The organism is Pseudomonas sp. RC4D1, from assembly GCF_018390395.1.
In the GTDB taxonomy this organism is placed as follows: domain Bacteria; phylum Pseudomonadota; class Gammaproteobacteria; order Pseudomonadales; family Pseudomonadaceae; genus Aquipseudomonas; species Aquipseudomonas danubii.
Map to the genome: position 1 here is coordinate 114,463 of NZ_JAHBAW010000003.1, position 55,922 is coordinate 170,384.

Here is a 55,922-nt window from a genome sequence, read left to right on the forward strand (position 1 = left end):
TGGAACACCACGCCGAGCTGGCGCAGGGCGGCGCGGGCGGCGTTGCGCAGCGAGCAGCCACCGACGCGGATGTCGCCCTGTTGCAGGTCGTAGAGCCTTGTGAGCAGGGCGATCAGGGTCGACTTGCCGGCGCCGTTGGGCCCCAGCAGGGCGGCAAAGCGTCCGGGAGCCAGGCTCAGGCTGACCTGATCGAGGGCCTGGCGCGGGCCATAGGCGAAGCTCAGCTGGCTGACCTCCAGGGCGTTCATGGGGTCACCACCACGCCCCAGGGATAGCGCCCGACCTTCACCGACTTGAGCACCTTGAGGCTGTTGACGTCGATCACCGAAACATCGCCGCTGACCCCGTTGGTGGCCAGCAACAGGCTCTGGTCCGGGGTGAATGCCAGCTGCCAGACCCGCCGCCCCACCAGCAGGTAGTCGAGGATCTCGTAGGTCTTGGCGTCGATCACCGCCACATGGTTGGCCGGGCCCAGGGCGACGAAGGCGTACTTGCCGTCGGCGCTGAGCTTGATGCCCACCGGCTGCACCTTGTCCGGGTGCACGCCCTTGATCTTGAAGTTCAGGGTCTTGAGCACCTGGCGCGTGGCCACGTCGAGGATGGTCACGGTGCCGCCGATTTCCGCCGAGGCCCAAAGCCTTGAGCCGTCCTGGTTGAACTCGACGAAGCGCGGGCGCTGGTCCACCAGGGTGCTGTCGGCCAGGGTCTGGGTGCTGGTGTCGATCCAGTGCAGCATGTTGGTGGTTTCGCTGGTGTTGACCGCCCACTTGCCGTCGGGGCTCACCGCCATGCCTTCGGGCTCGACCCCGACGTTGATCTGGCCGAGGACCTTGGCGGTCTCGGTGTCGATCACCGTGACCAGCGCATCGTCCTCGTTGGACACGTACAGCCAGCGGTTGTTGGGGTGCAGGGCGAACTGCTCGGGGTCCTTGCCGGACGGCAGCTCCTTGATGATCTTGCGGGTCGCTACGTCCATCACCTGGACCCGGTCCGAATCGCTGGCGCAGATGTACAGCAGCTTATTGTCATGGGACAGCAGCAACCCGCGCGGGCGCTGGCCCACCGGCAGGGTCTCGGTGACTTCCAGGGTCTGCAGGTCGATCAGGCTCAGGCTGTTGTCCTTTTCGTTGGAGACCCAGGCCGTGGCGGCCATGGCGTGCCCGGCGGCGAGCAGCAGGCCCGCGCAGAGGGCGGAGCGGCAGAGAAGAGGGCGGCGCATGGCGGATTCCTTGTTGTTGTGGTTATGGGATCAGGGGTAGCGGCAGGTCACTTCGGGGCGGTCGTAGCCCAGGCTGTCCATTTCGTTGAAGGGGTGCAGGAAACCGTCCTGGGGCGAAGTGCTGACCAGGGCTCGGGGCTGCACCAGGGGAATGGGTTGGCGCAGTTCGCCGTTCCACGGCCGGTAGCTGAGCTTGCGGCCCTTGAACCCGTCCAGGGGCAACTGGTCGCTGAGCAGCAGCGTCTGCAGGGCCCGAGGCTCGGCCTGGCGCAGTTTGCTCACTGCGCTGGCGACGCTGCGCACGGCCATCCAGGCGGCGAAGTCGCGGTCGTTCATCCAGCGTCCGGCCTGGGCTTCGAAGCGCTTTTGCAACTGCGCGGCGCCGAAGGTCTCGACGCTCTTGTGCCAGCCGGTGGGGGTCAGGCCCTGGGTGCCGGCCACCGGGCGCGGGAACCAGGTCTGGTAGGGCAGGTATTCGCCGAAGTCGCCGCGCTCGTCGGCCACCAGCACCACGTCGTATTCGGCGGTCTGGGTGAACAGCGGCATGTCGGCCTGGGCGCTGCGGCGCTGGTCGTTGTCGAAGCTCCAGTCTTTCTCGGCGACCAGCTTCACGCCGAAGCGCTGGGTGGCCCGGCGCAAGGCGTCGGCGTAGGCCCGGTCGTCTTCGGTCTGGCCGACGATGAGCAAGGCCCGCTGCCATTTACGCAGCACCATGAACTGCACCAGGGCGTCGGCCAGCATCGCCCGGCCGGGCAGGCTGTGCAGCACGTTGCCCAGGCACTGGCTGCTGCGCAGGGCGTCGTCGGGGCTGCCGGCGTTGAACAAGAGGCTGTCGGGCAGGGCGGCGGACAGTTCCCGCAGGCTGGCCGCCGGGGCATTCACCACGAACAGCCGCAGGCCCTGGTCGTGCTGGGCCTTGGCGGCTTGCAGCAGCGCCTGGGGGCTGTCGACGCTGGCGCTGTCGAGCTGGAACTGCTGCTTGAGAAAGCGCCCGGTGCTGTTGCTGTCGACAATCGCCAGCTGCGCGCCTTGCAGCCCGCTGTCGGCGGGCTCGGGGATGATATTGGACAGCAGCGGGCCGGGATCGGGGCGATAGCCCAGGTAGCCGATGCGCACCTGCAAGGTGTCCTCGCTGGCCTGGCTCGCGGCCAGGGGCAACAGGACCGAGGTCAGGGCCAGCAGGCAGGTCAGGATAAGCGGGGCAGGCTGGTGCATAAGGCACTCCACGGCAGGTGGCGCCAGCATAGGAACAGCGTCGGGGCGGGGAAATATGCAGAAAGTAGCGCTCGGGCAGTACCAAGGTAGTAGCCCGGCGCGGGTGCGGCGGTCTTAGCATGGTCCCAGCGGCCCCGACCCTGGCCGAACCCGCCCCGAGCCCTGAGCCCGAACCTTGAGAGAGACGCCCATGCGCATCATCAAAGTGCTGCTCCTGCCCTTGCTGCTGATCCTCAGCCTGATCGGCGTCGATCGCCTGCACGGCCCGCGTCCGGTCCTGCCCCTGGCGGTGCCCTTGGTTCCGGGGCGCTAGGCATGTCGGCGCTGTGGCGGATCAACCTGTGGGTCACGGCGTTCTTTGCCGTGGTGACCCTGGCCTGCGCCGGCTTGCTGCTGCATCAGGCGGTGGCCGATGTCGAACGTGAATTGCAGTCCGCCGAGGCGGTGGTGGAGTACTTGAGCGACAGCGCCGAGCGCAACCCGGCGGGCTTGCAACCACACCTGACCCAGAGCCTGCGTCATGTGCGGGTGCACTGGCTGGCACCGGACGAGGCTGCGCGGATGCCCGAGCAGGCCGGGCTGGATGCCTGGCTCGGCCGCCAGTTGTTCAGCGAGCGCCGCCACAACGCCCGCGAACTGGACCTGGGCGACGGGCGCCGGGTGCTGATCGCCGTGGACGCGCGGGATGAGATCGACGAAGTCTGGGATTCCCTGCAACAGCTGCTGAGCCTGTGCGGCCTGGCCTTGCTCCTGAGCCTGCTGACCATCCGCTGGGCAGTACGCCGCGGCATGGGCCTGCTGGATGACCTGTTGCGGGCCTTGCAGCAAGTATCCGGCGGGCAACTGGCGGTGCGCCTGCGCGAAGCCGGCCTGCCGGAAGCGCGACAACTGGCCGGACACTTCAACCGCATGACCGCGACCCTGGAACAGACCCGCGCCGACAACACCCAACTGACCCAGGCCCTGCTGGCGGTGCAAGAGCGCGAGCGCACCTACCTGGCGCAGACCCTGCACGACGACCTCGGGCAATACCTGGCGGGCATTCGCGCCCAGGCCTGCCTGCTGCGCATGGTCAGCAACCAGCCCACGGTGGTGGAGCGCACGGCCCAGGCCCTGGAGCTCAACTGCGAGCGCTTGCAGCAAGGCTTTCGCGCCCTGGTGCAGGACCTGTACCCGGTGGTGCTGCAGCACCTGCCGCTGGCTGAAGCCTTCGGTTTGCTGGTGAGCCAATGGCAGGACAGCCAGGGCATCGACTGCCAATTGCGGGTCGGCGCCGACCTGCCGGCGTTGCCCAGCGCCAGCAAGACCCACCTCTACCGCCTGCTGCAAGAGGCGCTGACCAATGTCGCCCGGCACGCCGATGCCAGCCAGGTACGGGTGCGCCTGCAACGCAGCGCCCGGGGCCTGCGCCTGCTGGTGCGCGACAACGGTTGCGGCGCCCCCCAGCCTCAGCGCCCCGGCGTCGGCCTGCACTCGATGGCCGAACGCGCCCGCAGCCTGGGTGGCGAACTGCACATCCTCAGCCGTCCCGGCGCCGGTTGGGCGCTGGCCTTGAACATGCCCCTGAACATGCCCATGGAGGCCTGATGAACATCTTGTTGGTGGATGACCACGCCGTGGTCCGCCAGGGTTACGCCAGCCTGCTGCGCGCGGTATTGCCGGCGATGCAGGTGCGCGAAGCGGCCAGCGGCGAAGAGGCCCTGACCCGAGTGGCCGAAGAAGTGCCGAACCTGGTGATCATGGATTTCGGCCTGCCGGGCATCAGCGGCCTGGAGACCACCCGCCGTCTGCGCCAGCGCCTGCCGCAGCTGCGGGTGCTGTTTTTCAGCATGCACGACGAACTGCCCCTGGTGCGCCAGGCCCTGGAGGCGGGTGCCTCGGGCTACCTGACCAAGAACTCCGCGCCCCAGGTGCTGATCGAAGCGGTGCACCGCGTGCTGGCCGGGCACGCCTACATCGAACAGCCCCTGGCCACCCAACTGGCCTGCACCCCGGCGCAGAACGCCAGCGACCCGCGTTTGCAGAGCATGACCCAGCGCGAGCTGGAGATCTTCGTGATGCTGGCCAAGGGCACCCCGGCGCGGGTGATTGCCGAGCAGCTGTGCATCAGCGCCAAGACTGTGTCGAACCACCTGACCTTGCTCAAGAGCAAGTTGCAGGTCAGCTCCCATGCGGAGTTGGTGCATTTGGGGATTGATATGGGGGTGGTGCGGGTGGCGGGGTGAGGGGGGGCAGCGGCTAGCTGCAAGTGGCAAGATAAATCCAGTATTTCGCTTGTTATCTGGCTGATTCGAGGGATAAGAATCAGATTTATGAAGTTATTTGGTTCTCCAGAATCTCTCGGATAACTCTATAATTTTGAGTGTTATGTGAGATTTAAGGATTTAACACTCGATATGCTGAATTTAACGCTTGCCAGGCCGGATGAGGTGCTCAAGCTGCTTTGCACCCGCCTGCGCCAGGAACGCCTGTCCCAGCAGATGACTCAGGCCGAAGTCGCCGCCCGTGCTGGCATCGGGGTTGGCACCCTGTCCAATCTGGAGGCCGGGCGTAGTGTCGCATTCGACAGCGTGGTTCGCGTGGCGATGGTGCTGGGGCGTCTTCGCGAGCTGGAGCAATTGTTCCTGCCGCAGTTGGACAGCCTCGACGACATCCTCCGTTATGAACAGGGCGCCCAGCGGCAGCGCGTCAAAAGGAAGTCCGCCGATGCTTAAGCAAGTCGATGTCTACTACGACGGTTGGGGGGAGCACTGGCGCTGGGGTTCGCTGGTATCCACGACGGCGCTGACCGGCCGCCCCTTGATTGCCTTCGAGTACAGCGAGGAGGCACAGGATCGCGGCCTGGAACTGTCGGCCTTGCGCTTGCCGCTCAAGGGCCCGAGGCTGCGTCGGGACTTTCCCGATCATCAACTGTGGCTGCCGGGGCCGGTCTATGACTCGCTGCCTGACGGTTGGGGCATGTTGCTGATGGATCGCTTGTTCAAACGTCGCGGTCTCAATCCCGCGCAGATTGGTCCTTTGGAGCGACTGACCTATATCGGCACCCAAGCCATGGGCGCGATGTCGTTCGAGCCTGTGGCGCCGGAGCTGTTCATGGCGCCTGAAGAGGTTCCCCTTGAGCGACTGGCCGCCGAAGTTCAGGAGGTGCTCCATGGTCAGGGCGGGGAGTTTCTGCAGCGACTGCTGCGGATGGGCGGCTCGCCGCAGGGCGCTCGACCCAAGGCCTTGCTCTATCGCGACCCTGCGGGAGGGCGCTTCAGCACGGCCGCGGCATCTGGCTTGGAAGCCTGGTTGATCAAGTTCCCGGGAGCGGGTGAACACCCCGAGGTCTGTGCTATCGAAGCTGTCTACGCACAATGCTTGCGCGAATGCGCCATCGAAACGTCGGACAGTGAACACTTCGAGCTACCCAATGGGCAGGCGGCCTTCGCCACCCGAAGATTCGACCGGCACAAAGACATGCGCGTGCCCATGCAAAGCCTAGCCGCCTTTACCGGTGCGGACTACCGAGCAGCCGGGGCGCTGGACTACAGCAATTTCCTGCGGGCAACCCAGTACTGCTGCAATGATGTGCGGGAAAAGGCGCTGGCCTTTGCCCGGATTGTGTTCAACGTGGCGTTCAACAACCGCGACGATCACCCGAAGAATTTTGCCTACCTTATGTCGTCGAGCGGCCAGTGGAAGCTGGCGCCGGCTTACGACGTGACCTTCTGCGAGGGGCCGGGCGGCTATCACCAGATGGACGTATTGGGCGAGGCGTTGCACATCACTCGCAAGCACTTGCTCAGGCTCGCGGCTCAGGAGGCGGAGCTTTCGGCCAGGGATGCCAGCGACATCATCGAACGCATCTGCCAGGTTGCCAGCGGCTTTACCTGCTGTGCCCGGTCCCGGTTCCCGGGTGGCATCAGCGCGGACACCTTGAGCATGATTCAGGCGCGTATCGACGAAAACCTAGCGCGACTGGGCTAGCGGGGCTGTAGCTGCTATTGAACCGATGATTGCTCCAATAGCAGGCACAATGAGGCGCTTGGTAATGCCTGGGGCAACGGCCTACTTATCCCAAGTCCCCGGACACCCCTGGCACCCCTCCATATTGGCATCCTGAAAATTCCCATAATGCTGCCGCGCCCCGCGCAAATCGGCGCGTTCCAGATTGCTCTCACCCAACTTGGCCTCCTGCAGATTGGCATCACTCAGATTGGCCCCTTGCAGATCCGCCTTGCTCAACCAGGCCATTTCCAGATCCGCCGCTTGCAGGTTGGCCTGGTGCAGCTTGGCCCCGGACAGCCGGGCAAATTGCAGATAGGCCGCGCTGAGGTTGGCGTTCTCGAATTGCGCGCCCTGGGCAAACAGGCCCCAACCCTGAATGGCCATCAGCTTGGCGTCGGTAAAGTCCGCCAGCCGCAGGTTGCTCTGTTGCAGGCTGGCACGGGTCAGGTTGGCGCCTTGCAGGCGGGCTTTTTCCAAATTGGCCAGGTCCAGCTGGGCATGGCGCAGGTCGGCGCCGGAGAGGTCGGCTCCGGCCAGGTTCATCTTGCGCAGGTCCTGGTTGGCCAGGTTGGCGCCGCGCAGGTTGGCGCCGGGGCATTGGCTGGCTTCGGCAATCACGCAGCCGTTGATGGTCAGAGGGACGTCGTTGCCGTCGTCGTCGATGTTCACCGCGAAGGCGGGGGACAGGCTTAACAGCAGGACAAGGGGCAGGTAGTTCATGGTGCGGTGCTCCAGGCGGGAGTGAAGACGGGTGTGGCGAGAAGGCGGGCTCCCGGTCGACCGGCGCCCTGGGGTCGTAGCCGTCCAGAACCCGGCCCCCGGGGTGTGTCTGGCACATCCCGGGGCGGGTTTCGGGGCCGCTGCGCGCTGATGCGCCAGCCCGGCCCAGCAGGAGCAAGCTCCCTCGCTACAGATAGGGCGGTGAAGGTCAGCGCTGGGCGGTCTGGTTATCCCAACTCGGGATCTTGAACACCCAGAACGAACCGCCTTGGGCCACCGGCTTGGTCAGTTCGGCCATGTCGCCACCCCACAGCGGCACCGCGCCGCCGTAGCCCACGGTCACGCCGATGTACTGCTCGCCATCCTGCTCCCAGGTGATGGGCGGCGAGACGATGCCGCTGCCGGTCTGGAATTTCCACAGCTCCTTGCCGGTCTTGGCGTCGAAGGCCTTGAAGAAGCCATCGCCGGTGCCGGTGAACACCAGGTTGCCCTTGGTCGCCAAGACGCCGGCCCACAGTGGCAGCTGCTCCTTGTGTTCCCACACCAGTTTGCCGGTGGTGGGGTCCATGGCCCGCAGGGTGCCGACGTGGTCGTCGTACATGCGCTTGATGCGGAAGCCCATACCCAGGTAGGCCGAGCCTTTCTTGTAGTTCACTTCCTCGGTCCAGTACTCCTCCTTCCACTGGTTGCCGGGGATGTAGAACAGCCCGGTGTCCTGGCTGTAGGCCATGGGGTTCCAGTTCTTGCCACCCAGGAACGGCGGCGAGACTTCCACCGGTTTGCCCTTGGTTTCACCCGGCAGCGGTTTGGCCGGACGCTGGCCTTCGTTTTCCACGGGGCGGCCGGTCTTGAGGTCGATGTGGCTGGCCCAGGTGATGTTGTCGACGAAGGGGAAGGCGTTCTGCAGTTTGCCGTTGTTGCGGTCCACCACGTAGAAGAAGCCGTTGCGGTCGGCGTGGCCGGTGGCCTTGACCACTTTGCCGTCCTTGTTCTTGTAGTCGAACAGCACCAGTTCGTTGTTGCCGGAGAAGTCCCAGGCGTCGTTCGGCGTGTGCTGGTAGAACCATTTCACTTCGCCGGTGCTCGGGTCGACGCCGACCTGGCCCGAGGTGTAGAGGCTGTCGTAGTCGTGGGGGTTGCCGTCTTTCGAGGTCCGCGCCCAGGTGTTCCACGGGCCGGGGTTGCCGGCGCCGACGATGATGGTGTTGGTTTCGGCATCGAAGCTGGCGCTCTGCCAAGGGGCACCGCCGCCATGGCTCCAGGCTTCGACCTTGCCGGTTTCGGTGGTCTTGTCATCGGGCCAGGACGGTGCCTTGACGTCGCCGGTGGGGGTGCTGTCCTTGCCGTTGAGGCGGCCCATGTGGCCTTCGACGAAGGGCCGCATCCACACCTCTTCGCCGGTGTCCGGGTCGCGGGCGAACAACTGGCCGACCACGCCGAATTCGTCGCCGGAGCTGCCGTGGATCAGCAGCACCTTGCCGCTGGTCTTGTCTTTGATCAGCACCGGGGCGCCGGTCATGGTGTAGCCGGCGCTGTGGTCGCCGAATTTCTTGTTCCACACCACCTTGCCGGTGTTCTTGTCCAGGGCGATGACCCGGGCGTCGAGGGTGCCGAAGTAGATCTTGTCGCCGTAGATCGCCGCGCCGCGGTTGACCACGTCGCAGCACGGACGAATGTTGTCCGGCAGGCGGTGGTTGTAGGTCCACAGGCGTTTGCCGGTCTTGGCGTCCAGGGCGAACACCCGCGAGTAGGAGCCGGTGACGTAGACCACGCCGTCGCGGACGATGGCCTGGGATTCCTGGCCGCGCTGCTTCTCGTCGCCGAAGGAGTAGGACCAGGCCGGGGTCAGCTTGAACACGTTCTTGTCATTGACCTGGGCCAGGGGGCTCCAGCGCTGGGCGTTGGTGCCCATGCCGTACTGCAGCACGTCCTTGGTGGTCAGGTGGTCGTTGGCGATGTCTTCCCAGGTGACGTTCTTGCTGGCAGGTGCCGCCGGGGCGGTGGCCGCTGTGGCCGCCGTGCTCAAGGACAGGCTGGCGGCCAGCAGCATGGCCAGGCTCAGGGGGGAGAGGGCGGGTAGCGATCTTATTGTCATGGTTGCAGTTCCCAGTGGAGGTTTTGGCCTGACTAGGGTCTGCCGCGGGACGCGCTTTGAGATACGGAAAAAGTCCCGCCTTTGCCGGGAAAAGTTCCCGGGCGGCACCTGATTTAGGCCCGCGCCACAAGCCCTACTACCAAGGGAGTAGGACGCGACCACCAAAGCAGCATACGGCCGCCCGCCGGCTGTTTCTAAGATGGCGCCATGGCCTCTGTAGCGAGGTCTTGCGTGCAATCTTGAGGGCATAACAATGACAACAAAACGCAACGCCTTGCTCGCGGTAGGGCTGCTGACCGGTGCCTTGGCCACCGGCGCTGTATGGGCCCATGGCAACGTGGTGCCCCAGGCGGTGGAAACCCAGGGCCTGACGCCGATCAAGGACGCTGGAGTGAGCCTCGATGGCGACGGCTGGGCCGCAGTCAACCCTTATCGCACCTCGCCCGAGCGCGACAAGGCAGTGGAAATCGGTGCCTCGGCCTACAACCAGAACTGCGCCGCTTGCCATGGCCTGGAAGCCAAGTCCGGCGGTATCGCCCCGGACCTGCGCATGCTCGATGCCGGCGAAGCCGGGGATGAATGGTTTGTCGAACGGGTGCGCCACGGCGCGGTGCGCGATGGCCGGGTGTACATGCCGAAGATGGCCGACTACCTGAGCCAGGAAGCCCTGTGGGCGGTGCGCACCTACCTGGACAGCGTGCGCGTCGAGGAGTGATCGCCATGGGCCGCCTCGGCGTGTTCCTCAGTGGCCTGCTGTTGTGCTGCGCGGCTGTGCAGGCCGAGGTGCGCAACTACGACACGATGATCGCCTCCGGTGAGTTGAAGGTGGCGGTGTACCAGGATTTTGCCCCCTACAGCTTCGAGGATCAGGGCCAGCCGCAGGGTGTCGATGTGGAGCTGGCGCAAGCCCTGGCCCAGTCCCTGGGGGTGAGCCTGCAACTGATCTGGGCGCCGCCGGGGGAGAAGCTCGACGACGATTTGCGGGACTACATCTGGCGCGGCAGTCCGCTGCGTCAGCAGCAGTTGGCCGACCTGATGATGCGCGTGCCCTACGACCACGACTTTGCGCAAAAGCGCAACGAACTGGGCGAGCTGACCAACGACCACGTGGTGATGTTCGGCCCCTATCAGGAGGAGCGCTGGCAGGTCGCATTCGACCGCCGCCGGCTGGATGCGGTGGCCAGTGTCGCGGTGTTCCAGCAGCACCCCATTGGCGTCGAAGTGGACAGCGTGCCGTCGTTCTACCTGACCTCGGTGTTCAACGGCATGCTCAGTGCCAAGACCCATCATTACCCCAGCGTGCAGCAGGCCTTCAGCGCCCTGAGGGCCGGGCAGGTGGACGCGGTGATGGCCATGCGCGGCGAGATCGACTGGCAGTTGCACCAGGCCGGCGACCCGCAACTGGCCCTGGCGAAAAACGCCTACCCGAACATGGGCAAGCAAGTGTGGGAGATCGGCATGGCGGTGCATGAAAGCAATCGCCAGTTGGCCTATGCCGTGGAGGAGGCTCTGGAAGGGCTGATCCGCGACGGTCGCCTGCAGGCGCTGTACGCCCGTTATGGCCTGCGTTACGAGGTCCCACAGATGTATCAATAGGAGCTGCGATGAACTGGCGAGCGACCTGTCTGCTGGCGTGCTGGCTACCCTTGGCGACCCCGGCGCTGGCCGCCGATCCGCAGGCCCCGGGCGTCGACCCGGTGCCCTCGGTGATGTGGGCCTTCTACCACAAGCAATTGCTGGGCGATGCCGCGTTCGTCTTCGATGACCGGGTCAAGCTGCTGGCGCCGCCCTTTGCCGAGGATGCGCGGCAGGTGCCGCTGGAGATCGACGCCCGGGCCTTCACCGGCGAGGTGGTGCGCATCCTCGCCTGGGCCGAGCTCAACCCCTTGCCGCGCATCGTCGATTTCGAGCCGGGGGAGCGGGTGCTGCCCTGGCTGTCGATCCGCATCCGCATCGAGCAGGCCACGCCGCTGCGCGCTGCGGTGCTGACCCGCGATGGCCTGTGGCACGTGGGCTCGACCCTGATCGATGCCGCCGGTGGCGGTTGCACTGCCCCCAGCGTGGTGCGCACCCAGCCGGGTTGGGAAGAGCACATCGGTGAGGTGCTGGGCGGGCGTTATCCCCGTGGGGATGCCAGCCGCCTGCGCCTGCAAGTCTCCCATCCGATGGACAACGGCCTGGTCAGCGGCATTCCTGAGTTCTTCCTCAACCACGCCGAACTGCGCGACCAGAACGACCAGCGCCTGGCCAGCCTCGAACTGTTCCCGGCGGTCAGCGAAAACCCCAACCTGGGGTTCGATATCCAGGGGCCGGGGCAGACCCGCTTGCTGTTGCGCGACAACAGCGGCAACCAGTTCGAGGCCAAACTGCCCTGACCGCATCCTTTGACCCACCCGAGCCGAGGCGCGCCATGCGTTGGATTCTGCTGTTGCTGCTGTGCCTGGGCCTGCCGGCCCGAGCCGACCTGGACTATCAACTCAAGCCCCGGCAGATCGCTGAGGGCACCTGGCTGCTGGAAGGCAGCACCGACAATTTCGCCAAGGCCAATGGCGGCAACATCGTCAACACCGGGTTCATCGTCACCGACAGCGGGGTGGTGGTGATCGACAGCGGGCCGTCCAAGCGCTACGGCGAAGCCTTGCGCCGGGCCATTGCCGCTACCACCGACAAGCCGGTGATCCAGCTGCTGCTGACTCACCATCACCCCGACCATGTGCTGGGCAATCAGGCCTTTGGCGATGTGCCCATCGGCGCCCTGGTCGGCACCACGGACCTGCTGCGCCAGCAGGGCGAGGCCATGGCCGAGAACATGTACCGCATGGTTGGCGACTGGATGCGCGGCACCGAGGTGGTGTTGCCGACCCAGGAACTGAAGCCCGGCCTTCTTGAGGTGGGCGGGCATCGCTTGCGCCTGCTGAGCCTGAGTGGGCACACCGGCGCTGATCTGGCGATTCTCGACGAGAACACCGGGGTGCTGTTTGCCGGTGACCTGGTGTTCTACGAGCGCGCGCTGACCACCCCCAACAGCCCGGGGCTGGAGGCATGGCTCAAGGACCTGAACACCTTGCAGGCGCTGCCGTGGAAGCTGATCGTTCCCGGGCACGGGCCGGTTGCCAGCGATGCGGCGCCTTTTGCCCAGATGCGCGATTACCTGAGTTGGCTCGATGGGTTGATGCGCGACGGCGCAGCCCGGGGCGATGACATGGCGGAGATGATCCGCCGCCCGATTCCCGAGCGTTTTGCCGGCATCAGCCTGACCCGCTACGAGCTGATCCGCAGCGTCAGCCACCTGTACCCGCGTTACGAACGCCAGCGCCTGCAGCGTATCGACGGCCTGTAGGCGCCGGCTTGCCGGGGAAGGTGATTTCGAGGGCCTCTTCGCTGGCAAGCCTGCTCCTACAGTGCGGGTGCATGGCGCCTGCTTGAAGCTTGCCACTGCCCCTCCTGTACCAAGGAACTAGAAAACTCCGCACTGCGGGCAATTGTTGGCAAGCAGGCCGGGACCAAGAATTCCCGGCAGACCGGGAAAATTTCCCGGGAACAACAATAACCGCCGAGGTAGCCGTCATGACCCAACCCCCACGTCGTCCCTGTTTCGCCGTGAGCCTGGTGCTCAGCGCCATGCTGCTGTCCAGCGCGGCCCTGGCCGCCGTCACCGATGAAGAGATCCTCCAGGACCCGAAAAACCCTGAGCAGATCGTCACCAACGGCCTGGGTGTCCAGGGCCAGCGCTACAGCCCGCTGGATATGCTCAACGTCGATAACGTCAAGGAGCTGCGGCCGGTCTGGGCCTTCTCTTTCGGTGGCGAGAAGCAGCGCGGCCAGCAGGCCCAGCCGTTGATCAAGGACGGGGTGATGTACATGACCGGTTCCTATTCCCGGGTGTTCGCGGTGGATGCGCGCACCGGCAAGAAGCTCTGGCAGTACGACGCTCGCCTGCCGGACGACATCCGCCCGTGCTGCGACGTGATCAACCGCGGCGTGGCGCTGTACGGCGATCTGGTGTTCTTCGGCACCCTGGACGCCAAGCTGGTGGCCCTGAACAAGGACACCGGCAAGGTGGTGTGGAGCAAGAAGGTCGCCGACCACAAAGAGGGTTATTCCATCAGCGCCGCGCCGATGATGGTCAACGGCAAGTTGATCACCGGGGTGGCCGGCGGTGAGTTCGGCGTGGTGGGCAAGATCCAGGCCTACGACCCGAAAAACGGCGAGTTGCTGTGGATGCGTCCCACCGTGGAAGGCCACATGGGTTACGTGTACAAGGACGGCAAGGCCATCGAGAATGGCATTTCCGGTGGCGAGGCGGGCAAGACCTGGCCGGGCGACCTGTGGAAGACCGGCGGCGCCGCGCCGTGGCTCGGCGGCTACTACGACCCGGAAACCAACCTGCTGCTGTTCGGCACCGGCAACCCGGCGCCGTGGAACTCCCACCTGCGCCCTGGCGACAACCTGTATTCCTCGTCGCGTCTGGCCCTGAACCCGGACGACGGCACCATCAAGTGGCACTTCCAGAGCACCCCTCACGACGGTTGGGACTTCGACGGCGTCAACGAGCTGATCTCCTTCAACTACAAGGAGGGCGGCAAGGAGATCAAGGCTGCCGCCACCGCCGACCGCAACGGCTTCTTCTACGTGCTCGATCGCACCAACGGCAAGTTCATCCGCGGCTTCCCCTTTGTCGACAAGATCACCTGGGCCACCGGCCTGGATAAGAACGGCCGGCCGATCTACAACGAGGCCAGCCGTCCTGGCGCCCCGGGCAGCGAGGCCAAGGGCAGCTCGGTGTTCGTCGCCCCGGCCTTCCTCGGCGCCAAGAACTGGATGCCCATGGCCTACAACCGCGACACCGGGCTGTTCTACGTGCCGTCCAACGAATGGGGCATGGACATCTGGAACGAAGGCATCGCCTACAAGAAGGGCGCGGCGTTCCTTGGCGCGGGCTTCACCATCAAGCCGCTGAACGAGGACTACATCGGCGTGCTGCGGGCCATCGACCCCATCAGCGGCAAGGAAGTCTGGCGTCACAAGAACTTCGCGCCGCTGTGGGGCGGGGTACTGACCACCAAGGGCAACCTGGTGTTCACCGGCACGCCTGAGGGCTTCCTCCAGGCCTTCAACGCCAAGACCGGCGAGAAAGTCTGGGAATTCCAGACCGGCTCCGGGGTGCTGGGCTCGCCCGTGACCTGGGAAATGGACGGCGAGCAGTACGTTTCGGTGCTCTCCGGCTGGGGCGGCGCGGTGCCGCTGTGGGGCGGCGAAGTGGCCAAGCGGGTCAAGGACTTCAACCAGGGCGGCATGCTCTGGACCTTCAAGCTGCCCAAGGACCTGGTGAGCAAACGCTAATCGTAGGAGCCAGCTTGCTGGCGAAGAGGCCCGCAAGAGCGCTTTCGCCGGCAAGCCGGCTCCCGCACAGGGCAATCAACCTACGACCAAATGACGAGAGCCCCCCCTGCCAACGATGCATTCGTCCGGCAGGCGGGGCTCTCTACCATCGGTTCATCGCCTGTCGTCGGACAGGCCTCGACCAGCAGAGGCTCAGCATGATCTACGCACAACCCGGAACCCCAGGCGCCGTCGTGTCCTTCAAGCCACGCTACGGCAATTTCATCGGCGGCCAGTTCGTGCCGCCGGTGGCTGGCCAGTACTTCACCAACACCTCGCCGGTCAACGGTGAGGTGATCGCCGAATTCCCCCGTTCCAGCGCCGCCGATATCGACCTGGCCCTGGACGCCGCCCATGCCGCCGCCGAGGCCTGGGGCAAGACCTCGGTCCAGGACCGCTCGCGGGTACTGTTGAAGATTGCCGACCGCATCGAGCAGAACCTGGAGATCCTCGCGGTCAGCGAGACCTGGGACAACGGCAAGGCGGTGCGCGAAACCCTCAACGCCGACGTGCCCCTGGCCGCTGACCATTTCCGTTATTTCGCCGGTTGCATCCGCGCCCAGGAAGGCGGCGCCGCGGAGATCAACGAACTGACCACCGCCTACCATTTCCACGAACCCCTGGGCGTGGTCGGGCAGATCATCCCGTGGAACTTCCCGCTGCTGATGGCCGCCTGGAAGCTGGCCCCGGCCCTGGCCGCCGGCAACTGCGTGGTGCTCAAGCCCGCCGAGCAGACCCCGCTGTCGATCATGATCTTCGCCGAGCTGATCGCCGACCTGCTGCCGGCCGGGGTGCTGAACATCGTCCAGGGCTTTGGCCGCGAAGCCGGCGAGGCCCTGGCCACCAGCAAGCGCATCGCCAAGATCGCCTTCACCGGCTCGACCCCGGTGGGCTCGCACATCATGAAATGCGCCGCCGAGAACATCATTCCGTCCACCGTGGAACTGGGCGGCAAGTCGCCGAACATCTTCTTCGAAGACATCATGCAGGCCGAGCCCAAGTTCATCGAAAAGGCCGCCGAGGGCCTGGTGCTGGCGTTCTTCAACCAGGGTGAAGTCTGCACCTGCCCATCCCGGGCCCTGGTGCAGGAGTCGATCTACGAGCCGTTCATGGCCGAGGTGATGAAGAAGATCGTCAAGATCAAGCGCGGCAACCCGCTGGACACCGAGACCATGGTCGGCGCCCAGGCATCGCAACAGCAGTACGAGAAGATCCTCTCCTACCTGCAGATCGCTCAGGAGGAGGGCGCCGAGCTGCTCACCGGTGGCGCCGCCGAGCGCTTGGAAGGCGACCTGTCCAGCGGCTATTACATCCAGCCGACCCTGCTCAAGGGCCACAACAAGATGCGCGTGTTCCAGGAAGAGATCTTCGGCCCGGTGGTGGGCGTGACCACCTTCAAGGACGAAGCCGAAGCCCTGGCGATTGCCAACGACAGCGAGTTCGGCCTGGGCGCCGGGCTGTGGACCCGCGACATCAACCGCGCCTACCGCATGGGCCGGGCGATCAAGGCCGGCCGCGTGTGGACCAACTGCTACCACCTGTACCCGGCGCATGCCGCGTTCGGTGGTTACAAGAAATCCGGCGTGGGCCGCGAGACCCACAAGATGATGCTCGACCACTACCAGCAGACCAAGAACCTGCTGGTGAGCTACGACATCAACCCCCTGGGCTTCTTCTAAGGGCAAGAAAGAGCGGGGTAGTTGGGTGCTGCCCCGCTTTGTGTGGCAACGGCGCGACGTCTTGGGTGGACGTCGCGCCGTTTTTTTGCCTGGGGATCGCCCGCCAAACCTCCAGCTGCTGTAGCCGCTGCCGAGCGTGCGAGGCTGCGCAAAGGCCCGCAGGGCCTTGCTTGACGGTTTCCCGTCAACCGCCTGGTTCTCATGCCCCCTGTGTCTCCTGCGTCGGCATGCCGCCCAAGCCGTGCGCAGCCTGCGGCAGCGGCTACACACGCGCCAAGCCCCTACCAACGCACCCCGCCGGCTCGTCCCAAAGTAGCATTCGGGCGCCGCGCCCCTCGTGCATTAATGCCTCTACCGGAATCCCCGGCACAACAAGAGGATTGACCCCATGTGGCATAAACCCGCGTACACCGATCTGCGTATTGGCTTTGAAGTGACCATGTACTTCGCCAACCGCTGAGCCGTCCCGCTCCGGCCGGCCCGGGTGGCGGCCGGAGTCTTCTGCCCCTTTGGAGCACACCATGCATATCCGCATTCTCGGTTCCGCGGCGGGTGGCGGTTTTCCCCAGTGGAACTGCAACTGCCGCAACTGCGCCGGAGTGCGCGACGGCAGCCTGCGCGCCCAGCGCCGTACCCAATCGTCCATCGCCCTGAGCGACCACGGCAGCGAGTGGATCTTGTGCAACGCCTCGCCGGATATTCGCCAGCAGCTGGAATCCTTCCCGAGCCTGCAACCGGCCCGACAGCTACGCGACACCGCCCTGGCCGGAGTGATCCTGCTGGACAGCCAGATCGACCACTGCACCGGCCTGCTCAGCCTGCGCGAAGGCTGCCCGCATCAGGTCTGGTGCACCGAGATGGTCCATCAGGACCTGTGCAGCGGCTTCCCCTTGTTCAACATGCTCAGCCACTGGAACGGCGGCTTGCAGTGGCAGCCCATCCACCTCGATGGCCGCGAATTCAGCCTACCGGCCTGCCCAGACATCGCCTTGCGGGCCATTGTCCTGCGCAGCAGCGCGCCGCCGTATTCGCCCCATCGCGGCAACCCGCACCCGGGGGACAATATCGGCCTGTTCATCGCGGATCGGCGCAGCGGCGCCAGCCTGTTCTACGCCCCGGGCCTGGGGCAGGTGGATGAGGCCCTGCTGGAATGGATGGACCGCGCCGACTGCCTGCTGGTGGACGGCACCTTGTGGCGCGACGACGAAATGCGCGTCTGTGGCGTCGGCGACAAACTGGGCAGCGAAATGGGCCACCTGGCGCAAAGTGGCCCCGGCGGCATGCTTGATGTGCTGGAGCGCTTTCCCCGGGCGCGCAAGGTGCTGATCCACATCAACAACACCAACCCGATCCTCGACGAAGACTCCGCCGAGCGCGCCGAACTGACCCGCCGCGGCATCGAAGTGGCGCATGACGGCATGGACATCCATCTCTGACGCCCCCAGGTCCCTGTAGCCGCTGCCGAGCCTGCGAGGCTGCGCAAAGGCCCGCAGGGCCTTGCTTGACGATCACCCGCCAAACCCCCAGCGGCCTCAAGAACGCCGCGGCCCTTCGTGCCGTTCGCAGCCTGCGGCAGCGGCTACACCAACCTCGGATCGGCACTGGCCCTGTAGCCGCTGCTGAGCCACGGCGAAGCAGCGAAAAGGCCCGCAGGGCCTTGCTTGACGATCACCCGCCAAACCCGCAGCGGCCTCAAGAGCGCTGCGGCCCTTCGTGCCGTTCGCAGCCTGCGGCAGCGGCTACACCAACCTCGGATCGGCACTGGCCCTGTAGCCGCTGCTGAGCCACGGCGAAGCTGCGAAAAGGCCCGCAGGGCCTTGCTTGACCATCTCCCGCCAAACCCGCAGCGGCCTCAAGAGCGCTGCTGCCCCTCGTGCCGTTCGCAGCCTGCGGCAGCGGCTACATGGCCTGTAGCCGCTGCCGAGGCTGCGAAGTCCGCCGATGGTCGGATTGCTTTCAGCAACGGATGCTTTAGGCTGGCGTTCTCCTTCCAGAACAATAAGAAAACAGGCTTCCCCCATGAGCCAGAATCTCAGTCTCCTGCGCAAGTTCGTGTCTCCGGAAATCATCTTTGGCGCCGGTTGCCGGCATAACGTCGGCAACTATGCGAAGACCTTCGGCGCGCGCAAGGTCCTGGTGGTCAGCGACCCCGGGGTGATCGCCGCCGGTTGGGTCGCCGACGTCGAGGCCAGTCTCCAGGCCCAGGGCGTCGACTATTGCCTGTACAGCCAGGTGTCGCCCAACCCGCGGGTGGAGGAGGTGATGCAGGGCGCCGAGGTCTACCGCGAAAACGCCTGCGATGTGATCGTTGCCGTCGGCGGTGGCAGCCCGATGGATTGCGGCAAGGGCATCGGCATTGTGGTGGCCCACGGGCGCAGCATCCTCGAGTTCGAGGGGGTGGACATGATCCGCGTGCCGAGCCCGCCCTTGATCATGATTCCCACCACCGCCGGCACCTCGGCGGACGTCTCGCAGTTCGTCATCATCTCCAACCAGCAGGAGCGGATGAAGTTCTCCATCGTCAGCAAGGCGGTGGTCCCGGATGTGTCGCTGATCGACCCGGAAACCACCCTGGGCATGGACCCGTTCCTCTCCGCCTGCACCGGAATCGACGCCCTGGTGCATGCCATCGAGGCCTTTGTTTCCACCGGCCACGGCCCGCTCACCGATCCCCATGCCCTGGAAGCCATGCGCCTGATCAACGGCAACCTGGTGCAGATGATCGCCAACCCGGCGGACATCGCCCTGCGCGAGCAGATCATGCTCGGCAGCATGCAGGCCGGGCTGGCGTTCTCCAACGCGATTCTCGGTGCGGTGCATGCCATGTCCCACAGCCTGGGGGGCTTTCTCGACCTGCCCCACGGGTTGTGCAACGCGGTGCTGGTGGAGCATGTGGTGGCCTTCAACTACAGCTCGGCACCGGAGCGCTTCAAGGTGATTGCCGAGACCTTCGGCATCGACTGTCGCGGGCTCAACCAGCGGCAGATCTGCGGGCGGCTGGTGGAGCACCTGATCGCCCTCAAGCGCGCCATCGGCTTCCACGAAACCCTGGGCCTGCATGGGGTCAGCAGCAGCGATATTCCGTTCCTGTCCCAGCATGCGATGGACGATCCGTGCATCCTCACCAACCCGCGCGAATCCAGCCAGCGTGACGTCGAGGTGGTGTATGGCGAGGCCCTCTGACGAACAGCAACGGGCCCTGGCCGGGCTCTTGGGGCTGGGTAACCACTCGGCGCGCAAGAGCCACTACCCGGAACTGGCGGCGCGCCTGGAAGACCTGGAAACCGAGCGCAACCGCTACAAGTGGCTGTTCGAGCACGCGGTGCACGGCATCTTCCAGGCCAGCCTGCAGGCCGGCATGCGCGCGGCCAACCCGGCCCTGGCGCGCATGCTGGGGTATCAGGACCCCCAGGAAGTGCTGTTCTCCCTGGCCGATCTGGCCGGCAATCTGTTCGTCGGCGGCGCCGCGGAACTGGCGGCCATCGGCGAGCAGTTGCAGAGCCAGCGCAGCCTGCTGGGCTATGAAACCCAGCTGCGGCGCAAGGACGGCAGCAGCATCGATGTGCTGATGAACCTGCTGCTCAAGCCCGACCAGGACGGGCTGGTGGAAGGGTTTGTCGCTGACATCACCGAACGCAAGCTGGCCCAGCAGCATCTGGAACAGCTCAACGACCAGTTGGAGCAGCGGGTCGCCGCGCGCACCGATGAACTGCTGGAAGCCAACCGCAACCTGCAGCAGCAGATCGCCCGGCGCGAACGCATCGAGTGTGATCTGCGGGATGCCCGGGACGCTGCCGAGGCGGCCAACCGCAGTAAGGACAAGTACCTGGCCGCCGCCAGCCACGACCTGCTGCAACCGCTGAATGCCGCGCGGCTGTTGATCTCCACCTTGCGCGAGCGGCGCCTGCCGGCCGCCGAGCAACTGTTGGTGGAACGCACCCACCAGGCCCTGGAAGGCGCCGAGGATTTGCTCACCGATCTGCTGGACATCTCCAAGCTCGACCAGGCGGCGGTCAAGCCGGACCTGGCGGTGTATCGCCTGGATGAAATGCTCGCGCCGCTGGTGTCGGAGTTCCAGTCGGTGGCCGAGGCGGCCGGTCTGGAGCTGCGGGTGCGCTTCGGCGACTTTGCCCTGTTCACCGACCTGCGGCTGATGACCCGCATTTTGCGCAACTTTCTCAGCAATGCCTGCCGCTACACCGAGCGCGGCAGCATTTTGCTGGCGGCGCGGCGCCGCGGCGATCAGTTGCGGCTGGAGGTGTGGGACACCGGGCGCGGCATTGCCGCTGACCGCCTGGAGTCGATCTTCCTCGAATTCAATCAGCTGGACGTGGGCCGCGCCGCCGACCGCAAAGGCGTGGGCCTGGGGCTGGCGATTGTCGAGCGCATCGCCAAGATCCTCGGCTACCGGGTGCAGGTGGAGTCGCGGCCGGGACGCGGCTCGCGGTTCAGCATCCAGGTGCCCCTGGCGGCCCGGGTGCCGTTGCCCATCAGCTTGCAGGCACCGCAGCCGGGCACCGGCAATCCGCTGCCGGGGCGGCGCCTGCTGGTGCTGGACAACGAGTTGAGCATTCTTGAGAGCATGGCCGCGCTGCTCGGGCAGTGGGGGTGTGAAGTGCTCACCGCCACCGATCAGGCGGCCGCCCTGGCGGTGCTTCAGGGCCGGGCGCCGGAACTGATCCTGGCGGATTTTCACCTGGATCACGGGGTCACCGGCTGCCAGGTAGTGCAGCAGTTGCGCGAGCATTTCCAGCAGCCGCTGCCGGCGGTGATCATCACCGCCGACCGCAGCGACCAGTGCCGCCGGGCCTTGCAGCAACTGGGAGCGCCGCTGCTCAACAAGCCGGTGAAACCGGGCAAGCTGCGGGCCGTGCTCAGCCAGTTGCTGGGCTAGGGCTGGGCCTGTTCCACGGGGCATTCCAGTACGGGGCGCTCGGGTGCAGGGCTTCTGGCATGGGCGCAGGCTTGCCGCTAAGATGCCGCTCTTTTTTTCAAGGACGAAGCCGGCTCCTGCGTCGTCGCGCCGGGCCGCCGTTTAACCATCGATGAAACCCTTGTCCTCGTATCACCCGCTGCTGTACTGGCTGCGAGTACGCCAGAAGCGCCTGATGCGTCATCTGGCCTGGCGCTTTTCCGGGCGCCGTTACGCCCGGCCCGAGCCCGGCAGCCCGCGCTTGCCCCATCGCCTGATCAAGCACACCTCGAAACTGATCCGCACCCTGGGCGACTGCGACCTGGCGCTGCAGCACAACAAGGTGATCAACCTCAAACTGGCGGTGGCCTGCATCGATGGCGTGCGCATCGCCCCTGGGGAGTATTTTTCTTTCTGCAAACTGGTGGGCCGGCCCAGTCGAGAACGCGGTTTTGTCGAGGGCATGGAGCTGTCGTTCGGCGAGGCCCGCCGCGGCATCGGCGGTGGCATCTGCCAGCTGAGCAACCTGATTCACTGGATGGCGATGCACTCGCCGCTGGAGGTGGTGGAACGGGCCAACCACAGTTTCGACCCGTTTCCCGACGAGGGGCGGGTGCTGCCCTTCGGTTCCGGGGCGGCGATCTTTTACAACTACATCGATCTGGTGCTGTACAACCCCGGGCCGCAGACCTTGCAGCTCAAGCTGCAGGTCGGCGCGCAACAGCTGGAGGGCGAGCTGCTTTGCGAGCAGCCGCGCGAGCATCGCTATCACGTTTATCAGCGGGCCCACCGCTTTGTGCGCGAGGGCGCCCGGGTGTACCGGGAGAACCAGATCTGGCGCGACATCCGCAGCAAGGGCCAGGACGCCGAGCTGCTGCGTCAGGAGTGCCTGTATCGCAACCGGGTGGTGGTCAAGTACCCGGTGGCAGACGCGCTGCTCGAACCGTCGGCGCCGGGCTCAGATGATGCCCAGCATCCACAGTAGGCCCAGGTAGACCGCCGCAGCGCCCAGGGGCCAGGCCACCAGCAGGCGGGTCTGGCTGAAGAACGACGGCGCTTTGCCCACCAGGGTCGAGTCCTCCAGCTCCTGCAGGGTCTTGGCGGGCACGCCTTCCTCGGCCGGGGCCTTGAGCTGGGCTTCGATCAGCGGCTCGACCTCTTCGACCTTGCGCATCATCCCCCGGCCCGTGGCGAACAGCGCCGCACCGACGAAGATCAACAGGTAGATCACCAGGAATTTCCAGTGGGAGGAGTAGCTCAGGTCGATGAAGCTGGGCGTCGGGCTGTTGTCCCAGAACCAGTTCAGCGGCTGGGTATTGGCGTTGACCTGGTACACGAAGTACTTGATCGGGCGATTGATGGTCGAGGCCATGGCGGTGTAGCTGTCCAGGCGCCAATAGAGCATTTTCAGGGTCGAGAAAAAGGTCGAGATCAAGGCACCGGTAAACAACAGTGCGCCTGCGGCGATGTACAGCCGGTACTGCAATTGGGCCCTGGTGTAGGTCATGGGTGCTTCCTGCAATGAACAAAAGGGGCGCAATACTATATTTCGTGGCGGCTGGACGATAGGGGCCAGTGCTCGCCCAGCGGTCGCAGAGCGCCTGACGGCCTGGAGAGCGGTGAAGCTTTGCGCAGGTCCTGGGGCGCACGGGTTATTCTTGGTTCCCCTCTCAGGTCGGACGAATCAGCCCATGCTGCAAGTACAAGGAGTGTTCAAGAGCTACCCCACGCCCCAGGGCCCGCTGGCGGTGCTGCAGGGTGTGGATCTGCACCTGGGGCAGGGCAGCAGCCTGGCGCTGATGGGCGAGTCGGGCAGCGGCAAGAGCACCCTGCTGCATCTGGTGGCGGGGCTGGACAAGGTCGATCGCGGCAGCATCCGCATTGGCGAGTACGGCCTGGAGCAGATGAACGAACACCAGCTGGCCAACTGGCGGCGCACTGAAGTGGGCCTGGTGTTCCAGCAGTTCAACCTGATCAGCAGCCTGCGGGTCGAGGACAACCTGGGCTTTCAGGCGCGCCTGGCCGGGCGCTTCGATCCGCTGTGGCAGGCGCAACTGGTGGAGCGCCTGGGCCTGGGGGATTTGCTGCGGCGTTACCCGGAGCAGCTCTCCGGCGGCCAGCAGCAACGGGTCGCCCTGGGCCGGGCCCTGGCTGCGAAACCCGGATTGTTGCTGGCGGACGAGCCCACCGGCAGCCTCGACGAGGCCACCAGCGACGAGGTGTTGCAGCTGTTGCTGGAGCTACTGGCGGACAGCCCCACCAGCTTGTTGATGGTCACCCATAGCCAGCGGGTGGCCAGCCGCCTGCAACAGACGGTGGTGCTGCAACGCGGTCGTCTGGCCGACCCGGTCGGGGCTTGAGATGGGGGTCTTTGTCACAGCGATGCAGGCGCTGCTGAGCCACTGGCGCCGGCATCCGGTGCAGTTTTTCAGTGTGCTCACCGGACTCTGGCTGGCCACCAGCTTGTTGACTGGGGTCCTGGCCCTCAACAGTCAGGCTCGGGACAGTTATGCCCGGGCCAGCCAGTTGATCGGCGGCGAGCCCCAGGCCAGCCTGGGCAGCGCCAGTGGTGCGAGTTTTTCCCAGCAGGGGTTCGTCGAGCTGCGCCGTGCCGGCTGGCCGGTGTCGCCGGTGCTCCAGGGGCGGGTGCAGCTCAAGGATCACCCCGACCAGCCCCTGCAAGTGATGGGCATCGAGCCGTTATCGCTGCCCGCCGGTTCCGCGGTGGCCGGGCAGGCCCTGGCGCTGCAACAGATGGTCGAGTTCTTCAGTGCGCCGGGCACCACCTGGGTGGCGCCGCAGACCCTGGCCAGCCTGGGCTTGCAAGAGGGCGAGCAACCCCAGGCAGTCAATGGCCAGCGCTTGCCGCCGCTGCGGGTGCAGGCGGACATGGCCCCGGGGCTGCTGTTGATGGACATCGGTTTTGCCCAGCAGGTGCTCGGCCAGCCCGGACAGTTGAGCCGCTTGTTGCTGCCCAAGGACTTTGCCGCCCAGGCAGCGCCACTGCCGGCGCAACTGGCGGGGCAACTGGTGCTGCGCCAGGGGGAAGCAGAGGGCGATCTGGCGCGCCTGACCGAGAGCTTTCACCTGAACCTGGATGCCTTGGGGTTCCTGTCCTTTGTGGTGGGGCTGTTTATCGTGCACGCCGCCATTGGCCTGGCCCTGGAGCAGCGGCGCGGCTTGCTGCGTACCCTGCGAGCCTGTGGGGTCAGCGCGCGGCTGCTGATTGCCTGCCTGATCGTCGAGCTGGGAGGGCTGGCGCTGTTGGGCGGTGTGGCTGGCGTGGTCAGCGGCTACCTGCTGGCCGGGGTGTTGCTGCCGGACGTGGCCGCCAGCCTGCGGGGCTTGTACGGCGCGCAAGTGGCCGGGCAGTTGAGCCTGAGTCCCTGGTGGTGGTTGAGCGGCATCGGCCTCAGTCTGCTGGGGGCCTTGCTGGCCGGTGGCGCCAGTCTGTTGCGGGCGGCGCGCCTGCCGTTGCTGGCCCTGGCCAATCCCCAGGCCTGGCATCAGGCCCATGCCCACTGGTTGCGGCGCCAGGGCTGGATGGCTTGCCTGGCGCTTTTGGTGGCCCTGGCGGCGTGGCGCTGGGGCGACAGCCTGGCCAGCGGTTTCGTGCTGCTGGCGGCTTTGCTACTGGCGGCGGCCCTGGGCTTGCCGGTGCTGCTCAATGCCGTGCTGGGCCGCTTGCTGGGGCGCAGTCGCGGGGTGCTGGGGCAATGGTTTCTCGCCGATAGTCGGCAGCAGTTGCCGGCCCTGAGCCTGGCCTTGATGGCCCTGCTGCTGGCCCTGGCGGCGAACATTGGCGCCGGCAGCATGACCGCCGGTTTTCGCCAGACCTTCAACGACTGGCTGGAGCAGCGCCTGAGCGCCGAGCTCTACCTCAACCCGCAAAGCCCCGAACAGGCCGGGCAACTGCTGGACTGGCTGCCGCGCCAGCCCCAGGTGGCGGCGGTGCTGCCCAGCTGGCAGGTGGCGTTGCAGGTTCAGGGCTGGCCGGCGGACCTGTACGGGGTGATCGACCATCCCAGCTATCGCCAGCATTGGCCGTTGCTGGAGGCCCAGGGGGCCGATCCCTGGGCACAGTTGGCGGCGCACGACAGCGTGATGCTCAGCGAACAGTTGGCCCGTCGGCTCAAGGTGCGGTTGGGGGATCGCCTGGAACTGCCGGTGCCGGCAGGGCACTGGGCGCCCCAGGTGGTGGGGATCTATGCCGACTACGGCAATCCCAAGGGGCACTTGCTGGTGAATGTGCAGCACCTGCTGGCGCATTGGCCGCAGTTGGCGCCGAACCGTTTCAACCTGCGGCTTGCGCCGGAGGCGGTTGCGCCGCTGATCGGCGCCTTGCAACAGCAGTTTCAGCTGGATGACAGCCGGATCATCGATCAGGCCCGGCTCAAGGGGTGGTCGCTGCAGGTCTTCGAGCGCACCTTCGCCGCCACCGCCGCCCTCAATAGCCTGACCCTGGGGGTGTCCGGGGTGGCACTGTTCATCAGCCTGCTGACCCAGAGCCAGAGCCGCCTGGGCCAGTTGGCGCCGCTCTGGGCCCTGGGGGTGGGCCGACGCCAGTTGATGCTGCTGAACCTCGGGCAGACCTGGCTGCTGGCGGTGCTCACCCTGATACTGGCGTTGCCCCTGGGGATTGTCCTGGCCGGGTGCCTGAACAGCGTGATCAATGTCCAGGCCTTTGGCTGGAGCCTGCCGTTGCGGGTGTTTCCAGGGCAGATCCTGCAACTGCTGGGCTTGGCCATGCTGGCCACCCTGGCGGCCTCGGCCTGGCCGCTGTTGAAACTGTACCGTGCACAACCGGCGGATTTGCTGAGGACCTTTGCCCATGAAGATTGATTGCCGGTGGCTGTCGCTGCTGTTTCTGCTCCTGGCCGGCTGCGACCAGGACGCCACGGCGCCCCAGGGTTTTGCCGGGCTGGGCAACGAGGCCTCGGCCTTTGCCCCGGTGGTGCCGGGGCGCACCTTCAGCTTTCCTGCCGATCATGGCCCACACGACGGTTTTCGCATCGAGTGGTGGTACCTGACGGCCAACCTGAAGGACGCTCAAGGTCGGCAATTCGGTGTGCAATGGACGCTGTTTCGCAGTGCGTTGCGGGCCGCGCCCGAGCAGCCCGGCTGGGGCGCACCGCTGGTCTGGCTGGGGCACGCGGCGGTCACTTCGGCCAGCCGTCACCATGCTGCCGAACGTTATGCCCGGGGCGGGGTGGGGCAGGCCGGGGCCACGGCGCAGCCGTTCCAGGTCTGGATCGATGACTGGCGCTTCACCAGCCTGTCCAGCGGGGACAATCCCCTGGCCCGGATGCAGGTGCAGGCCAGCGGGCCGGGGTTCGCCTATCAGTTGCAACTGTCCAGCAGCCAGCCGCTGGTGCTGCAGGGCGTGGGCGGTTATAGCCGCAAGTCGGACCAGGGTCAGGCGTCCTATTACTACAGCCAGCCGTTCTTCCAGGCGTCGGGGCAGTTGCAGATCGACGGCCAACGCTATGAGGTCAGCGGCCCGGCCTGGCTCGATCGGGAGTGGAGCAGCCAGCCCCTGGCCGCCGATCAGACCGGTTGGGACTGGTTCTCCCTGCACCTGGACAGCGGTGAGCGGTTGATGCTGTTCCGGGTGCGGGAGAACCATCGCGCGCCTTACATCACTGGCACCTGGATCAATCTCGATGGCAGCACCCAGAGCCTGGGGCGCGAGCAGATCCAGATGACGCCCCTGGAGGAGGCCCAGGTCGAGGGGCGGCGTCTGCCGATCGCCTGGCACCTGAAGATTCCCGATAAGAAGCTGGACATCAGCACCCGGGCCTTGAATCCCCAGTCGTGGATGAAACTGAGCATTCCCTATTGGGAGGGGCCGATCACCCTGGAGGGCAGCCACACCGGCAGCGGTTATCTGGAGATGACCGGGTATTGAGGGGGGCTGCAGGACAGCCCCGCGGGCCAGGGTCGATGGGGCTGAACCGAGGGGCGAGCCGGCGGCGAGGGCGACGGATCACCCTGGTGTTCAGTTTTATTCAGAATCCACCCACGGATTTTCCCCTTCAGTTGCACTAGAATGCCAATCGTTCGCCCGGTGCAAGGGCTCTTTACCGGTGCATGGATTGCCAAGGCCAGAGCACTGGGCGAACACCCTCCCGGAGTAATGTCCTGCGAACGCCAGGTTGTGTAACTGTCGCGTCCGGCGACGTTCGAGCCCTTGAAAGGCGCTCAGCCCCCCTTCAAACACCCCCCTGCGGGTTTCCTGCGCTGCACTGTGGTTCGTCGTGGGCGCTCAAAGCGCGATGGGCTGCAGGCTGATCTGGCGGGCGCGCAGGCTGACCCACTGCGGCAGGCGTTCGGGGCCACCCCGCAGGGACAGGAGGATGATCGAGGGGCCTACTGCCAGGGCTGCGACGCCATCCTCATCGACCTGAACCAGGCGCCCGCTGACCTGCAAGGCACCCTGGTCCCAATGCAGGCGGAACGGGCCCTGGGCACAGGGCTCCAGGTTGTCATTCCAGCTGAACTCGTCCTCCAGGCTCAGTTCCACTTCGTAGTCGTGCCCGACCCTCGGCGAGGGGCCCAGCCATTGGCCGCGGCCCTCGCCGAAGGCACAGCAGAAGCCGACGCAGAGGTCTTGCGCCGCAGTGAGGCGGATGTCCGTCAGGGTGATACGCATGCCAGGGTGTCTCGATAGAGTTGAAGTGGCGCCAAGCCGCTTGCACGGTTGCCGCGCCGGGCAAGGCTGAAGGCTCTGCCGGCGTCTGGCAAGTGCCTGCGGTTTTTCATTGCGCAGTCGCGGGGCCTTCAACAAAATGGCCGACTGCTCCGCGGGACCGCTCGCGGAGGTGGATGGTAGTGGAGATCCTGGATTGATCTGGTTGAAGCGTTTTCTCATGTCGATCGGCGCACTGACGCTGATACTGGTTGCCCTCGGGATTGCCTGGACGAGCCTTTTCAAAGAAGCCGTGCACACATTGCCGGAACATCCCCGGGCCCAGTGGCAGGGCGGCGTCGATGGTGGGCACTACGTTGAAGTCACCCGCAGCGAAGCGCCTTACTACTTCGTCCAGGTCCGTTATGAAAGCGGCGACCTGTGGTCCGAGGGCTGGCTGCGGCATGAGCACGGCGACGGTGCTACGTTCAGCGCCGCCGACGTGATCGCCTTTGACGGTGACGGGGTGATTTTCCTTCAGCAACGCAAGGTGCTGGCCGGTGACAAGTCCGGGGCCCGTTGAGCCCCGGGGCGCGACCTATTTGCCCCGGTTGTCGCTGCCGTAGGCGTCCCACAGCTTGTTGCGAAACTTGTTGTGTGGATCGACCCGCGCCTTGAGTGCGAGAAATTCCCCGGCCCGCGGATAGGCCGCCCGAAACTGCTGCGGTGTGGCGTGGATCTGATACGGCAGGTAGTAGCTGCCGCCGCGCTTGATCGCGCTGTCCACCAGGGCCCGGGTCCACTCGCGCACCGCGGCCCGTTCCGCCTCTGCCGTGCTCTGCTGGTAATACAGCACCAGGGCGAACACGTCAGTCTTGGCCCAGGCCAGCAAGGTGCCGGGGTCGGCCTTGGCGTGGCGGATGGACAGGTTGATCACGTTGACCCTGTGCGCCCGCAGGGTCGCGCCCATCTCCTGGACGAAACTCTCCAGCTGGTCGGTGGGCACGAAGTATTCCTGCAACACGTAGGTGCGCTTACTCCGGGAGTCGGGCTCCAGTTCGCGCACGTCGAGGCTGGCCTCGTGGTTGCGCCAGGAGACTTGGGGTTTCTTCAGCACCAGGGGGTCGATCACCTCCTGGCGCAGGGCCTTGCCCCCGGGCCATTGGCTCACCACTTTCAGGGCTTTCTGTTCTTTCCAGTAGTTTTGGTCCAGGGGCGTGAGGCGTTCCTTGACCGTTAGCGGCAGGTCGGTCTGGCTGTAGGACACTGCGCGCAGGGTCTGGTACTGGTCGGGGTAGAGCACGGCGTTATGCAGGATGACCTTGGGGTTGTGTTCGATCCGGTCGAGGAAGTAGGAGCGGTAGTCGCCCAGGGGCATTTCTTCGAAGCTGCGCAGCAGGCGCACGTTGTCGCTCAGGCGCAAGGTGGCTTCGACTATCACCCCTAGGCCGCCGTAGCCGCCGATGGCGCCGTAGAACAGGTCGGCGTTGCTTTGTGGGCTGGCCTCGACCACCTGGCCGTCGGCCAGCACCAGCTTGATGGATTTGACCGAGGTCACCAGCGGCCCATAGCCGACATAGCGGCCATGGGCGTTGACGCTCAGGGCGCCGCCGACGGTGAAGTTGGCGTAGCTCTGCATGATGCTCACGGACAGATCGTAGGGGTCGATGAAACTCTGCAGGGCGCGCCAGGTGATGCCGGGCTGCACGGTGATTTCCTTGTGCTCGCGGGAGAAACCGAGCACCCGGTCGAAGCCGCGCATATCGATCTGCAAGGCATGCTCGGTGGCAGTCTGGCCGCCCATGCTGTAGCGCCCGCCGCCGATGGCGATGGGGCCGGGGTGTTCGGCCACCCGTTTGACGATCTGTTCCAGGGTGGTGGGCCGGGCCACCTGGTCCACCACGATGGGGTTGAGCTGGGTGATGTCGTTGACGGTTTCTGCTGCGTGGGTGCTCAGCGTGGCGCCGAGGGCGCAGCATAAAAACAGGCCGGTCGCGAATCTCATGTCGCCGTGTCCATCCTTGGTGGTGGCGCGCCGCGGGCTCGGGCGCAAGTGCCGGCAGAATAGCGTTCCGGCCAGGCCATGACCATGGGGCAAAACGACGAGGGGGGAATCCGGCACCGACCCGCAAGGCCGATGCCGGACAGGGCTTAGAGCGCTGGCAGGCCCAGGCTGGCGGCGCATTGCTCCAGGGAGCGCTGCTGGGTCTGGGCGTAGAGCTGCAACTCATCCAGGGTGGCGCGGCCCAGGGCCGTTTCGAAGGCCTGGCGGTTGGAGTGTGCGGCGTAGTGGCTCTGGCTGTCGTCCCCCAGGTTGGACTGGAAGATCCCGGCGGCGCTCACCGGCAGGAAGTCCTCATACACCAGTGGTTCGGCCCGCAGGTGCCCGGCGGCCAGCAACGCTGACAAGGTGGTGGGCCGCTGGGGCTGGTGGCGTGCCGCCAGCCCGGCGTCGCTGACGAAGTAGCGGAAATAGGCCAGGCCCTGTTCACGCATGGCGTCGTGGTTGTCGGGGAACTCGTCGAAATGCGCCTGCATCAGTTGGTTGTAGCGCTGGGCATTGCTCTCGCTGGGGAAGTCGCCCAGGGCGTCGCGGGCTGCATTCAGCAGGCGGTCGTAGAGGGCCCGGCCCTTGGGTGTCAGTGCCGCGCCGCGTTGCTCGATCTCGCCGAAGCGGGCGCTGTGGCTGCCCTGGGGCAGGTCCTGATCGGTGAAGGCCACCCGTTCCTCCAGGGCCTTGAAGCTGGTCTGGCGCAGCAGGATCGGGCACGCCCGGCGTGGCGGGCCCTCGATCACCGCCTTGGGGGTGATGCCGTGCTCGGGCATCAGCCGTTGCACTTCATCGATGTCCAGGGTGCGTGGGGTCAGGTGGTTGATGTGCGGGCCCTTGAACGCCACCACGTCGGCGATCAGCCGGTGCTGGGCACTGAGACTGGCGTACTGGGCGGCGGTCACCGTGGCGTGGTGGTGCCAGCGGAAGGTCTCCAGGGCTTCCTGAATGAAGCGTTGGGCATCGTGCTCATCCAGGCCGCCTTGGGCGTGGGCCTGTTCGATCAGTTCCAGCACCTTGGGGGTGAAGATCGAGCGTTGGGCCAGCACCTGTTCGGCAAAGCGCCGCAGTTCGGGGTTGTCGATCAGTTCCAGGCGCAGCAACGAGGTGAAGACCCGGAACGGGCTGACGTGCAGGGCCTCTTCGTGCACCGCGCGAAAGGCCGTGGAGTGCACCGGCACCCCGGCCGGGGTCAGGTCGTAGTAGCCCACCGGCTGCATGCCCATGACCGCGAACAGCCGGGCCAGGGTCGCCAGCTCGGCGGCGCTGCCGACACGGATGGCGCCGTGGCGCTCCAGGTCCAGGCGCTGCAGTTCGCCGCTGTGCTGCAAGTGCCGGGCAATGGCCGGCTGCTGTTCCAGGACCTGGGCATTGACCTGGGCCACCAGCGCCATCAGGGCGCCGTAGAGGGGCACCTCCTCACGGTACATATCCGACATGGCCCGGGAAAATCCCTGGCGGATCAGATCAGGACTGACGAAGTGCTGGTTGCTCATGGACAAGGTTCCCGTGGCAGTGGATCGAGGCATGAAAAGGGCGGGGCGTCCTGATTCTGCTGGGGCCTGCCGGGGCTGACAAACGAAGTTTCCTCTGAACTTCATTCTGCAAATGAATGCATGGCGCGCGGCTTGCTCCGGTTTGCGCAAGCCTGGAGGTTGACCGCCGCAGATTCCCGCCGTGCGGGCCCGCCCGGCCCGGGCCGGGCGTGTACACTGATGGCGCGTTGAGCTCATGCTGATAGACGTTCACCGGTTGATGGCTAGCCGCTCGATCCACTTTTTCCATCGCTGGACGGAGGCGACTTGGCCCCTGCGCAGTACACCAGAGGGAAGGGACTGTCACTGGCCAGGAGGCTCTACACCTCGCGCACCCTGGGCCTGGCCCTGGGCTTTTTCTGCGTCGCCACGGGCATGTCGCCGCTGCAACCGGCGCCCTGGGTCTGGGGCTTGATGCTGTTCAACGCCTTTGTCTGGCCGCACCTGGCCTATCAGTGGGCCCGATGGTCCCAGGTGCCGTTTCGCGCCGAGTACCGCAACCTGTTGGTGGACTCCTTGCTCGGCGGGTTCTGGGTCGCGGCCATGCAGTTCAATCCGCTGCCGCTGGTCACCACCCTGGGGATGATGGCGATGAACAACATCGCCCTGGGCGGGGTGCGTTTTTTTCTTGCCGGCTGTGGGGCCCAGGTTCTGGGCATTGGCATCGGCCTGGGGGTGTTCGGGCTGTCGTTCACTCCCCTGACCACGCCGCAGCAGTTGTATGCCTGCCTGCCGATGCTGACTCTGTACCCGATGGCGCTGGGCTACATCTGTTACCAGCAAGCGGCGACCCTGGGCCGGCACAAGCGCGAGCTGCTGGCCCTGAGTCGCACCGACAGCCTGACCGGGCTGCTCAACCACGGCGCCTGGAAGGACCAGTTGGAGATCGAGTTCCAGCGTTGCCAGCGCCAGGCCCATGGTGGCGCCATCGCCCTGATCGACATCGATCACTTCAAGGCCATCAACGACACCTACGGCCATGTGGCCGGGGATGTGGTGCTGCGCCAGTTGAGCAAGCTCCTCCGGCAGAACCTGCGGGCCAGCGATCAGGCCGGGCGTTATGGCGGTGATGAGTTCTGCGTGATCCTGCCGGACGTGCCGCTGGAGCACGCCGCCGATCTGATGGAGGCGCTGCGCGGGCGCTTCGCGGCCCTGGGCTACGAACAGAATCCGGCGTTGCAGGTGAGCCTGAGCATTGGCCTGGCGGCGTTCAACCCCATGCACGAGGACGCCATGGATTGGTTGAACGATGCCGATCAGGCCCTGTATGCCGCCAAGACCGCTGGTCGCAACAACGTCACCTGCCATCCACCGGAGCGGCCTTCGCGCCGGGTGTTGAATCCTCTGTAGTACCTGCCTCTTGTCGGGCTTGCCCGTGAAGGCGTCGGCATGTACGCCGTGTGATTGGCGGTGTTCCGTTCGCCGGCAAGCCGGCTTGTAGGAGCGGGCTTGCCCGCGCAGGCGTCGGGTGGCGCGTCGCGGCGGTTGGCGGTGCTCGCTTCGCCGGCAAGCCTTCGCCTACGGGGGAGCAGGGTGCAGGCGCCGCGCCAGTTCCAGCGCGGTGCGGCCGCTGGCGATGCCCGGCACCAGTTGGGCGAAGGGGATGTCGATCAGCCGCTCCTCGCGCACCGCCCGCAACCGCGACAGCACCGGGTCACGCTGCAGCAACTGGCGTTTGCGCGTGGCCGGTGACCACAGGGCGTCTGCCAGGAGCAGCACGTCCGGGTCGTTGCTCAGCAGGGTTTCGCTGTCGACCGTCAGGCGCGGGCGGTCGATGGCGGCGAAGCTGTTGCGGGCGCCGGCGGCTTGCAGCAGTACCCCGACAAAACCGCGCTGGCCCTGGCTGGCAAGGCCGTTGACCTCGCTGTCCAGGTAGAACACCGCGGGCGTGTCGCGGCCCCGGTACAAGGCTGCTGCCGCGGCAAGGTCAGCCTCCATGGCCGCGATCAGTTGCTCGGCCCGGGCTGGCTGCTGCAACAGCCGGCCCAGGGTCCGCAGGTCGCGACGGATATGCCCGAAGTAGTCCTCATCATGCCCGGCGCAGGCCGACTCCAGCAGGTAGCTGGCGATGCCGATGCGCCCCAGGCGCTCCCGGGAGCTGAAGTTGTCGGGAAACGCCGAAGCGAAGCCACCCACCACCAAGTCGGGCTTCAGGCTGTAGAGCACCTCCGCCGACGGGTATTGCCGGGCGATCACCGGCACGCCGTGGTACTGCCCCTGGGCCTGGGCCTGACTGTCGTCATCCAGGTAGGCGACGCCGATCATCGATGGCCCGGCGCCCAGGGCCAGCAGCAGGTCGGCGCTGTGCTGGTTGAGGGCCACGATGCGCCGGGGAGGGTCCTCGACGGTCCAGGTCTTGGCGCAGTTGTCATAGCTGGCCGCCAGGGCCGGCCCGGTCGCCAGCCATAGCAGGAGGCCGAGGATCTTCCTAGGCATCCGCCACCCCCGCATACGGCGAAGGGATCAGCAGATCCTGCACCGGCTCACCTGCCAGCAGATGCCCCTGCACCAGACGCACGACCTGGCTGTCGTCGCTGACCCGGTACCAGCAGCCATCGGGGTGCACGGTCAGTACCGGCCCCAGGTTGCAGGGGAACTGGCAGGCGGTGCGGGTCAGCAGCACGCCGCCTGGGGTTTCCATGTGCTCAAGGCGCAGCAGTTCACGGCGCAGGGTCTTCCACAGCGCCAGGGCACCGCGGCGCACGCAGCGCGGGCCGGTGCACAGGAACACCTGCCGGGCATGGGGTGGCACCCGCGACCAGTCCGGGTCGCTGGCCACGGCGTTGACCTGATCGCAGGGCAGGTGCCGCTCGTGCTGGGCGATGCTGGCGCAGGCCAGCGCTGCATCCAGCCCGCGACGGCCCAGGGCCTGGGCGGTGATCCACAGCTGCGGCGCCTGGGGATGGGCCCGGGCCAGGCGTCCCAGTTCATCGCGCAGCCAGTCCAGGTAAGCGCTGTCGGAGCTGGGCTCCAGGTCCACCACCAGCAGCGCCGCGCCGTCCTCGGGCAAGGGTTCCTCCAGGGCGGCCCAGAGGCTGTCGAAGCCGTCCAGGGTGTCGATCACCCGGGTGCCGGCGTCCTCGTTGCGCAGCGCCTTGAGCTCGCGGCGAAAGGCTTCGCCCAGGGTGCCGCCGTGCAGGCCGGGGCCGACGAACAGCACCCGTTGATAGTCCTTGTGCATGTCGTTGGGCCTCAGAAGCGGTAGGTGTAGCGCACTTCGCTGGTAAAGGGCCGGCCGAGGTTGTCCACCGCCGGCGCGCTGCTGGTCATGCTGGTGGTGTAGTCGCGGTCGAACAGGTTCTCCACCAGCAGGCTCAGGCGATGTTGCTGGGCCCTGTCGAGGTAGCGATAGGCATCGGCGTCCACCACCGAGTAGTGGCCGTAGTCGACCTTCTTCGCGCTGTCGATCTGGCCGATGTAGCGGATCGCGCCCCCCACGCCCCACTGACCATCCTCGGACTCGTAGCCCAGTCGCGAGCGGGCGAAGAAGCCGGGAATGTTGCTCAGGGTCACGCCGTTGCGCGACGCCAGCAGATTGCGGGTCAGGTCCGCCGAGAGGTTCCATCGCGGGCTGAACTGCCAGCGGCCGTCGACCTCCATGCCGCGCACTTTGATCCGCCCCTGGCCATTGACCCAGTGGATGCCATCGAGGGCAATCAGGTCGTCGATCTTGCGCTGGAAGGCGGTGACGCTGGCGTTGAACTCGCCGGCCAGCAGGCTGCCCTTGTAGTCCAGGCCGAGCTCGGCATTCAGGCTCTTTTCCGGCTTGAGGTTGCGGTTGCCTTGTTCGTAGTCCTCGTTGACGAACAACTGCTCGGCGTTGGGCAGCTTGAAGGCGCTGCCGTACTGGCCGCGCAGTTGCCAATGGGCATTGAGGTCGTACAGGGAGGTGAGCATGCCCACGGTGGCGCTCTCGCCGCCGCTCATCTTCTCGTGGCGGATGCCCAGGCTCGGGTGCCAGTCGGGCAGCGCCGCGAACACCGGGCGCAACTGGGTGTACAGGGCATTGGCCTGGGCCTGGTTATTGTCGATCTTGAGCACATCGTCCTGGCCCTTGAACCACTGGTTGTCGGTGCCGAACACCAGCACATGGCCGCCGTCCAGCTCGGCCTTGCCTTCGGCCTGCAGGCCCCAGTCGGTGAAGCCCCAGTAGTCGTTACGGTTTTTGCTCACCAGGCGGCCGTCCTTGAGGCTGTCGATCTTGGTGTAGCGCGTGTCCCAGTCGTTGACATGGCCCTTGACGAAGTAGCTGAAACGCTCGCTCAGGCGCTGCTCGAAGGTCGCGGTGGCGATCTGCTGGACGCGGTCGTTGGTGGTCTTCTGGTTGTTCACCGGGCGGGCGAAATCCAGGTTGGCATCGCTGTACTGGTAGAACAGTTCCAGGCGCGAATCGTCGGCGAAGCCCTGGATCGCCTTGGCGCCGAAGGTGGTCACTTCATAGCCGCGTTTCTTGTCCCGGGTGCTGGCGCTGTAGGCGCTGTTGCGATAGGGCTGGTAGCCATCGGAGACGTTGTGGCTGACATAGGCCAGCAGGCCCAGATCGCCCAAGCCATTGCTGAGGATGCGCTCCACCCGGGCATCGCCGCTTTGCCCCATGAAGCTGTCCAGGCCCAGGTTGACCTCGCCGGAGGTGTCGCGGGTCTGGGGGCTGCGGGTGACGATGTTGATCACCCCGGACACCGCCTGGGTGCCGAACAGCAGGCTCTGGCCGCCCTTGAGCACTTCGATGCGTTCGATGGCATTGGCCGGCAAGGTGTCCAGGTACAGGCCGCCGTACAGACGGTTGTTCAGGCGTACGCCGTCCAGCAGGATCAGGGTGTCGTCGTTGCGGCCCCCCAGCAGGGAATAGGTGCCGTAGTCGAAGGGGCCGTTTTTCGGCGCGACGTAGAGGCCGGGGACGTACATCTGCAGCACTCGGGTGATGTCGCTGCTGGGGCCGGCGCGTTCGATCTGCTGGCGGTCGATGATCTCCACCTTGCTGCCGTACCGGGCCATTTCGGCCACCGTGGTGGACTCCACCGAAGGGGCGGAAACCCATTGCCGTTCCAGTGTCAGGGGAGTGTCGTCCGCCAGCAGCAGGGGGCTGAACAGGCAGCCGAGCAGGGCACCGCTCAGGGTGCGCCGAGGTGCACGCCAGTCGCATGCAAGGAAGGTGTCAGTTGTTGTCATTCTTGGTCTTCTCGAAAGTGACTTCGGGAAGCACGCAGGAGAAGGTATCGGCCACAGGCACGCGACCATACCGGCCCATGCCCGCCCACCGCAGGATTGCCAAACAGACGTTTCAGGCCGGTCTCCGGGCTTGCGAGTCTGGCGGCATTCGCCTTCCCATACCGTGGGTACAGTGGCGTGTTGAATGCAGCACTCGCTTACCGTTGCGGGGGCAGCACCGGACTGGCCCTGAAAGGGCGCACCGGTTTCCCGTTTCACCTCGTGCACGGCGGCATGAGGCACCTGAAACTGGGCGGCATATGAACATTCGCCCCGGCGTTCGTCAATCTCGTGGCTACAGGGGCAGGGCGGCGTCCGGCGCGAGGGCGATCCCGGACTGGCCCTGAGGCCGCGCCGGGCAGGCCAACAGTGGCACGGCGCGTACCGAGTCCCCTGGCTGCAGTTGCAGGCGCTTGGCGGTCAGGCGGTCCACCAGCAGGCAGCCTGAAACCAGGCGCCCGGGGGCGGCGGTGATGCGGCAGTTTTCCAGGCGGCGGTTGTGAATCAGCCACACCGGCGCCTGTTCGTCCGGGCGGCCCACCAGCAAGGGCAGGGTCTGGCTTTCGCGCACGCTGCGGATCTTCGCCACTTCGGCCTCGATCAGCGGCCCGCCGTCGAAGATATCGATGCAGCCCTGATGGCTGAAGCCTTCGTCGCGCAGGATGTTCACCGCCTGCTCGGTGCTCTGGTGGGCCTGGCCGATGGCCGCCTGGGCCTGTGGGCTGAGCAGGCAGGTGTACAGCGGCTGGCGCGGCATCAGTTCGGCGATGAAGGATTTGCTGCCATGGCTGGACAGGCGATTGGCCTGCTGGAAGTCCATCTTGAAGAAGTGTCGGCCCAGGCTGTCCCAGAACGGCGAGCAGCCCTGGCTGTCGAGCTGGCCACGCAATTCGGCCACCAGCTTGTCGCCGAACAGCGTCGGGTGCTCGGCGACGAATAGCAAGCGTGCAGTGGACAGCAGGCGGCCGGTGTAGCCCTGGCGCTGGTCGCGGCGCAGGAACAGCGAACACAGCTGGGATTGCCCGGTCATCTCGTTGCACAGGAACAGGGTCGGGATCTCTTTGTCGATACCCAGCCCCGGGGCTCTGCCACGGGTGATGCCGACCCGGTAGTTGTAGCAAGGCTCGCGCAGGCCGATGGCGCCGCTCAGGCCGCAGATGCCGATGATTTGCTGGTCGTCGTCCTCCAGCACGAACAGGTAGTCGGCATCGGCCCGTTCCACCCGGCTGGCGAAGGTGCGCTGGGCCCAGCGCAAGCGATGGGCCAGGCGCTCGGGGTCGGTGGAGAGGTTGTTCAACTCGCGACAGCTGCCCTCCAGCAAAGCCAGCACGCCGGGCAGATCGGTGACGCGGATCGGACGGACGATCATCGGTGCACTCCTTGCAACAGTCCCGGGCAGCGCAGAAGCGGCGGGCCACTCATAACGCGATTCCCCGCACCGGTTCGCCCGGTGTCACTTGCAGGGCCTGGAGCATCGACGGGTCGAGCCCGACCACATCGCCCGGGGCTTCATCCAGAGGCGCGACAATGGCGCGAAATCCCTGCAGTCGGTCATTGCTCAGCAACCAGTGGCGACCCTGGCCACTCTGGGGGCTGAGGTAGCTGGTCGCGACTCGGCTCTGAACGATCGAGCGTAGCTGGTTATTGCGGGCCTGCAGGGTCGGCCCGGCATCGAACAGGTCCACATACTGGGTAGGCGCGAAGCCCTCGTCGATCAGGATGTCGCAGGCCTCCCGCGCATCGGGGTGAATCCGTCCGATGCAGTCCTGGGCCGACGGCGGCAGCATCGGGATGTACAGCGGGTACTGGGGCATGAGTTCGGCCAGAAAGCCCCGGCCCTGAAGGGCGCACAGGCGTTCGGCCTCGATGTAGGGCAGGTCGAAGAAGTGCTGGCCCACCGCCTCCCAGAACGGCGACTCGCCGGCGGCGTTGCTGTAGCCGACGATCTCGCTGATGGTGCTCTCGGCAAAGCGCTGGGGGTGAGCGGCCATGAACAGCAGCCGCGCCCGGGACGTCAGTTGCGCCAGGGGCGTGCCCGACAACGCCGGGTCCACGTGGAAGCTGCGCAGCAGGGTCTGCTCGCTGAGGTCTTGGCACAGGGACAGGGTCGGCACGCCGTGTTCGATGTTCAGCTCCCGGGAGCTGCTGATGAAGGGACGGTTGCGCAGGCTGTAGAACGGCGCGGCAAAGCCCGCCGTGGCAAGAATGTCGGAACAGCCGTGGAGCAGGCCGCTGTCTGGGTCCTCGAGCACCAGAAAGTAGTTCTCCGGGCCCTGGCTGGCCTCGGTCTTGGCAAAGGACGCCAGGGAATCGAGGATCCTTTCCCGCAGGTAGGTTTCGTCATCCACCAGGGACGTTACGCCCAGCAGGCGTTCGCGGGCCAGGCGCAGCAGTTGGGGCAGATCGAATAACGCCACGGGACGCAAAGCCAGCATGGGTGCACTCCTGTATCAAGGGCCGCTCGCCCCGGGGGGCGAACATGGGCCAGACATCACTGTCGGTTACCACGCAGTTCCACGGCCGCGGCATCCGGCGGCCTGTCCCCGGGCGGCTCTTGGCGGCTGCCTCGGGGGGAAGCGCGACGCCATCCGGCGCCGCAGGTAAGTCACTTAGGGTTTGAGCAGATCGGGCAGGGCGGCACCGCTGCCCAGCTTGTTCAGCAGGAACAGGTAGACCAGCCCGGCGGCTATCCAGATGGCGCCGAGCTTCTGCGCATCCACGCCCATGTTGTACATGATGGCGCTGACGATCACGAAGCCGATCACCGGGCAGATCAGGTGGCGGATCACCTGGCCGGACTTCTGCCGGCGCCAGTAGAAATTGATCACGGTGATGTGCAGCAGCATGAAGCCGCTCAGGGCGCCGAAGTTGACCAGTGAGGTCAGGGTGTCCACCGAGTTGATGAACAGGTAGCAGATCAGCAGCGACAGCACCGCCACCAGGTAGATGCTGATGTGCGGGGTATTGTGTTTCGGGTGGACCTTGGCCAGCACCTTGGGCAGCTTGCCGTCCCGGGCCATGCCGAACAGCAGGCGCGACACTGCGGCTTGCGAGGTGATGGCCACCGCCACGCCCCAGGCCAGCGCCGTGGCCACCCCGGTGAGGGTCGCCAGCCAGCTGCCGGCGGCCAGTTCGGCGATTTCATAGAAGGCGGTGTCGGCGGACTTGAAGCCCATGCCGGCGGCCAGGTCCGTGGCGATCCAGGTCTGCACCACGAAGATCGCGCCCATCACCACCAGGGTGATCAGGGCGGCGCGACCGACGCTGCGGCCCGGGTCGCCCTTGACCTCTTCGGCCAGGGTCGAGATGGCGTCAAAGCCCAGGAACGACAGCACCGCAATCGAGACGCCCTGCATCAGCATGCCGAAGTGGAAGTGTTCCGGGCTGTACAGCGGCGCCAGGGTCAGTTGGCCGTTGCCGGTGCCGCCGTGCAGGGCGTTCCAGGCGTAGAACAGGAAGAGCCCCAGGACCACCAGTTGCGCCAGCAGGAACAGGATGTTCATCCGCGCAGTGAAGGTGATGCCCCGCAGGTTGACGAAGGTGGCGCTGACCAGGAACGCCAGGATGAAGCCGACCTTGGGCACTTCCGGGTACAGGTGGTTGAGGGCCATGGCCGCGTAGACGTAGAGCAGCGGCGGGATCAGCAGGTAGTCCAGGAGCATCAGCCAGCCGGCGAGAAAGCCGACATGGGGATTGAGGCCGCGCTGGGCATAGGAGTAGACCGAGCCGGCGATGGGGAAGGCGCGGGCCATGGCGCCGTAGCTCAGGGCGGTGAAGACCATCGCCACCATGCCGATGATGTAGGCCAGGGGCACCATGCCCGGGGCTTCCTGGTTGACGTAGCCATAGACCCCGAACGGGGCGATGGGGATCATGAAAATCATCCCGTAGACCACCAGGTCGCGCAGGCTCAGCCCGCGCTTGAGTTCCTGTTTGTAGCCGAATTCTTCAATCTCCATGAAGCAGTTCTCCTTGTAGCCAATGTAAGTGGGCGCATCCGGCGGCAAGGGTCGTCATTGACGCCTCGCGCGCCGGTCTGTGTTTGAACCTGGCAGGGTTAAAGACACACCACAGCGGTTTTTCTTGTTGTTGTACCTGTCCTGCAAACAGCCTTTGTTGCGTTCAAGCGTCTTTCAACCTCCGTTACAGCAGTGGCGCCAGACAGTCGCTCCAGTGCTGCACCGCTTCAGGGCTGCGCAACAGGTCGTTGCGCACCTCGATCAGTACCGACTCCAGGCCCCGGGCATCACCGTGCACCGGCACGGTCATGTCGCTCAAGGGGTCGATTTCATAAGGCTGGTTGCCCGCCACCTTTATCGGCAGGGTCCACAAACCTTCCAGTATTCGCGCCGCGTAAGCGGTGGCGTTGCCATACAGCACGCCGACTTCCAGCGCGCGTGGCTGGCTGTAGTACACCGGGGTGAAGCTGTGAATCCCCACCACTCGTACCTCGCGCCCCTCGGCCAGGCGCCGGTCGATGATGCGCTGCAGACGCTGGTGGAACGGCGTGAACAGCTGCTGGCGGCGGTACTCGCGGGTCGCCTCGTCCAGGTGCTGGTTGCCCGGCACCTGATAGATCTCGCTTTGCAGCGGGATGCTGTCGGGGGCATGCCGCGGCCGGTTGAGGTCGATCAGCAGGCGCGAATAGTTGGCCGCGATCAGGGTCGCGCCCAGGGCCTGGGACAGGCTCTCGGCCAGTTCCAGGGCGCCCGGGTCCCAGGCGATATGCTCGCGGGCCGCCACCGGGTCCAGGCCCAGGTCGTGCAGGGCCGGTGGAATGTAGTGGCTGGCGTGTTCGCACACCAGGATCAGCGGATGCTCGGAGTCTTCGCGGAGCAGGCGATAGGCCGGCTCGGTATAGAAACCGTGCTCGGCGGATTTAGTACAGGTGTCCATAGTGCTCACAGAGATCGGCAGCGGTCAGGTGCTCGGTCAGGGACACTTCCTTTTGTTTGACGGCGAAATAGGTGCTCAGCAGCTCCGGCGGCAGGGTCTGCAGCAATTCCTTGTTGCTGCGCAGGCAGTCCAGGGCCTGGGTCAGGGTGCCGGGCAGGGGCACGATGCCGCTGGCCAGGCGCTGTTCGGTGCTCAGCTCATCGGGGACCTTGTCGGTCATTGCGTTGAGCGGCAGCTTCTGTTCAAGGCCCAGGCGTCCGGCGATCAGGATCACGGCCATGGCCAGGTGTGGCGAGGCGGTGGCATCCAGGGCGCGGAATTCCAGGTTGTACTGCGGCGCCACGGGCGTGCCGCCGATGTCCACGGTGGGGCAGATGCGCAGCGAGGCTTCGCGGTTGCGCAGGCCCAGGCAGGCGTAGGAGGCGCTCCAGTGATGGGGTTGCAGGCGTTCGTAGGACAGCGGCGTCGGCGCGGTGAAGGCGCACAGTGCCGGCAGGTGCTTGAGCACCCCGGCGGCCCAGTGCTGGCCCAGCCGTGACAGGTCGTCGCCGCGGACCGCCAGGGGATCGTAGAGCAGTGGCGTGCCGTCCAGGTCTTGCAGGCTCAGGTGCAGGTGCACCCCGTTGCACACGGCGTCCGCTGCGGTCTTGGGGGCGAAGCTGACCCGTTGCCCCAGCTGCCGGGCCACTTCCCGGGTGATCTCGCGCACGTTCACCGCGCGGTCGGCGGCGGCCAGGCCCTGGGTCGGGCGGCAGGTGATCTCGTATTGCTGCTTGCCGTATTCGGGGAGGAACATTTCCGGTTCGACACCGGCCGCCCGCAATGCCGCCAGCAGCCAGCCACCGAAGGCCGCGCCCTGGCGCTGGGCCTCCAGGGAGAAGGCCAGGTGCTCGCGTTGAGCGGCGCCGCTGTCGAGGTTGAACTCGTGCTCGAAGGCGGCGGTGATCTGGATGCCCAGCTCACGGTAGCGCTCGACCTCGTTGCGCAGCAGGGTGCGCGGGCAGGCGGCCCAGGGCTGGCCATCGGTTTGGCAGATATCGGCGTGAATGTAGTCCAGGGGCGCGGCCGTGGCATCCGGACCGGCGCCGACAGTGACCCGGCTGTCCAGGTCGGGTATCAGCCGCAGGTCGCCATAGGCGCCCCAGGGGTTGTCCTCGGCGATCAGGTCCTGGGGCGTCAGGGCGCTGTTGGCCGGCACCCAGCCGCAGCCGCCGATCTGGTAGCGCTCCAGCTCGTCGCTGGGAAAGGAGCGGCCCCGGGTGACGCCGATCAAATCGGTGGTGACGATGCTGGTCATGGCCAGTGGCGTCAGGGCCTCGATGCCCTGGCCGCGGCTCATCCGCGGATCTCCCGCAGGCGGCCGAGCACGGTCTGGGTATCGGTGATCCAGCAGTAGCCCTTGATCGCATTCAGGCAGGCCTGGTGCCGAGTATCGCTATAGGTGGCGCAGGCGTCCTCGACCAGGGTCACCAGGTAGCCGCGGTCGGCGGCGTCGCGCACGGCCATGTCCACGCACTGGTCGGTGACGATCCCGGCGACGATCAGGTGCCGGGTTTCCAGGTTGCGCAGCACGTAGTCGATGTTGGTGGAGTTGAACACCCCGGAAGAGGTCTTGGGCAGGACGATCTCGTTTTCCACCGGTGCCAGCTCGTCGATGATCGCTGCCTGGGGGCTGCCCTTGGGCAGGTGCATGTCCGACAGCTTGTGGTCCAGGGAGCGGTCACGGCCGTCGGCGGTCAGGCTTTCGATAATGGTGTGCAGCACGTTCTGCCGTGCCTCGCGCACTGCGGCCAGCAGGCGTTGCTGGTTGGGGATCACCTGCTCCCGGGCACGCTTGAGAAAGGCCTCGCCCTCGGGGCCTTGCAGGTGCGGGTCGAACTGCGGTTCGAGCCAGGCGCGCTGCATGTCCACCAGCAGCAGGGCGGTGTGATCGACGACGAAGGGCAAGTCCCGGGGCGAACGGTGGGGCAGGCTGAACATCCTTATTTCTCCTCCAGCACATGGGTATCAAATTGCGCCCGCAGGGCGTCGATGCCCTCCAGGCGTTGATCAAGATCGGCGCTGCGCGGGGTCAGGCAGGCGATCAGCGCCTCGACCTGGGCCAGCGCCGGCACCAGGGTGTCGAATGGCGACAGGGACTCCACCGGGGCACTGATGATCAGGTCCGCCAGCTCCCGCAGCGGCGAGGCATAGATATCGGTGAACAGCACCACCCGGGCGTTGCGCGCCTTGGCTGCGCTGGCCACCCGCAGGGCCTGGGACTGATAGCGGCGGTAGTCGAACAGCAGCACCACATCCTGGCGCTGCAGATCGAACAGGCGGTCCGGCAGTTGCGCGTTGTCTTCAAGAAAGAAACAGCCCGGGCGCATCAACCGCAGGTGGTTGAGCAGGTAGTGGGCGAGGAAGCTGCTGAAGCGTCCGCCAAAGCAGTACAGCTGATGACGGCTGTCCAGCAGCCAGTCCATGAGTACGCGGATGTCTTCGGGCTGGGTCAGGGACTGGGTGTCGTGCAGGGCGCGCTGGCTGTCCGCCAGGTAGCGGCTCCAGGTATCGCCCTGGGCCACTTGTGAGCGTGGGCGCAGCAGGGTGCTGGGGGAGCGCAGGCGGTCGTCCATGTCGCTGAGCAGGGCTTCCTGGAATTCGCCGTAGCCGCTGAAGCCGAGTTTCTTCACCAACCGTACGATGGTCGGGTCGCTGACCCCGGCGTGTTCCGCCAGGCGTGACATCGGCCCCAATCCGTTGCGCGGGTAGTGGTCGAGCAGGGCGCGCACGACTTTGCGCTCTGAAGGCGTCAGGTCGAGGGCGGGGTCGGTGATCAGGTCTCGGAGAGAGGGCATCGGGGTGCCTTGGAAGCTGAATGTCGTTTTTGTTTCATAAAATGGCTAAATGATATTTATGTAATGGACGTTACATGTCTAGTGAAATTTGCGTGGGTGGTGAAATGCTCTGAAATGGGGCGGGGGTGGGGTGGAGTTGAGGCGTGGGGGGGACATATCCGTTCCTGCGGGTGCGGCCGCTGGCGGTTCCGCTCTTACAGCGGCTCACTTTTGAAGAGCGCAAAAGTAAGCAAAACGCTCTGCCCCTCCACTCGGTGCCTCGCCTAGGCTCGGCATGCCCTCACTCCGGCATTGATCCGTGGGCCGCCGCCACCGGCCATCCATGGCCGGGTGGCGGCTAACCCGGCGTCCTGCCGGGTTACCCACGGATCAATGCCTGCGTTCGGCCATCGTGGTTAACGGGGCGTTCAGATCAAGATCAAGATCAAGATCAAGAGCCAGACGGCGGCCTTGTGGCCGGCCTGAAGCTAGGGGTCGTGCGTTTCTGTAGGAACTGCGGTGGTTGGGCCTCCGTGGGAGTTGGTTTGCCAGCGAAGGCGTCCGCCCAGGCGCTGCAGGTCTTGCGGGGCTCTTCGCCGGCGAGTCGGCTCCTGACCTGACGGAATGGATCAACAAGGTGGGCAATGAGGCGGTGGGCGAAAGGCGTTCGATCAAGGCGCTCAGGCTTTGCCCTCGCTGCCCACTGGTTGATCGAGGGACGCTTTCTTTGGCCCGTCGCTATCCAGTTCGATCAGTTCGGCCAGGGGGACTGCCGGGGAGAAGATGTAGCCCTGGGCGCAGCGGATGCCAATGTTCTGGAGAATGTCGATCTGCTCCTGGGTTTCAACCCCTTCGGCTGTCAGTGTCGCCTGGTACAGGCGTGCGCTTTCCTGGGCGATGGAGACCGCGGTGCGCATCCGTTCATAGTGCAGCAGGGAAATCATCGAGTGGTCGATCTTCACTTCGCTGAAAGGATACTTGGCCAGGATGCTCAGGGCCGAGTAGCCGGTGCCGAAATCGTCCAGGGACAATCCCACGCCGTGATCCTTGAGCAGAAGCATGTTGTGCGCCACTTGCTGGGTGTCTTGCAGCAAGGTGCTCTCGGTCAGTTCCAGGGTCAGGCGAGCGCCGGGAAGCCCGGCTTCCTTGAGGCGCTGGATCAGCAGGACGGCAAAGTTGGCATCGCTCAGGGTCGAGGACGAGACGTTCACCGCCAGCGGTCCCTTGAGTCCGGCATCGATGTAGTACCGGGCGTCGCGGATCACCGCTTCGATGGTCGCCCATTCGAAGGCTTGCTGCAGGTCGTGGTGGCGGATCACTTCCAGGATCAGCAAGGGAGAAATCGCCGTGCCCTGGTCGTCCTGGGCCCGCAGCAGGGCTTCGGCGCCGATGATCGTGCGTTGGCTCAGGCAGAACTTGGGCTGGTAATACAGCGGCGGGGTGTTCGATCGCACCCACTCCAGCAGTTGCTGGCGGATGCGTTCGTTGCTCTGGGCCTGTTCGATCAGCGACTGGCGCAGGTAACGCACCGGCTGTCTGCTGTCCTGCAGGGCCAGGCTGATGTTGCGCAAGGTGACGTTGGCGCTGTCCCCGGCACAGGCATCGATCACGCAGAACTGCAGCTTGGGCGACAGGCTGCCGTCGCTGGGCAAACCGGCCTGCAAGGTCATCTGCAGGGTGGCGAGCAGCGCCGATTCTTCGACCTGCTGGATGGAGCGGTGCGGCACCACCAGTGCCAGGCTCAGGTCCGAGAACATGAAGGCGCGGTGGGCGGCACTGGCTTGCAGGGCATGGCTGGAGGCGCCGCTGCTGAATTCTTGCGCCAGGGAGATCAGCAACTGGTCGGTCCAGTCATGGCCGTGGATGGCGACCAGGTCCTTGAGGTTGCTGATTTTGATCACGATCAGGGTGTGGGGGACGCGCCGCTCTTTGTTTTGCTCCAGCACCTGGTCGAGGTGGTCGCGCAGGGCTCGTCGATTGGGCAGTTGGGTGGTCGGATCGGTCAGGGCCTGTTGCAGCAGGCTTTGCTGGGCCAACTGGTAGCGCGCTTCGCGGCGCAGCATGGCGAATATCAGGATGATCATGGGCAGGGAGAGCAGGGTCGAGCTCAGTCGCAAGGACAGCAGTTGTGCGGTGATGCTGGAGCTGACCGTGCCCATCCAGTCGATGATCTGCATCGGGACGATGGCCGCGCCGAGGCGCATCAGGATCACCAGCAGCATGTCCTTCAGGCTCAGGGCGCTCAGGTCGCGGGTTTCGAACCAGCGATGGAGCAGCATGCCCCCCAGGGCCACCAGGCTAAAACTGAACAGCGCCTCTTCGAACTGCGCGGCGCCGGCAATCCAGTAACGAGCCAGTGCCACCAGGACCAGGCAGGTCATGCCGCCCCACCAGCCTCCCAGCAAACCGGCGAGAAACAGCATGTCGTTGCTCAGGAAAATCTTCACCGGGGTCTGCATGAACCCGGAGGCGAGGGCGATCAAGGCGGCGTTGCTGGTGCCCAGGATCAAACCCAGCAGGATCTTTTTCGACTTGATCAGCCGCTGGGCGTCCTGACGCAGCATCAGCAGGATGCTGAAGATCCCTACCAGGGCAACGTATTGCAGCAGGACGATGGGCTGGAGCGAGGCGTTGAGCGCAAGGTCGAGAGACAGGAGCTCCCACATACCGCTGTGCATGGTGTCGAGGTACCTGATTCGAGTCGAAGTGTGGGAACTTCGCGGAGAATAAAGGCCTGCTGCTTGGGTTGCCTATAAGCCATTTCTTGTTTGGTGATCAGGCGTTTCTTGAGTTTCTGAGGAATTTTCAACCTGTCTCCTGCTGGGAAATAGCCCTGTGGTCGTGCTAAAAAACCGGCCTCAGTCCTGATGTTCCTTTGTCGAGATAACCCCTTGCCGGCCACCCGTTTGACGCTGATCTGCCACGCCCGTACCGCCGCCCAGAAGCTGGGGCGCTTTCCCCTGGACGAAGCCGTGGAGATGGATTGGCAGGCCCAGGCCCTGAGCCGGGCTGCGCAGTTCAGGCACCACCCGCAGGTGCTGTGCGGGCCGGAGCGGCGAACCTGTCAGACGGCGGCGCTGTTCAGCGCAGCGCCGCAAGTGCAGGAAGCCCTGCGTGACTATGGCTTCGGTGCCTGGCAGGGGATGGGGATCGGCGATCTGCAACGCCAGCAGCCGCAAGCCTTGCAGGCCTGGCTGGATGACCCTCACAGCGCTCCGCCGGGAGGCGAGTCGGTCGCCGGGTTGTGCCGGCGCGTGGCGCAGTGGCTGGAGCAGATGGCCCAGCGTCCGGGGCACTGGTTGGCAGTGACCCATCCCTTTGTCATGCGTGCGGTGCTGCTGCAGTTGCTGCAGGCGCCCCTGGGCAGTTTCAACCTGATGGATATCGAGCCCCTGTCGCGGATCGATCTCAGCCATGCCGGTCGCTGGCGCCTGCGCCTGGATGGCCGTGACTGAGACCTGTGCCGGGCGTTCGGGGCATTTCTCCGGGCGCCAAAGCCGCCCATACTTGCCCCCTGGCACAGCAGCGAGAACCAGATCCCCATGAAAACCCTCCTGATCATCGGCATCGGCGCCGGCAACCCCGATTTCATCACCATTCAGGCGATCAAGGCGCTGAACCGCAGTGACGTGGTGTTCCTGATGGACAAGGGGCCGAGCAAGGACTCGCTGATCGATCTGCGGCGCGAGCTGTGCCAGCGTTATCTCACCGAGCGTCCTTATCGCTTCGTCGAAGCCCAGACCCCGGAACGCCAGCGCGGCGATGTGGACTACCAGGCCAGCGTCCGGGCCCTGAACCAGGACAAGCAGCAGGTCTTCGAGCGGCTGATCAACGAGGAGCTGGCAGAGGGCCAGACCGGTGCCTTCCTGGCCTGGGGCGACCCGTCGCTGTATGACAGCACCCTGCGCATCCTGCAGCAGATCCTGGCCAGTGGTGCGGCGCAGTTCGAGTATCAGGTGATCCCCGGCATCACCAGCGTCCAGGCCCTGGCGGCGCAACACAAGGTGGCGTTGAACCGTATTGGCCGTTCAGTGGAGATCACCACCGGGCGGCGTCTGGCGGCGGGACAGGCCGGTGATGCCGACAGCCGGGTGGTGATGCTCGATGCCGAGGACTCCTACCGCCAGCTGCGCAATCAGGACCTGGACATCTACTGGGGCGCCTACCTGGGCACGGCGGACGAAATCCTCATTGCCGGGCGCCTGGACGAGGTCGCCGACGACATCCAGCGGGTCCGTCGCCAAGCGCGCGAGGCGCATGGCTGGATCATGGATACCTACCTTCTGCGCAAACCGGAGCCTTAGACACTGGCCGGGATGGACGCCGCCGGATAAGCGTGGTGTTCTTCGCCGGCAAGCCGGCTCCTACGAGGGGGATTTTTGGCCGAAGCGTTCGCGGTAGGCCGAGGGCGGCAGGCCCACCAGGCTGCGAAAGGCCACGCGAAAACTTTCCACCGAACGATAACCGCAATGCAGGGCGATGCTCTCCGTGGTCTGGCTGCCGCTTTCCAGCAGTTCCCGGGCCCGGGCCAGTCGCTCATGTTGCAGCCAGGCCTTGGGCGTGGCGCCGGTGGCGGCGCTGAAGCGTCGCAAGAAGGTGCGCTCGCTCATCAGCGCCCGGGCCGCCAGGTCGCTCACTGTCAGCGGCTCATGCAGGCGCTCCCGAGCCCATTGCATGACCTGCGACAGGTCGCTGCGCGGGGTGCGGCTGACCGGAGCCGGAATGAACTGGGCCTGGCCGCCGGTACGCTGGGGCGACATCACCAGGCGTCGGGCCACGCTGTTGGCCACCCGAGTGCCAAAGTCCCGGGCCACCAGGTGCAGGCAGGCATCGATTCCGGCGGCGCTGCCGGCAGACGTGATCAGTTGGCCGGCGTCCACATAGAGCACGTCCGGGTCCACCCAGATGTCCGGGAAGCGCTCGGCCAGCTCTTGGGTGTAGCGCCAGTGGGTGGTGGCGCCCAGGCCGTTGAGCAGGCCGCTGGCCGCCAGAGCGAACACCCCCGAGCAGATCGACAGCAGCCGCGCGCCGCGCTGGTAGGCCCGGTGCAGGGCTTCCATCAGCTCGGGCGGCGGCACCTGGTCGCGGCTGCGCCAGCCGGGAATGATGATGGTCCGGGCCTGCTCCAGCAGTTCCAGGCCGCCATCGGCCAGTATCCGGATACCGCCCGCAGCGCGCATCGGCCCCGGGTCCACGGCGACGATGCAGTGCTCATACCAGGGAAAGTCGAACTCCGGCCGGGCCAGGCCGAAGATTTCCACGGCGATGCCGAATTCGAAGGTGCAAAGGCCGTCGTAAGCCAGGATCGCGACCAAGCCGGGAGGATTGTGCATTTGGCGGAAAGTTACCAGTGGGTGTCCGGGGCGCCACTTTAACGCGGTGGGGCAGGGCCGATAAAGTTCTTCCCACCTTAATCGCGACGTTCTGGAGACGCCCATGACCAGCCTGGTCCGCAGCATTGCCGCCGCCCCTTCGGCCATTGCCCTGATGCATTTTTGCAACCGCCTGACCTTTGAAACCGACTGTTCCGACGTCTACAGCAGCCAGGAGGCCGGTGAAGTGGATTTTGTCCTGGTGGATGTGCGGGGCCCCGAGGCCTTTGCCCGCGGCCATGTCCCCGGGGCGATCAATCTGCCCGGGCACTTGCTCACCGTCGAACAGCTGGCCGGTTATCCCCGCGACACCCTGTTCGTGGTGTATTGCGCCGGTCCTCACTGCAACGGCGCGAACAAGGCGGCGGTCAAGCTGGCGGCCCTGGAATACCCGGTCAAGGAGATGATCGGTGGGGTCACCGGCTGGCTCGATGAGGGCTTCGAGCTCAGCACCGGGCAACCGCGCAGCGAGGGGCCGGATCTGTCCTGCGCCTGCTGAGGGGCCACTGCGCTGGCGGCGGCCCCAGGCTGCGGCTAGCGCAGGATGTGTCGGTAAAAATGGTCCGTTCTGAGGCGAACGTCGGGTGGTTCAGGGACAAACGCACCACGCCGGGGCGAGGGGGAGGGCGCAGAATCGCGGCTGCATGTTTTTTATAAGTATTTGTCGCATAAACACAATTTGCTTCCCGGGAGCCGCTCTAGACTGCTGGCCACTTCGATTTGCCCATAATCGAAACCAGCCAATAAAAGTCTCCGCCTCCTGGAGTTATAAATGAATAAGTTTGCGCTGTTTGGTGCCTTGGCACTGTCGCTGTTTTCCCTGACCGCTTCGGCCGATGAGGCCAAGCCGATCCGTATCGGTATCGAAGCCGGCTACCCACCGTTCTCGATGAAGACGCCCGACGGCAAGCTCACCGGTTTCGACGTGGACCTGGGCGATGCCCTGTGTGAGCAGATGAAGGTCAAGTGCACCTGGGTCGAGCAGGAGTTCGACGGCCTGATCCCGGCGCTGAAGGTGAAGAAGATCGACGCCATCCTGTCGTCCATGACCATCACCGACGATCGCAAGAAGAACGTCGATTTCACCATCAAGTACTACCACACCCCGGCGCGCTTCGTGATGAAGGCCGGCACCACGGTCAAGGACCCGCTGACCGAGCTCAAGGGCAAGAAAGTCGGCGTACTGCGCGCCAGTACTCATGACCGTTTCGCCACTGAAGTGCTGGTGCCGGCCGGCATCGACCTGGTGCGCTACGGTTCCCAGCAGGAAGCCAACCTGGACATGGTGTCCGGTCGTGTCGACGCGCTGCTGGCGGACTCGGTCAACCTCGACGACGGTTTCCTGAAAACCGACGCCGGCAAGGGCTTTGCCTTCGTCGGTCCCGAGTACAACGATCCGAAGTACTTCGGTGGCGGCGCCGGCATTGCCGTGCGTAAGGGCGACAAGGAGCTGGCAGAGAAATTCAACACGGCCATCACCGAGATCCGCGCCAACGGCAAGTACAAGCAAGTGCAGGACAAGTACTTCGACTTTGATGTCTACGGCGAGTAAGCCGCAGGCTGCAAAGCTTGGGTAAAAAAGGTGGCGCCCGTGATCCGGTCGCCACCTTTTTTGTGCGCCGCTGTTTTATTCTGCGCCACGCCTTTTTTGATCCCTGGAGCCACTATGCAACGCATCGACCATTCCTTGCCCTGGGGCCACCTGGGCACTGCGCGCCAGCTCAGCGTGTTTCGCTTCGGCAGCGGTGGCCGCAAGGTGTACATCCAGGCCAGCCTGCACGCCGATGAACTGCCGGGCATGCGCACCGCCTGGGAGCTGAAGCAGCGCCTGACGGAACTGGAGCGCCAGGGACGTTTGCAGGGCGTGATCGAACTGGTGCCGGTGGCTAACCCCATCGGCCTCGACCAGCAGGTTCAGGGCAGTCACCTGGGGCGTTTCGAACTGGGCAGCGGCAAGAACTTCAACCGTGCCTTCGTCGAGCTCAGTGGTCCGGTGGGCGACTTGATCGGCAAGCAACTGGGTACTGATGCCGCCGTCAATATCGCCTTGATCCGCCGCACCATGGTCCAGGTGCTGGATGAGCTGCCGGCTCCGGCCTCGCAGCTGCAGGCCCTGCACCGGTTGTTGCTGCGCCATGCCTGCGACGCCGATATCACCCTCGACCTGCATTGCGATTTCGAAGCGGCGATCCACCTCTATGCCTTGCCCCAACACTGGCCGAAGTGGCAGTCCCTGGCGGCGCGTCTGAAGGCTGGAGTGGCGTTGCTTTGCGAGGATTCCGGCGGCAGCTCTTTCGACGAATCCTGCTCCTCGCCCTGGCTGCGCCTGGCCCGGGACTTTCCTCAGGCGGCGATTCCCCCGGCCAACCTGGCCGCCACCCTGGAGCTGGGCAGCATGGGCGATACCCGGGTCGAGCAGGCGCGAGCCAACTGCGAGGCCATCCTCGGCTTTCTGGCCGAGCAGGGCCTGATCAGTGGCCAGTGGCCCGCTGCACCGGATCAATGCTGTGAAGGCATGCCTTTCGAAGGCACCCAATACCTGTTCGCCCCGCACCCCGGAGTGGTCAGTTTTCTGCGCGATGCCGGCGAGTGGGTGGAGCGCGGCGACGCCCTGTTCGAAGTGGTGGACCCCTTGAACGACAGGGTCAGCACCGTGCGTGCTGGCACCAGCGGCGTGCTCTTTGCCCTGGACCGCGGGCGCTACACCCAGCCGGGCATCTGGCTGGCCAAGGTGGCCGGCCGCGAGGCGATCCGCGCCGGCAAGCTGATCAACGACTGAACCGCCAGGGGCGACGCTGACGAGGCGCAGTAACTGGGTTGCCAGGGAACGCTCGGCTACGTCGGCCCTCGATCCGCCATCGCGCCCTTCGCCGGCAAGCCGGCTCATACAGTAGATGTGTCCATGTCCCGAGTGTCCGTGTCTATCCGCCTGCTGTTCACCCTGTGCCTGCTGGCGGCCAGCTTCAATCACCTGCGCGCCGCCCTGGACCATGGGTTGCTCTGGGACTATGGCTACGGCGCCGACACGCCCCTGGCCAGCCGGGCCTTCTGGGGCGCCCTGAGCTTTTTCGATCCGCTGGCGGCGTTGCTGCTGTGGGTGCGCCCGCGCTGGGGGTTGGTGCTGACCCTGGCGATCATCGTGCTGGACGTCGTGCACAACAGTTTCTATGTGGCGGCCCACAGCCAGTGGCTGGAAACCTTCTACCTGTCTCAGGTGGGGTTCGGGCTGGCGGTGCTGGTGCTGCTGCCTTTGGCCTGGAGGGGGCTGGGCTCACCCCCTGAGTCGAGGCGGGTCTACTGACCGAGGATGTGCTTCATCAGCGCCGCATGGCCGGCCTTGTCCGCGGCCCGGGAAATCACCTGGATCACCGCCATGCGGGTGCCGGAGCCGGCGATCAGGGTCGAGTTCAGGGTCTGGCCGCCGCCCTGGGTCGCGGTGCTGTCGATCTGCCGCACACCGAGGCCCTTGAGGGTCATGCTCTTTTCACTTTGCTTGCTGAAGTCCGGCAGCGCTGCGGCCTGTTGCGACAGGAACCCGCTGACCGCGGCATCGAGAAAGGCGCTGTCGTTGTCCTTGACCTGAGTACCGTTGGGAATGCTGTTCTGCGCGGCGATCACCACGGTGCGGGTGGTGGCGTTGGAATACAACGTGCCGCTGGCGCCCGCGGTGCCGTCGGCCTCGCTGCCGGCCGGCAGGGCCGAGGCGCTGAAGCCCTTGGGCAGGGTGAAGGACAGCTTGCCGTCGAGCATCGAGACTTTTTCTGTATTGGCTGGCTGGGAACCCGGCCGAGAGGCCGCGTTGACGCTCAGTATGCTGAGGCTAACCACGGTGAGCAGCAAGAGAAGCAGGGATTTTCTACCCGAAAAAGACATACAGTGCCTCCAGTATGATAGTTGGCCGCGCATCATCCCATGTGTCAGAGCTTCTTGCTCTGACATCTCATCGCAATGGTTTGTACAAATCCTTTTTTAGGTCCGTAGTGCGTCTTAAGTCTCGTGCGGTACATGAACAATGAGTCTTTTTGTTCGACGAAAAACATCCAGGCCACTACGCCTAAAACTGTTGTCTGGTCCCGATAAGCTGAGTGCTGAGGATGAAGGTTTTTGCTCATTAAACGGTGGTGGATTGATCCAAAGTGTGTTTGCTTCAAGCTGTTCGGAGGCGGCGATCACTTCCTTAATGTCTGATGAAAATAGCGAACTTTGTGCATTTGGCGATGAGTCATTCGCCAACTGCAATGCATGGCTGAAATCGCGAGCCCGAACAATGGCAGTAACCGGCCCAGGGCAAACTTCATGCAGGATTGCCATTTCATTGTTAACGCCGGTAATTATGGTTGGCTCATAGAACCAGCCAATGGGTTGCTCGCTAGGAACACGGCCGCCGCAGATTAGCGTCGCACCTTTGGTTGAAGCATCACATATCAAACGAATCACTTTATTGTGCGCAGTTTCACCGGATAGAGGTGTCATCTGGATCTCCCCCAAGTGCTGTGCCAAGCGTAGTTTTTCAAGGTGCTCCAAGCAGAGATCGACAAAGTGATCATGGACTTCGTCCACTACGAACAATCGCTGTACTGAATGCTGTTTCTCTCTCTTGAAGTGAAATGTTGCCTGTGCGGCGTAAGCTGCAGCTATTTCCAAGGGTGAGTGAGTGGAAACGATTAGTGAGCTACTGCCATCTGTTTCAAGTAAGCAGGGTTTCATCAGTTCGGCACAAGTTACAGCTACTGCGTTTCCCGCAGCAACACTGCCTGTAAATGCAACCACCTGGGTGCTGGGTGACTGCACCAGCAATTGTGCAGTTGAAGCGTCACCTGGAACACAGCACACCAGGCCTGGGAGTAGTGCATTGAAGTGTTCAGAGAACTTCAAGCTACATAGTGTTGCTGACTGTGCAGGCTTGATGATGCAACTGTTGCCTGCGGCGAGGGCTGCGGCGACGGTTTGGCACATCAGCAGAATCGCACTGTTGGAGGACAGGATATGTACGCTTACGCCATACGGCTCATAGAGTACCGACTGCTGTGCAGTGCTGTGGCCGGAAACAGCATGCTCTTCGACCTGCTGTGCGTAGCGGCGCAAGATTTGCGGACACTGCGCTAGCTCGTTGATGGCCCGTGAAAGTGGCGTTCCTGTTTCACGGCTCAGCAGGCGCGCTATCTCCAGATTACGTTCTATAGATCGCTCAATACTGCCGGCGAGAATCTGAAGCTGTTCAGCTCGATGGTTGGCACTACATTGGCGCCACTCCTGGTAGGCGTCACTCGCAGCTGCTATTGCCGCTTGAACTTCAGTCTGAGCGCACAGAGGGATTGTTCCAAGATACTCATGGGTCGCCGGATCTAGTACTTGTGCATATCTATTGCTACGGGAGGAGTAGTAGTACGGGTTTATGAAGTAACCGGTGTTTGAGGGGTGATGTAGCTTCATTGGGATGTCCCTTTCCGAATGTGCCAGGCAATTTTTAAATAGTTGTTTTGAGGCGCGCCTTGCAGGTATGACTATTTATCTTTCTCCAATGTGCAGGAAGAGGTTGCGATTATTGCTCCGGAAATGATTAATAAAGCCGATAACAGAATGATTGGCTGTACTTCTACTTTTCCAGCGAAAAACAGCAGGAAGGTAGAGATCAGTGGGGCTAAATAGGACAAAGCTCCGAGCATTCCCAGATGGCCGTGCTTAGTTGCGTGATCCCAAGCGAAAAAAGCCAATCCCACAGGACCTAGGCCTAAGGCGATAATCGCAAGCCATTGTTGCTTGTTCGGTTGTACCGGAGATTCGAATAGTAGGTGGCACATCCAGCCGGCTAATGCGACCAGGCCACATATACCACCGATGACGCTGCTGGGGATCTGCTGGAAACGTCTGTTTAATACTGAGTAGCTGGCCCACACCAGTGCACCGGCCAGCGCGGCTAAGTAGCCCATTATTGGCGAGCCTTGAGCAACTGAGGTTTCCTTTTGCAACAGAATGAATAGAGTTCCGAGTAACCCCAGTAGCGCTCCAAGTAATTGCTTGAATATTCTTCGATGATGGCCGCCTAAGGCGCTCAACAGAACGATAAACAATGGCCAGAGATAGGCGATCAGGCTGGCCTCCGCTGCTGGTGCAAACTTCAAGGCAAAGAAGTAAAGCGCGTGGTAGGAAAATATTCCGATAAATCCCAAGGCCCAGACAGGCCATGGCTGACGCCAGTCACTGA

General features: G+C 65.0%; 51 protein-coding genes and 1 riboswitch (2 of these 52 only partly in view). Of the genes, 27 read left to right on the top strand and 24 right to left on the bottom strand.

The features are described from left to right. The 3 genes in view from KHO49_RS25460 to KHO49_RS25470 are tightly spaced (at most 30 nt apart) and all read right to left on the bottom strand, a layout consistent with a single transcriptional unit that may run on beyond the window. A protein-coding gene (locus KHO49_RS25460) for a lanthanide ABC transporter ATP-binding protein PedB/LutE (protein ID WP_213666033.1) crosses the window boundary here: on the bottom strand, positions 1-248 show its beginning. The gene continues 511 nt to the left of window position 1, outside the view; only the first 248 of its 759 coding nucleotides appear in the window; its start codon is at positions 246-248; the stop codon falls past the left edge of the window. After that, positions 245-1,219, bottom strand: a complete 975-nt coding sequence (locus KHO49_RS25465; RefSeq protein WP_213666034.1) for a YVTN family beta-propeller repeat protein — start codon at positions 1,217-1,219, stop codon at positions 245-247. The genes KHO49_RS25460 and KHO49_RS25465 overlap by 4 nt, the downstream gene beginning before the upstream one ends. Before the next feature lie 30 nt (positions 1,220-1,249). Beyond that, positions 1,250-2,434 (bottom strand): lanthanide ABC transporter ABC transporter substrate-binding protein PedA1, encoded by a 1,185-nt coding sequence (locus tag KHO49_RS25470; RefSeq protein WP_213666035.1) that lies wholly within the window; start codon positions 2,432-2,434, stop codon positions 1,250-1,252. A 190-nt stretch (positions 2,435-2,624) separates the two neighbouring features. Between KHO49_RS25470 and KHO49_RS31330 the strand changes: the two genes are divergently transcribed. From KHO49_RS31330 to KHO49_RS25490, 5 genes are all read left to right on the top strand, one after another. Beyond that, positions 2,625-2,747 carry a hypothetical protein gene (locus KHO49_RS31330; RefSeq protein ID WP_258010305.1) on the top strand — a complete coding sequence of 41 codons (123 nt, stop codon included), beginning with the start codon at positions 2,625-2,627 and terminating at the stop codon, positions 2,745-2,747. A 2-nt stretch (positions 2,748-2,749) separates the two neighbouring features. Beyond that, positions 2,750-4,021 carry a sensor histidine kinase gene (locus KHO49_RS25475; protein ID WP_213666036.1) on the top strand — a complete coding sequence of 424 codons (1,272 nt, stop codon included), beginning with the start codon at positions 2,750-2,752 and terminating at the stop codon, positions 4,019-4,021. Next, positions 4,021-4,659: a response regulator gene (locus tag KHO49_RS25480; RefSeq protein ID WP_060838517.1), complete on the top strand. Its 639-nt coding sequence runs from the start codon at positions 4,021-4,023 to the stop codon at positions 4,657-4,659. Before KHO49_RS25475 ends, KHO49_RS25480 begins: the two co-directional genes overlap by 1 nt. A gap of 171 nt (positions 4,660-4,830) precedes the next feature. Further along, positions 4,831-5,148 (top strand): helix-turn-helix domain-containing protein, encoded by a 318-nt coding sequence (locus KHO49_RS25485; RefSeq protein WP_016967320.1) that lies wholly within the window; start codon positions 4,831-4,833, stop codon positions 5,146-5,148. Further along, positions 5,141-6,403 carry a type II toxin-antitoxin system HipA family toxin gene (locus KHO49_RS25490; protein ID WP_213666037.1) on the top strand — a complete coding sequence of 421 codons (1,263 nt, stop codon included), beginning with the start codon at positions 5,141-5,143 and terminating at the stop codon, positions 6,401-6,403. The genes KHO49_RS25485 and KHO49_RS25490 overlap by 8 nt, the downstream gene beginning before the upstream one ends. An 81-nt stretch (positions 6,404-6,484) precedes the next feature. On the opposite strand, the gene KHO49_RS25495 is transcribed toward KHO49_RS25490, so the two are convergent. Both KHO49_RS25495 and exaA read right to left on the bottom strand, forming a co-directional pair. Further along, complete coding sequence (locus KHO49_RS25495) at positions 6,485-7,144, bottom strand: pentapeptide repeat-containing protein (RefSeq protein ID WP_102880318.1); 660 nt, start codon at positions 7,142-7,144, stop codon at positions 6,485-6,487. 208 nt (positions 7,145-7,352) lie between these two features. Then, positions 7,353-9,239: a quinoprotein ethanol dehydrogenase gene (gene exaA, locus KHO49_RS25500; protein ID WP_123392840.1), complete on the bottom strand. Its 1,887-nt coding sequence runs from the start codon at positions 9,237-9,239 to the stop codon at positions 7,353-7,355. A gap of 253 nt (positions 9,240-9,492) precedes the next feature. On the opposite strand from exaA, the gene pedF reads away from it, so the two are divergent. From pedF to KHO49_RS25555, 11 genes are all read left to right on the top strand, one after another. Then, positions 9,493-9,954, top strand: a complete 462-nt coding sequence (gene pedF, locus KHO49_RS25505; RefSeq protein ID WP_102861878.1) for a cytochrome c-550 PedF — start codon at positions 9,493-9,495, stop codon at positions 9,952-9,954. Between the two features lie 5 nt (positions 9,955-9,959). After that, positions 9,960-10,835 carry a substrate-binding periplasmic protein gene (locus KHO49_RS25510; RefSeq protein ID WP_213666038.1) on the top strand — a complete coding sequence of 292 codons (876 nt, stop codon included), beginning with the start codon at positions 9,960-9,962 and terminating at the stop codon, positions 10,833-10,835. An 8-nt stretch (positions 10,836-10,843) separates the two neighbouring features. After that, positions 10,844-11,614, top strand: a complete 771-nt coding sequence (locus KHO49_RS25515) for a quinoprotein dehydrogenase-associated SoxYZ-like carrier (protein ID WP_213666039.1) — start codon at positions 10,844-10,846, stop codon at positions 11,612-11,614. Between the two features lie 35 nt (positions 11,615-11,649). Beyond that, positions 11,650-12,579 (top strand): quinoprotein relay system zinc metallohydrolase 1, encoded by a 930-nt coding sequence (locus KHO49_RS25520; RefSeq protein ID WP_213666040.1) that lies wholly within the window; start codon positions 11,650-11,652, stop codon positions 12,577-12,579. A gap of 227 nt (positions 12,580-12,806) precedes the next feature. Then, the gene (gene pedH / locus KHO49_RS25525; protein ID WP_102880324.1) at positions 12,807-14,582 is read left to right on the top strand and encodes a PQQ-dependent alcohol dehydrogenase PedH; all 1,776 of its coding nucleotides are present in this window, start codon (positions 12,807-12,809) and stop codon (positions 14,580-14,582) included. A 197-nt stretch (positions 14,583-14,779) separates the two neighbouring features. Beyond that, positions 14,780-16,300 (top strand): acetaldehyde dehydrogenase ExaC, encoded by a 1,521-nt coding sequence (gene exaC / locus KHO49_RS25530; RefSeq protein ID WP_110597206.1) that lies wholly within the window; start codon positions 14,780-14,782, stop codon positions 16,298-16,300. 388 nt (positions 16,301-16,688) lie between these two features. Then, a complete protein-coding gene (gene pqqA, locus KHO49_RS25535; RefSeq protein ID WP_011060521.1) occupies positions 16,689-16,760 on the top strand; it encodes a pyrroloquinoline quinone precursor peptide PqqA in 72 nt (23 codons plus the stop codon). Between the two features lie 61 nt (positions 16,761-16,821). Beyond that, positions 16,822-17,736: a pyrroloquinoline quinone biosynthesis protein PqqB gene (gene pqqB / locus KHO49_RS25540; protein ID WP_213666041.1), complete on the top strand. Its 915-nt coding sequence runs from the start codon at positions 16,822-16,824 to the stop codon at positions 17,734-17,736. A gap of 583 nt (positions 17,737-18,319) precedes the next feature. Next, positions 18,320-19,483: an alcohol dehydrogenase-like regulatory protein ErcA gene (gene ercA / locus KHO49_RS25545; protein WP_213666042.1), complete on the top strand. Its 1,164-nt coding sequence runs from the start codon at positions 18,320-18,322 to the stop codon at positions 19,481-19,483. After that, positions 19,467-21,194: a PAS domain-containing hybrid sensor histidine kinase/response regulator gene (locus KHO49_RS25550; RefSeq protein WP_110653662.1), complete on the top strand. Its 1,728-nt coding sequence runs from the start codon at positions 19,467-19,469 to the stop codon at positions 21,192-21,194. The genes ercA and KHO49_RS25550 overlap by 17 nt, the downstream gene beginning before the upstream one ends. A 151-nt stretch (positions 21,195-21,345) precedes the next feature. Then, entirely contained in the window at positions 21,346-22,197 is an 852-nt protein-coding gene (locus tag KHO49_RS25555; protein WP_213666043.1) for a VanW family protein, read from the top strand. Here KHO49_RS25555 and KHO49_RS25560 read toward each other — a convergent pair. Then, on the bottom strand, positions 22,171-22,719 hold the full coding sequence (locus KHO49_RS25560; RefSeq protein ID WP_102880330.1) for a YniB family protein: 549 nt from the start codon (positions 22,717-22,719) through the stop codon (positions 22,171-22,173). The genes KHO49_RS25555 and KHO49_RS25560 overlap by 27 nt on opposite strands. Positions 22,720-22,903: 184 nt before the next feature. Here KHO49_RS25560 and KHO49_RS25565 point away from each other — a divergent pair, with 184 nt between their 5' ends. From KHO49_RS25565 to KHO49_RS25575, 3 genes are read left to right on the top strand one after another with little or no spacing between them, the layout of a single operon-like run. Next, on the top strand, positions 22,904-23,572 hold the full coding sequence (locus KHO49_RS25565) for an ABC transporter ATP-binding protein (RefSeq protein WP_102880331.1): 669 nt from the start codon (positions 22,904-22,906) through the stop codon (positions 23,570-23,572). Between the two features lies 1 nt (position 23,573). Next, on the top strand, positions 23,574-26,054 hold the full coding sequence (locus KHO49_RS25570) for an ABC transporter permease (protein ID WP_213666044.1): 2,481 nt from the start codon (positions 23,574-23,576) through the stop codon (positions 26,052-26,054). Next, positions 26,044-27,120, top strand: coding sequence for a lipocalin-like domain-containing protein (locus tag KHO49_RS25575; RefSeq protein ID WP_213666045.1), 1,077 nt, complete (start codon positions 26,044-26,046; stop codon positions 27,118-27,120). Before KHO49_RS25570 ends, KHO49_RS25575 begins: the two co-directional genes overlap by 11 nt. Before the next feature lie 357 nt (positions 27,121-27,477). On the opposite strand, the gene KHO49_RS25580 is transcribed toward KHO49_RS25575, so the two are convergent. Continuing rightward, the gene (locus KHO49_RS25580; RefSeq protein WP_110597199.1) at positions 27,478-27,864 is read right to left on the bottom strand and encodes a hypothetical protein; all 387 of its coding nucleotides are present in this window, start codon (positions 27,862-27,864) and stop codon (positions 27,478-27,480) included. 193 nt (positions 27,865-28,057) lie between these two features. Between KHO49_RS25580 and KHO49_RS25585 the strand changes: the two genes are divergently transcribed. Further along, complete coding sequence (locus KHO49_RS25585) at positions 28,058-28,423, top strand: hypothetical protein (RefSeq protein WP_213666046.1); 366 nt, start codon at positions 28,058-28,060, stop codon at positions 28,421-28,423. Positions 28,424-28,438: 15 nt separating this feature from the next. Here KHO49_RS25585 and KHO49_RS25590 read toward each other — a convergent pair whose 3' ends face one another. Together KHO49_RS25590 and hglS are read right to left on the bottom strand one after the other, a co-directional pair. Then, positions 28,439-29,845 carry an FAD-binding oxidoreductase gene (locus KHO49_RS25590; RefSeq protein WP_213666047.1) on the bottom strand — a complete coding sequence of 469 codons (1,407 nt, stop codon included), beginning with the start codon at positions 29,843-29,845 and terminating at the stop codon, positions 28,439-28,441. A 146-nt stretch (positions 29,846-29,991) separates the two neighbouring features. Further along, positions 29,992-31,386, bottom strand: coding sequence for a 2-oxoadipate dioxygenase/decarboxylase HglS (hglS, locus tag KHO49_RS25595; protein WP_170004664.1), 1,395 nt, complete (start codon positions 31,384-31,386; stop codon positions 29,992-29,994). 306 nt (positions 31,387-31,692) lie between these two features. On the opposite strand from hglS, the gene KHO49_RS25600 reads away from it, so the two are divergent. After that, entirely contained in the window at positions 31,693-32,775 is a 1,083-nt protein-coding gene (locus KHO49_RS25600; protein WP_110653670.1) for a diguanylate cyclase, read from the top strand. Between the two features lie 168 nt (positions 32,776-32,943). Here the strand turns inward: KHO49_RS25600 and KHO49_RS25605 are convergent, their stop codons facing one another. From KHO49_RS25605 to KHO49_RS25655, 11 genes are all read right to left on the bottom strand, one after another. Further along, entirely contained in the window at positions 32,944-33,861 is a 918-nt protein-coding gene (locus KHO49_RS25605) for an ABC transporter substrate-binding protein (RefSeq protein ID WP_213666048.1), read from the bottom strand. Beyond that, complete coding sequence (locus tag KHO49_RS25610; protein ID WP_123392901.1) at positions 33,854-34,606, bottom strand: (2Fe-2S) ferredoxin domain-containing protein; 753 nt, start codon at positions 34,604-34,606, stop codon at positions 33,854-33,856. The genes KHO49_RS25605 and KHO49_RS25610 overlap by 8 nt, the downstream gene beginning before the upstream one ends. A gap of 11 nt (positions 34,607-34,617) precedes the next feature. Continuing rightward, positions 34,618-36,594, bottom strand: coding sequence for a TonB-dependent receptor plug domain-containing protein (locus KHO49_RS25615; RefSeq protein ID WP_249735848.1), 1,977 nt, complete (start codon positions 36,592-36,594; stop codon positions 34,618-34,620). 98 nt (positions 36,595-36,692) lie between these two features. Beyond that, a riboswitch (cobalamin riboswitch) is annotated at positions 36,693-36,895 on the bottom strand. Positions 36,896-36,928: 33 nt separating this feature from the next. Further along, positions 36,929-38,002, bottom strand: a complete 1,074-nt coding sequence (locus KHO49_RS25620; RefSeq protein ID WP_102861857.1) for an arginine N-succinyltransferase — start codon at positions 38,000-38,002, stop codon at positions 36,929-36,931. Between the two features lie 49 nt (positions 38,003-38,051). Beyond that, on the bottom strand, positions 38,052-39,068 hold the full coding sequence (locus KHO49_RS25625; protein WP_102880343.1) for an arginine N-succinyltransferase: 1,017 nt from the start codon (positions 39,066-39,068) through the stop codon (positions 38,052-38,054). 174 nt (positions 39,069-39,242) lie between these two features. Beyond that, complete coding sequence (locus tag KHO49_RS25630; RefSeq protein WP_213666050.1) at positions 39,243-40,592, bottom strand: APC family permease; 1,350 nt, start codon at positions 40,590-40,592, stop codon at positions 39,243-39,245. A gap of 184 nt (positions 40,593-40,776) precedes the next feature. Then, on the bottom strand, positions 40,777-41,529 hold the full coding sequence (locus KHO49_RS25635; RefSeq protein WP_213666051.1) for an N-formylglutamate amidohydrolase: 753 nt from the start codon (positions 41,527-41,529) through the stop codon (positions 40,777-40,779). Continuing rightward, a complete protein-coding gene (locus KHO49_RS25640; RefSeq protein ID WP_213666052.1) occupies positions 41,513-42,868 on the bottom strand; it encodes a glutamine synthetase family protein in 1,356 nt (451 codons plus the stop codon). Before KHO49_RS25640 ends, KHO49_RS25635 begins: the two co-directional genes overlap by 17 nt. Next, positions 42,865-43,509 carry a cysteine hydrolase family protein gene (locus KHO49_RS25645; RefSeq protein WP_102861852.1) on the bottom strand — a complete coding sequence of 215 codons (645 nt, stop codon included), beginning with the start codon at positions 43,507-43,509 and terminating at the stop codon, positions 42,865-42,867. Before KHO49_RS25645 ends, KHO49_RS25640 begins: the two co-directional genes overlap by 4 nt. A gap of 2 nt (positions 43,510-43,511) precedes the next feature. Continuing rightward, positions 43,512-44,366 carry a MurR/RpiR family transcriptional regulator gene (locus tag KHO49_RS25650; protein ID WP_102861851.1) on the bottom strand — a complete coding sequence of 285 codons (855 nt, stop codon included), beginning with the start codon at positions 44,364-44,366 and terminating at the stop codon, positions 43,512-43,514. Between the two features lie 659 nt (positions 44,367-45,025). Next, positions 45,026-47,023 carry a GGDEF domain-containing phosphodiesterase gene (locus KHO49_RS25655; RefSeq protein WP_213666053.1) on the bottom strand — a complete coding sequence of 666 codons (1,998 nt, stop codon included), beginning with the start codon at positions 47,021-47,023 and terminating at the stop codon, positions 45,026-45,028. 213 nt (positions 47,024-47,236) lie between these two features. Here KHO49_RS25655 and KHO49_RS25660 point away from each other — a divergent pair, with 213 nt between their 5' ends. Together KHO49_RS25660 and cobF are read left to right on the top strand one after the other, a co-directional pair. After that, positions 47,237-47,800: a histidine phosphatase family protein gene (locus KHO49_RS25660; RefSeq protein WP_102864115.1), complete on the top strand. Its 564-nt coding sequence runs from the start codon at positions 47,237-47,239 to the stop codon at positions 47,798-47,800. Between the two features lie 87 nt (positions 47,801-47,887). Beyond that, positions 47,888-48,649, top strand: coding sequence for a precorrin-6A synthase (deacetylating) (gene cobF, locus KHO49_RS25665; protein ID WP_213666054.1), 762 nt, complete (start codon positions 47,888-47,890; stop codon positions 48,647-48,649). A 60-nt stretch (positions 48,650-48,709) separates the two neighbouring features. On the opposite strand, the gene ftrA is transcribed toward cobF, so the two are convergent. Next, positions 48,710-49,678, bottom strand: a complete 969-nt coding sequence (gene ftrA / locus KHO49_RS25670) for a transcriptional regulator FtrA (RefSeq protein ID WP_213666055.1) — start codon at positions 49,676-49,678, stop codon at positions 48,710-48,712. Between the two features lie 103 nt (positions 49,679-49,781). Here ftrA and KHO49_RS25675 point away from each other — a divergent pair, with 103 nt between their 5' ends. The 4 genes from KHO49_RS25675 (at position 49,782) to KHO49_RS25690 (ending at position 53,018) form a co-directional block, all read left to right on the top strand. After that, the gene (locus KHO49_RS25675; protein WP_102864118.1) at positions 49,782-50,216 is read left to right on the top strand and encodes a rhodanese-like domain-containing protein; all 435 of its coding nucleotides are present in this window, start codon (positions 49,782-49,784) and stop codon (positions 50,214-50,216) included. Positions 50,217-50,489: 273 nt separating this feature from the next. Further along, the gene (gene aotJ / locus KHO49_RS25680) at positions 50,490-51,269 is read left to right on the top strand and encodes an L-arginine-binding protein AotJ (protein ID WP_102864119.1); all 780 of its coding nucleotides are present in this window, start codon (positions 50,490-50,492) and stop codon (positions 51,267-51,269) included. A gap of 114 nt (positions 51,270-51,383) precedes the next feature. After that, positions 51,384-52,496: a M14 family metallopeptidase gene (locus KHO49_RS25685; protein WP_213666056.1), complete on the top strand. Its 1,113-nt coding sequence runs from the start codon at positions 51,384-51,386 to the stop codon at positions 52,494-52,496. A 123-nt stretch (positions 52,497-52,619) separates the two neighbouring features. After that, complete coding sequence (locus KHO49_RS25690; RefSeq protein ID WP_213666057.1) at positions 52,620-53,018, top strand: hypothetical protein; 399 nt, start codon at positions 52,620-52,622, stop codon at positions 53,016-53,018. Here KHO49_RS25690 and KHO49_RS25695 read toward each other — a convergent pair. From KHO49_RS25695 to yddG, 3 genes are all read right to left on the bottom strand, one after another. Beyond that, the gene (locus KHO49_RS25695) at positions 53,012-53,590 is read right to left on the bottom strand and encodes a DcrB/PsbP domain-containing protein (RefSeq protein WP_213666058.1); all 579 of its coding nucleotides are present in this window, start codon (positions 53,588-53,590) and stop codon (positions 53,012-53,014) included. The two genes, KHO49_RS25690 and KHO49_RS25695, sit on opposite strands and share 7 nt — an antisense overlap. Positions 53,591-53,704: 114 nt before the next feature. After that, positions 53,705-55,150: an aldehyde dehydrogenase family protein gene (locus tag KHO49_RS25700; RefSeq protein ID WP_213666059.1), complete on the bottom strand. Its 1,446-nt coding sequence runs from the start codon at positions 55,148-55,150 to the stop codon at positions 53,705-53,707. 71 nt (positions 55,151-55,221) lie between these two features. Next, a protein-coding gene (gene yddG, locus KHO49_RS25705; RefSeq protein WP_213666060.1) for an aromatic amino acid exporter YddG crosses the window boundary here: on the bottom strand, positions 55,222-55,922 show its 3' portion. The gene runs 205 nt beyond the window's last position; only the last 701 of its 906 coding nucleotides appear in the window; the start codon falls outside the window, past its right edge; it ends in the stop codon at positions 55,222-55,224.

Excerpts from the sequence above, each read along its gene's own strand:
- KHO49_RS25465 (WP_213666034.1), bottom strand. The coding sequence starts at position 1,219 with ATGCGCCGCCCTCTTCTCTGCCGCTCCGCCCTCTGCGCGGGCCTGCTG.
- KHO49_RS25470 (WP_213666035.1), bottom strand. The coding sequence starts at position 2,434 with ATGCACCAGCCTGCCCCGCTTATCCTGACCTGCCTGCTGGCCCTGACC.
- KHO49_RS31330 (WP_258010305.1), top strand. The coding sequence starts at position 2,625 with ATGCGCATCATCAAAGTGCTGCTCCTGCCCTTGCTGCTGATCCTCAGC.
- KHO49_RS25475 (WP_213666036.1), top strand. The coding sequence starts at position 2,750 with ATGTCGGCGCTGTGGCGGATCAACCTGTGGGTCACGGCGTTCTTTGCC.
- KHO49_RS25480 (WP_060838517.1), top strand. The coding sequence starts at position 4,021 with ATGAACATCTTGTTGGTGGATGACCACGCCGTGGTCCGCCAGGGTTAC.
- KHO49_RS25485 (WP_016967320.1), top strand. The coding sequence starts at position 4,831 with ATGCTGAATTTAACGCTTGCCAGGCCGGATGAGGTGCTCAAGCTGCTT.
- KHO49_RS25490 (WP_213666037.1), top strand. The coding sequence starts at position 5,141 with ATGCTTAAGCAAGTCGATGTCTACTACGACGGTTGGGGGGAGCACTGG.
- KHO49_RS25495 (WP_102880318.1), bottom strand. The coding sequence starts at position 7,144 with ATGAACTACCTGCCCCTTGTCCTGCTGTTAAGCCTGTCCCCCGCCTTC.
- exaA (WP_123392840.1), bottom strand. The coding sequence starts at position 9,239 with ATGACAATAAGATCGCTACCCGCCCTCTCCCCCCTGAGCCTGGCCATG.
- pedF (WP_102861878.1), top strand. The coding sequence starts at position 9,493 with ATGACAACAAAACGCAACGCCTTGCTCGCGGTAGGGCTGCTGACCGGT.
- KHO49_RS25510 (WP_213666038.1), top strand. The coding sequence starts at position 9,960 with ATGGGCCGCCTCGGCGTGTTCCTCAGTGGCCTGCTGTTGTGCTGCGCG.
- KHO49_RS25515 (WP_213666039.1), top strand. The coding sequence starts at position 10,844 with ATGAACTGGCGAGCGACCTGTCTGCTGGCGTGCTGGCTACCCTTGGCG.
- KHO49_RS25520 (WP_213666040.1), top strand. The coding sequence starts at position 11,650 with ATGCGTTGGATTCTGCTGTTGCTGCTGTGCCTGGGCCTGCCGGCCCGA.
- pedH (WP_102880324.1), top strand. The coding sequence starts at position 12,807 with ATGACCCAACCCCCACGTCGTCCCTGTTTCGCCGTGAGCCTGGTGCTC.
- exaC (WP_110597206.1), top strand. The coding sequence starts at position 14,780 with ATGATCTACGCACAACCCGGAACCCCAGGCGCCGTCGTGTCCTTCAAG.
- pqqB (WP_213666041.1), top strand. The coding sequence starts at position 16,822 with ATGCATATCCGCATTCTCGGTTCCGCGGCGGGTGGCGGTTTTCCCCAG.
- ercA (WP_213666042.1), top strand. The coding sequence starts at position 18,320 with ATGAGCCAGAATCTCAGTCTCCTGCGCAAGTTCGTGTCTCCGGAAATC.
- KHO49_RS25550 (WP_110653662.1), top strand. The coding sequence starts at position 19,467 with ATGGCGAGGCCCTCTGACGAACAGCAACGGGCCCTGGCCGGGCTCTTG.
- KHO49_RS25555 (WP_213666043.1), top strand. The coding sequence starts at position 21,346 with ATGAAACCCTTGTCCTCGTATCACCCGCTGCTGTACTGGCTGCGAGTA.
- KHO49_RS25560 (WP_102880330.1), bottom strand. The coding sequence starts at position 22,719 with ATGACCTACACCAGGGCCCAATTGCAGTACCGGCTGTACATCGCCGCA.
- KHO49_RS25565 (WP_102880331.1), top strand. The coding sequence starts at position 22,904 with ATGCTGCAAGTACAAGGAGTGTTCAAGAGCTACCCCACGCCCCAGGGC.
- KHO49_RS25570 (WP_213666044.1), top strand. The coding sequence starts at position 23,574 with ATGGGGGTCTTTGTCACAGCGATGCAGGCGCTGCTGAGCCACTGGCGC.
- KHO49_RS25575 (WP_213666045.1), top strand. The coding sequence starts at position 26,044 with ATGAAGATTGATTGCCGGTGGCTGTCGCTGCTGTTTCTGCTCCTGGCC.
- KHO49_RS25580 (WP_110597199.1), bottom strand. The coding sequence starts at position 27,864 with ATGCGTATCACCCTGACGGACATCCGCCTCACTGCGGCGCAAGACCTC.
- KHO49_RS25590 (WP_213666047.1), bottom strand. The coding sequence starts at position 29,845 with ATGAGATTCGCGACCGGCCTGTTTTTATGCTGCGCCCTCGGCGCCACG.
- hglS (WP_170004664.1), bottom strand. The coding sequence starts at position 31,386 with ATGAGCAACCAGCACTTCGTCAGTCCTGATCTGATCCGCCAGGGATTT.
- KHO49_RS25605 (WP_213666048.1), bottom strand. The coding sequence starts at position 33,861 with ATGCCTAGGAAGATCCTCGGCCTCCTGCTATGGCTGGCGACCGGGCCG.
- KHO49_RS25610 (WP_123392901.1), bottom strand. The coding sequence starts at position 34,606 with ATGCACAAGGACTATCAACGGGTGCTGTTCGTCGGCCCCGGCCTGCAC.
- KHO49_RS25615 (WP_249735848.1), bottom strand. The coding sequence starts at position 36,594 with ATGACAACAACTGACACCTTCCTTGCATGCGACTGGCGTGCACCTCGG.
- KHO49_RS25620 (WP_102861857.1), bottom strand. The coding sequence starts at position 38,002 with ATGATCGTCCGTCCGATCCGCGTCACCGATCTGCCCGGCGTGCTGGCT.
- KHO49_RS25625 (WP_102880343.1), bottom strand. The coding sequence starts at position 39,068 with ATGCTGGCTTTGCGTCCCGTGGCGTTATTCGATCTGCCCCAACTGCTG.
- KHO49_RS25630 (WP_213666050.1), bottom strand. The coding sequence starts at position 40,592 with ATGGAGATTGAAGAATTCGGCTACAAACAGGAACTCAAGCGCGGGCTG.
- KHO49_RS25635 (WP_213666051.1), bottom strand. The coding sequence starts at position 41,529 with ATGGACACCTGTACTAAATCCGCCGAGCACGGTTTCTATACCGAGCCG.
- KHO49_RS25640 (WP_213666052.1), bottom strand. The coding sequence starts at position 42,868 with ATGAGCCGCGGCCAGGGCATCGAGGCCCTGACGCCACTGGCCATGACC.
- KHO49_RS25645 (WP_102861852.1), bottom strand. The coding sequence starts at position 43,509 with ATGTTCAGCCTGCCCCACCGTTCGCCCCGGGACTTGCCCTTCGTCGTC.
- KHO49_RS25650 (WP_102861851.1), bottom strand. The coding sequence starts at position 44,366 with ATGCCCTCTCTCCGAGACCTGATCACCGACCCCGCCCTCGACCTGACG.
- KHO49_RS25655 (WP_213666053.1), bottom strand. The coding sequence starts at position 47,023 with ATGCACAGCGGTATGTGGGAGCTCCTGTCTCTCGACCTTGCGCTCAAC.
- cobF (WP_213666054.1), top strand. The coding sequence starts at position 47,888 with ATGAAAACCCTCCTGATCATCGGCATCGGCGCCGGCAACCCCGATTTC.
- ftrA (WP_213666055.1), bottom strand. The coding sequence starts at position 49,678 with ATGCACAATCCTCCCGGCTTGGTCGCGATCCTGGCTTACGACGGCCTT.
- KHO49_RS25675 (WP_102864118.1), top strand. The coding sequence starts at position 49,782 with ATGACCAGCCTGGTCCGCAGCATTGCCGCCGCCCCTTCGGCCATTGCC.
- aotJ (WP_102864119.1), top strand. The coding sequence starts at position 50,490 with ATGAATAAGTTTGCGCTGTTTGGTGCCTTGGCACTGTCGCTGTTTTCC.
- KHO49_RS25685 (WP_213666056.1), top strand. The coding sequence starts at position 51,384 with ATGCAACGCATCGACCATTCCTTGCCCTGGGGCCACCTGGGCACTGCG.
- KHO49_RS25690 (WP_213666057.1), top strand. The coding sequence starts at position 52,620 with ATGTCCCGAGTGTCCGTGTCTATCCGCCTGCTGTTCACCCTGTGCCTG.
- KHO49_RS25695 (WP_213666058.1), bottom strand. The coding sequence starts at position 53,590 with ATGTCTTTTTCGGGTAGAAAATCCCTGCTTCTCTTGCTGCTCACCGTG.
- KHO49_RS25700 (WP_213666059.1), bottom strand. The coding sequence starts at position 55,150 with ATGAAGCTACATCACCCCTCAAACACCGGTTACTTCATAAACCCGTAC.